At 60.4% G+C, this 57,671-nt stretch carries 35 protein-coding genes and 1 pseudogene (1 of these 36 running past the window's edge); 20 read left to right on the plus strand and 16 right to left on the minus strand.

Annotated features, from left to right (window positions below):
• The first annotated feature begins 561 nt into the window (after window positions 1-561).
• The 5 genes and pseudogenes from M3087_RS10150 to M3087_RS10165 all read left to right on the plus strand — a co-directional run bounded on the left by M3087_RS10150 (window position 562) and on the right by M3087_RS10165 (window position 4,732).
• Window positions 562-837, plus strand: a complete 276-nt coding sequence (locus tag M3087_RS10150) for a DUF4848 domain-containing protein (RefSeq protein ID WP_249095470.1) — start codon at window positions 562-564, stop codon at window positions 835-837.
• Window positions 838-883: 46 nt separating this feature from the next.
• Window positions 884-1,120: pseudogene (locus M3087_RS14425) on the plus strand (DUF4848 domain-containing protein).
• 532 nt (window positions 1,121-1,652) lie between these two features.
• Complete coding sequence (locus M3087_RS10155) at window positions 1,653-2,339, plus strand: porin family protein (RefSeq protein WP_249095473.1); 687 nt, start codon at window positions 1,653-1,655, stop codon at window positions 2,337-2,339.
• 121 nt (window positions 2,340-2,460) lie between these two features.
• The gene (locus M3087_RS10160; RefSeq protein WP_249095474.1) at window positions 2,461-3,771 is read left to right on the plus strand and encodes a hypothetical protein; all 1,311 of its coding nucleotides are present in this window, start codon (window positions 2,461-2,463) and stop codon (window positions 3,769-3,771) included.
• Window positions 3,772-4,093: 322 nt separating this feature from the next.
• Window positions 4,094-4,732, plus strand: coding sequence for a porin family protein (locus tag M3087_RS10165; RefSeq protein WP_249095476.1), 639 nt, complete (start codon window positions 4,094-4,096; stop codon window positions 4,730-4,732).
• A gap of 119 nt (window positions 4,733-4,851) precedes the next feature.
• Here M3087_RS10165 and miaB read toward each other — a convergent pair whose 3' ends face one another.
• The 8 genes from miaB to rpsO all read right to left on the minus strand — a co-directional run bounded on the left by miaB (window position 4,852) and on the right by rpsO (window position 15,737).
• Entirely contained in the window at window positions 4,852-6,216 is a 1,365-nt protein-coding gene (gene miaB, locus M3087_RS10170; RefSeq protein ID WP_249095478.1) for a tRNA (N6-isopentenyl adenosine(37)-C2)-methylthiotransferase MiaB, read from the minus strand.
• Between the two features lie 461 nt (window positions 6,217-6,677).
• The gene (locus tag M3087_RS10175; RefSeq protein ID WP_249095479.1) at window positions 6,678-7,658 is read right to left on the minus strand and encodes a ketopantoate reductase family protein; all 981 of its coding nucleotides are present in this window, start codon (window positions 7,656-7,658) and stop codon (window positions 6,678-6,680) included.
• A 55-nt stretch (window positions 7,659-7,713) separates the two neighbouring features.
• Entirely contained in the window at window positions 7,714-9,789 is a 2,076-nt protein-coding gene (locus M3087_RS10180; RefSeq protein WP_249095482.1) for a DUF3857 domain-containing protein, read from the minus strand.
• A 1-nt stretch (window position 9,790) separates the two neighbouring features.
• Entirely contained in the window at window positions 9,791-11,836 is a 2,046-nt protein-coding gene (locus tag M3087_RS10185; RefSeq protein ID WP_249095484.1) for a DUF3857 domain-containing protein, read from the minus strand.
• A 400-nt stretch (window positions 11,837-12,236) separates the two neighbouring features.
• Window positions 12,237-12,710, minus strand: coding sequence for an HU family DNA-binding protein (locus tag M3087_RS10190; RefSeq protein WP_249095487.1), 474 nt, complete (start codon window positions 12,708-12,710; stop codon window positions 12,237-12,239).
• Window positions 12,711-13,063: 353 nt separating this feature from the next.
• Window positions 13,064-13,879 carry an alpha/beta hydrolase gene (locus tag M3087_RS10195; RefSeq protein ID WP_249095489.1) on the minus strand — a complete coding sequence of 272 codons (816 nt, stop codon included), beginning with the start codon at window positions 13,877-13,879 and terminating at the stop codon, window positions 13,064-13,066.
• Entirely contained in the window at window positions 13,876-15,324 is a 1,449-nt protein-coding gene (locus M3087_RS10200; protein WP_249095491.1) for a potassium/proton antiporter, read from the minus strand. The genes M3087_RS10195 and M3087_RS10200 overlap by 4 nt, the downstream gene beginning before the upstream one ends.
• Before the next feature lie 143 nt (window positions 15,325-15,467).
• Window positions 15,468-15,737, minus strand: a complete 270-nt coding sequence (rpsO, locus tag M3087_RS10205; RefSeq protein ID WP_022385368.1) for a 30S ribosomal protein S15 — start codon at window positions 15,735-15,737, stop codon at window positions 15,468-15,470.
• 115 nt (window positions 15,738-15,852) lie between these two features.
• On the opposite strand from rpsO, the gene typA reads away from it, so the two are divergent.
• Complete coding sequence (gene typA / locus M3087_RS10210) at window positions 15,853-17,655, plus strand: translational GTPase TypA (protein WP_022385369.1); 1,803 nt, start codon at window positions 15,853-15,855, stop codon at window positions 17,653-17,655.
• A 248-nt stretch (window positions 17,656-17,903) separates the two neighbouring features.
• Complete coding sequence (locus M3087_RS10215; protein WP_249095492.1) at window positions 17,904-19,913, plus strand: BCCT family transporter; 2,010 nt, start codon at window positions 17,904-17,906, stop codon at window positions 19,911-19,913.
• 148 nt (window positions 19,914-20,061) lie between these two features.
• On the opposite strand, the gene M3087_RS10220 is transcribed toward M3087_RS10215, so the two are convergent.
• The 4 genes from M3087_RS10220 to M3087_RS10235 all read right to left on the minus strand — a co-directional run bounded on the left by M3087_RS10220 (window position 20,062) and on the right by M3087_RS10235 (window position 25,547).
• Window positions 20,062-21,924, minus strand: a complete 1,863-nt coding sequence (locus M3087_RS10220) for an SLC13 family permease (RefSeq protein WP_249095494.1) — start codon at window positions 21,922-21,924, stop codon at window positions 20,062-20,064.
• 171 nt (window positions 21,925-22,095) lie between these two features.
• A complete protein-coding gene (locus M3087_RS10225; protein WP_106484046.1) occupies window positions 22,096-22,578 on the minus strand; it encodes a ferritin in 483 nt (160 codons plus the stop codon).
• A gap of 89 nt (window positions 22,579-22,667) precedes the next feature.
• Window positions 22,668-24,143: a cysteine--tRNA ligase gene (gene cysS / locus M3087_RS10230; RefSeq protein ID WP_249095496.1), complete on the minus strand. Its 1,476-nt coding sequence runs from the start codon at window positions 24,141-24,143 to the stop codon at window positions 22,668-22,670.
• Window positions 24,144-24,290: 147 nt separating this feature from the next.
• Entirely contained in the window at window positions 24,291-25,547 is a 1,257-nt protein-coding gene (locus tag M3087_RS10235) for a peptidase U32 family protein (protein WP_249095499.1), read from the minus strand.
• Window positions 25,548-26,395: 848 nt separating this feature from the next.
• On the opposite strand from M3087_RS10235, the gene M3087_RS10240 reads away from it, so the two are divergent.
• The 6 genes from M3087_RS10240 (at window position 26,396) to M3087_RS10265 (ending at window position 42,319) form a co-directional block, all read left to right on the plus strand.
• Entirely contained in the window at window positions 26,396-29,641 is a 3,246-nt protein-coding gene (locus M3087_RS10240; RefSeq protein WP_410797023.1) for a SusC/RagA family TonB-linked outer membrane protein, read from the plus strand.
• A gap of 7 nt (window positions 29,642-29,648) precedes the next feature.
• Window positions 29,649-31,364, plus strand: a complete 1,716-nt coding sequence (locus tag M3087_RS10245) for a RagB/SusD family nutrient uptake outer membrane protein (RefSeq protein ID WP_249095501.1) — start codon at window positions 29,649-29,651, stop codon at window positions 31,362-31,364.
• A 159-nt stretch (window positions 31,365-31,523) separates the two neighbouring features.
• A complete protein-coding gene (locus tag M3087_RS10250; protein WP_249095580.1) occupies window positions 31,524-34,361 on the plus strand; it encodes a family 43 glycosylhydrolase in 2,838 nt (945 codons plus the stop codon).
• Between the two features lie 169 nt (window positions 34,362-34,530).
• Window positions 34,531-35,862, plus strand: a complete 1,332-nt coding sequence (locus tag M3087_RS10255) for an MATE family efflux transporter (protein WP_249095504.1) — start codon at window positions 34,531-34,533, stop codon at window positions 35,860-35,862.
• Between the two features lie 778 nt (window positions 35,863-36,640).
• Window positions 36,641-41,008, plus strand: a complete 4,368-nt coding sequence (locus M3087_RS10260) for a two-component regulator propeller domain-containing protein (protein ID WP_249095507.1) — start codon at window positions 36,641-36,643, stop codon at window positions 41,006-41,008.
• 138 nt (window positions 41,009-41,146) lie between these two features.
• A complete protein-coding gene (locus tag M3087_RS10265) occupies window positions 41,147-42,319 on the plus strand; it encodes an iron-containing alcohol dehydrogenase (protein ID WP_022385990.1) in 1,173 nt (390 codons plus the stop codon).
• Between the two features lie 206 nt (window positions 42,320-42,525).
• On the opposite strand, the gene eno is transcribed toward M3087_RS10265, so the two are convergent.
• From eno to M3087_RS10285, 4 genes are all read right to left on the minus strand, one after another.
• A complete protein-coding gene (gene eno / locus M3087_RS10270; protein WP_106484054.1) occupies window positions 42,526-43,806 on the minus strand; it encodes a phosphopyruvate hydratase in 1,281 nt (426 codons plus the stop codon).
• A 151-nt stretch (window positions 43,807-43,957) separates the two neighbouring features.
• A complete protein-coding gene (locus M3087_RS10275) occupies window positions 43,958-44,227 on the minus strand; it encodes a hypothetical protein (protein ID WP_249095509.1) in 270 nt (89 codons plus the stop codon).
• A 95-nt stretch (window positions 44,228-44,322) separates the two neighbouring features.
• Window positions 44,323-45,735: a D-alanyl-D-alanine carboxypeptidase/D-alanyl-D-alanine-endopeptidase gene (gene dacB / locus M3087_RS10280; protein ID WP_249095512.1), complete on the minus strand. Its 1,413-nt coding sequence runs from the start codon at window positions 45,733-45,735 to the stop codon at window positions 44,323-44,325.
• Between the two features lie 18 nt (window positions 45,736-45,753).
• Entirely contained in the window at window positions 45,754-46,113 is a 360-nt protein-coding gene (locus M3087_RS10285; RefSeq protein WP_249095513.1) for a hypothetical protein, read from the minus strand.
• Between the two features lie 268 nt (window positions 46,114-46,381).
• Between M3087_RS10285 and M3087_RS10290 the strand changes: the two genes are divergently transcribed.
• From M3087_RS10290 to M3087_RS10320, 7 genes are all read left to right on the plus strand, one after another.
• Window positions 46,382-46,804: a hypothetical protein gene (locus M3087_RS10290; RefSeq protein ID WP_249095514.1), complete on the plus strand. Its 423-nt coding sequence runs from the start codon at window positions 46,382-46,384 to the stop codon at window positions 46,802-46,804.
• A gap of 283 nt (window positions 46,805-47,087) precedes the next feature.
• Complete coding sequence (locus tag M3087_RS10295) at window positions 47,088-49,322, plus strand: TonB-dependent receptor (protein WP_249095516.1); 2,235 nt, start codon at window positions 47,088-47,090, stop codon at window positions 49,320-49,322.
• Window positions 49,323-49,445: 123 nt separating this feature from the next.
• Window positions 49,446-49,754, plus strand: coding sequence for a heavy-metal-associated domain-containing protein (locus tag M3087_RS10300; protein WP_249095517.1), 309 nt, complete (start codon window positions 49,446-49,448; stop codon window positions 49,752-49,754).
• A 283-nt stretch (window positions 49,755-50,037) separates the two neighbouring features.
• On the plus strand, window positions 50,038-53,295 hold the full coding sequence (locus M3087_RS10305) for a SusC/RagA family TonB-linked outer membrane protein (protein WP_410797026.1): 3,258 nt from the start codon (window positions 50,038-50,040) through the stop codon (window positions 53,293-53,295).
• 19 nt (window positions 53,296-53,314) lie between these two features.
• A complete protein-coding gene (locus M3087_RS10310; protein ID WP_249095519.1) occupies window positions 53,315-55,258 on the plus strand; it encodes a RagB/SusD family nutrient uptake outer membrane protein in 1,944 nt (647 codons plus the stop codon).
• 18 nt (window positions 55,259-55,276) lie between these two features.
• Window positions 55,277-57,127, plus strand: a complete 1,851-nt coding sequence (locus M3087_RS10315; RefSeq protein ID WP_249095522.1) for a DUF5123 domain-containing protein — start codon at window positions 55,277-55,279, stop codon at window positions 57,125-57,127.
• Window positions 57,128-57,159: 32 nt separating this feature from the next.
• On the plus strand, window positions 57,160-57,671 hold the beginning of the coding sequence (locus M3087_RS10320; RefSeq protein ID WP_249095525.1) for a pectinesterase family protein. The gene runs 1,138 nt beyond the window's last position; only the first 512 of its 1,650 coding nucleotides appear in the window; its start codon is at window positions 57,160-57,162; its stop codon lies off the right edge, out of view.

Below are 57,671 nucleotides of genomic sequence, written 5' to 3' on the forward strand. Positions count from 1 at the left end.
GATTGTCGAGAGAGGGTGATTGGCTTTTGCTTTCGCTTTTAAACCGCTTCATGGATTTGGATTAGCGCCACAACGGTTCTTCTAGCCAATCTTGCGGAATGCCGATTGCTTTATAATCGACATTCGGATATTGTTCCAGTAATGCTTGGAAATGCTGCTTCATGTCGTTGTTGGGTGATATGATGTCAATAAACCACTTGATGATGCAGATTTAATCTGTAGTAACCTATATTGCGAATGTATCGGCATACACGTTCCTTGTCATCGAAAATAAGACCTCTTTTTTCACTTATGACATACATACACAACATTCCAAAAGATTATCTTCAATAAATGTATATCTAATAAGAGCTATAGATAGATATACAAACCAAACTTAATAAACTGATATACATATAGATATTAGGTATACATTCTTGGCGATAAGATGTATATCTGAGATTTATGAGACTAAAGATGCTATACCCTACCTTTGCTGCTGTCCTTAATCATTTGAAGTAGCTACCAAAGAATTAAGCACCATTCTAAAATTCAAATCTAACAATTCTAAAAATTAGTATGATGAACAAGTTATTGAAAACAATAGGAGCTTGCCTATTTTTGGCTTCTATAGTGATGGTATCGTCTTGCCAAGATGAAGTCTTGGAAACATCTTCGTCGAATATTGAGAAAAGACAAGTACCCGACATTGAAGTAGTCGATATGGGGATTTATGTTTCTGGAACACGGACAGGAGAATCAATGCCAGTATTAAAATTCAAAAATGAACAAGTCTATGAGCAAACTCTTACTAAAGTTTCAGATATGACGTATGAGCAACGCTTAGTTTTTTTTTAAGTCTTTGAACTTTGAAGGAGCTTTTACCACTCTCTATAAGGCTGACATGAAGCTGGATAAAATATTTGACATTGAAGACGAGAACGAATTTTTGACAGCTTATGCAGATTTTAAGAAAGAATATGATGGTGTGTTCGTCTAGAATTCAGAAAATCAGTATGATCTGTCTCCATATTATAGCTTTGATGATGAAAAAGCTGAATTACTGGGAAATATAAACGGAGCAGTGATCATTGGTAACAATTACGGTATGCAGATAATGTTGCAACAAGAGGCTTTCTAGGCATTGGCAAACCAGCTCGCTACGGTTTTATAGGTTTTAAAGGAGTTGAATTGACAGTTGCACAAGGAAAATATTACAGTATTGTAGAGGTCGGTTACTCAGGACCAACTGGAGAATTAAATTTATTCTTTAGAGCCTTTAAGAAAAAGCGATTGTGGACAAGAAGACATCCTGCAACTTATAATGTTGATATTGAGATGAGGGGTGGAAATACTAAACTTTCAGGTCCTTATGGATGGAACATGGCATCTCGTGGCATTCAATCCGTCAGAGTCCCAATGGGTCGCTATAAGACCGAATTTCCATCAACGTTGAATATCTCACTCACAAACTTTCGAAGTAGCTGTACAGGAGATATAACATCAGCAGCCACATTCACAAATGTGCCTAATCGATAGCAACAAAGCTTGAAATATATGCCTGTTCACTATAAAAACAGTGACACGTACTATCTTAAAATAAAGTAACAATGATTCTTTGTAAGAAATATATTCGTATGTTCTTATAAAGAATCAATAAACCTACCAGACTTATGAAACGAACCAGACTACTCTTCGGGCTGTGTTGCCTGCTGGCAATCTGCTCCCTGCCGCTCAAGGCACAAGACAACAGGAACATGTACCTCCGTTGGGGCATCATGGCCGGACTCAACGGCTACAACGCCCATACGCTGAACCTCTCCGATGACCGCGGACGCTACGGCTTCAACCTCGCCGCACGTGCCGAGCTCTCCTTCACCGACGCACCGAGCCGGATGTACCTCGATGCCGAATTGGGGCTGCTGAAACTCGGTTGGAAGGACGGGCAGGCAGGCTATGCCATCGACGCCTTGCGCTTCCCCGGACACGGCACGATGGCCCCTTCCGCCTATTCCCATCCCTACTGGGATGTCTATTCCCTCCACCTGCCCATCCACATCGGCTACCGTTGGGCAGTCGCCAGGGGACTTGCCATTTATGCCGACGCCGGACCATACGTTTCATTCGGACTCTCCGGCAAGCTGAGATACACGGACCCCGTCACCGGAACGAAGCTGTCTGAGAATGTCTTCCACGTGATGCGCCGCTTCGACTGGGGATTGGGCGTGCGGCTGGGAGCAGAGATTGCCAACCACCTCCGCATCGGTGCCGCCTACGACTTCGGCTTGATGAACAACATGCGAGGGGGCATGGGAAGCGGCAACAACAACTTCACCGTCTCCGTGGGCTACATGTTCTGACCGCGGCGCACCTCCGTCTCCCACACTGCCGGACAATTGTCCGTTGCCCCAAGATTCCCCCTTCCGTTTCTTGCATATCTCCCCTTTTCTGCCTTCCTTTGCCCGAAAGGACGTATATCTTATGAAGTTACGCAGGTGTGTATACACATACGTGGGGAGTGTGCTGCTCCTCGTGGCGGCAGTGTGGGCGGTGTGTGCCCTCGTGCAGCAACGGAACTACGGACGGTTGGCGGAGCTGGAAAGACGGCAGTCCGACCTGACGACAGACTCGTGCCGGTTGCAGCTGCAAGCTTTCGAACGGTCGTTCCTTTCGGGCAAAGGGAAGGCACTGCGCAACAAGATTGCTTCCGGGAACCTCCTCGAACGGGGAGAGAATGACCTCGCCGACTCCCTCTGCCGGCAATCCCTCCGCTACTTTGACTTCTTCACACGCGACTCCGTGCGCATCGCTCATCTCTATCTGCTCAGCGGACGCATCGAGCGTGCCCGCGGCAACTGGCTCGGAGCGGTGGACGCTCTCCTGGATGCCAAGGCATACGGGACATCCATGCCCGACGATGACGAGTTCGCCTACCGGGTACACGAACGCCTCGCATTCCTCTACCGCGAGAACGGACTGCCCGACCGGGAACGGGACTGCCTCCGCGAGGCACTCATCTACGCCCGGCGGTTGGGCAAGGGGGACTATGTTGCCGACGGACTCCGGCGTCTGGCATGTCTCGAAGGCAATGTCCGCACCGTGCAGCCGTCCGTCCGTCAGCTGACGGAAGCGAAAGACTCTGCCTGCGCCAACCGGCAGGAGCAACTGGCAGGACAGCTGCAGCTCCTCTCCGACTACCGACGCTGGCGCAAGGACGCCGACCGTGCCGAGTACAAAGTGGTGTTGCGCGGACGTGCGCTCTACCGCACCCTGGCAGTGATGCTGGCAGTGATGGCGGTACTCCTGACGATTTACTTCTACGACCGCCGTCGCCGTCTGGTGGCAGAAAACCGCCTGCTCGCCGAGCAGACCCGGCGCGAGCAGGAACGGATGGACCGCGAACAGCTCCGGATGGATTACTACCGTCAGCTGAACCAGCTGACGCTGCCCATGGCATACGACAGACTGCGCGAAGGAAAGGTGCGCATGGGGGAGAAGGAGTGGCAGACCATCTATGCGAACACCGACGCCTGCTTCCCGGGCTTCACCGGACAGCTGCGCACGACATTCCCCTTCCTGAAGGAGGACGACATCCGCCTCTGCTGCCTCGTGAAGATGGAGATGCCGCTCGACCTGACGGCTCTCATCTTCGGCATCGGCAAGGGCAGTGTGTCGCAACGCAAGCAGCGTCTGCGTCAGAAGATGGAGCTGGAAGGCTCGCTCGACGAATACCTGGGTGTGGCGTCCGTGGGCAGGTCCGGCATGCGTCCGGCTTCAGCTGACAGGGAATGAATTGGCGAAATACGACATAAAATGGAACAATAATTTGGTGGTTCACCTTTCTTTGCTTATGTTTGCAGCACGAGAACCCCCAAGCCTCTTAACAATGCTCAAATCGGGGGTCGTTTTATTTTTATATCTTTATGTCTATCAATTTCCCTAAACCGTATAACAGCCCGGAAGATTTGGCTGCATTGTTATCCCAAAGAGGTCTCATTTGTTACTTATAATATTAAAGTTTAAATGTTGATAGAAAAATAATTTTTTCCCGCTTTTCCTGCCGTCCGTCCGGAAACAATCCCTACCTTTATCAGCGGTTTAAGTCTTCAAGTCTATGAAACGAACAGTCAGTCTCTTCGGAGTGTGCTGCCTCTTGGCAGCCTGGTCCCTGTCCGCCGTGGCACAGGGCAATCATCGAGCGGCCTTACGCTGGGGCATTACGGCAGGTATCAACGGATTTGATGCCGGCATCCTCGAGCTCTCCCGCGGACGCGGTCTCCACTCTTTCAACTTTGCGGGACGTGTCGAACTCTCCTTTACCGACGCACCAAGCCGGATGTACCTCGATGCCGAGCTGGGACTGTCGGACCTCGCATGGAAGTTCGATGAACCGGGTGGGGAACCCCGCCGCGTCACTTCCCGCAACTATTACCTCCATCTGCCCCTGCACATCGGCTACCATGGGGACATCGAGCGGGTGTGTGCCATCTTCGCCGACTTCGGTCCCTACTTCGCATACGGGCTGTTCGGTGAGAGCGTCTACCGTGCCCCGGCGGAGCATACCCGGATACAATGGAGCTCTTTCGACGAGACGGACCGCTTCGACTGGGGACTGGGTGTGCGCCTGGGGGTCGAGGTGCTCGACCACTTCCGCCTCGGTGCCGCCTATGACTATGGGGTGAGGGTGATTACATGCTACTATAGCGAGATGCATAACGGCAACCTGACGCTCTTCGTGGGCTATACCTTCTGACCGTGCGTCGGCGGGCAACTCCCGTCCGGATATAAAAACAAGTTGCAACGGAATGCCAGTGGGACCAGCCTGTGGCATTGCGTTGCAACCTGGTGATTATCTCAGTGAGAGTCGGGCGGTCATTCCACTGCCTCGCCCTTCAGCGTTGCCGATGTACTCTCGGTGATGCGCACCTGCACGAAGTCGCCGATGCGGTGGTTGCCGCGGTCGAAGACCACGACCTTGTTCTGCTCGGTACGGCCGAAGAGCTGCTCTTTCGAACGCTTCGACACGCCCTCGACCAGCACCTCATAGGTCTGCCCGATGCAGCGTCGGTTGCTCTCGGCGGACAGGCGGGTCTGCAGGGCGATGATTTCGTTGAGGCGGCGTATCTTCACATCCTCGGGCACGTCGTCGGGCAAGTGCTTGGCGGCATAGGTTCCCGGACGCTCGGAATACTTGAACATGAAGGCGGAGTCATAGGCACACTCCTCCATGAGCGAGAGCGATTCGCGGTGGTCCTCCTCGGTCTCCGAGTGGTAGCCGCAGAAGATATCGGTGCTCAGTCCGCAGTCGGGGATGATGCGGCGGATGGCAGCCACGCGGTCGAGGTACCACTCACGGGTATACTTGCGGTTCATCAGCTTCAGGATGCGGTTGCTGCCGCTCTGTACGGGCAGGTGGATGTGCTTGCAGACGTTGGGCACCTCGGCGATGACGTGCAGTGTCTCGTCGCTCATGTCCTTGGGGTGCGACGTGGTGAAGCGGATGCGCACGCCCGGTGCCGACTCTGCCACCCGGCGGAGCAGCATGGGGAAGGTCACCGTCTCCCCTTCGCGCTCGAAGCGGTAGGAGTTGACGTTCTGTCCCAGCAGCGTGATTTCCTTGTAGCCTTTCGCCGTGAGGTCCGCCACCTCGGCGAGGATGCTCTCCACGTCGCGGCTGCGTTCCCGTCCGCGGGTATAGGGCACGATGCAGTAGTGGCAGAAGTTGTTGCAGCCGCGCATGATGCTGACGAAGCCCGAGATGTGCGTGCCGCAGATGCGCGAGGGAATCACCTCGCGGTAGGTCTCCGTGGTCGAGAGCTCCACGTTGATGGCCTTCTCGCCAGCTTCGGCGGACGCCACGAGGTCAGGCAGCGTCAGGTAGGCATCCGGACCTGCCACGAGGTCCACGTGGTGGTTCTCGATGAGGTTGTCCTTCACCCTTTCCGCCATGCAGCCCAGGACGCCGATGATGAGTCCGTGCTTCTTCTTGCTGCGCAGCGCGTGCAGCGCCTCCAGCCGGTTGATGATTTTCTGCTCCGCATTGTCGCGCACGGAGCATGTGTTGAGGAATACGGCGTCGGCATCTTCCAGCCGGTCGCACACCTGGTAGCCTGCCATTTGCATGACGGATGCCACCACTTCGCTGTCTGCCACGTTCATTTGGCAGCCGTAGGTCTCGATGAACAGGTTCTTGTTCGCAGCAGCGGATTTTAAGTCCGCCCCTTGTTCTTGTGTCATAAGATGGTTGGATTAAAATGTTACGGACGGTCCGTCCCGGCTGTTGCGCCGGGCAGCCATTCCGCCGCAAAGATAGTGACTCTGTGCCAATCTGCCTTCCGATGTGCCGGGTTTCCGGTGGAAATATCCTCGTTTGCTTACGGTTCGGCTGCCGGACGGAGGCGGAAAAGAAGGAATTGTCAGCTGCAGAAGCTTCAAAGAAGTTATTTGACACTACTCAATTATTAATTAACATTAAAAAGGAGCGAAATTCGTGTAGAATATTTGATGAATTGATGACTATTTCGCACCTTTGGGGAGTGAAAAAACATTAGATTTTTTCATAGTTAAGGTTTAGGTTAAAGATTAAAGGAGCAGGAAACTGTGAAGTTTCCTGCTCTTTGCTTTTCTGACGGTTACCTCGGTGCATCCGTCGTTTTCCCGACGCCTGCGGGCGTCCTCGTCTCTTAAGAAATATCTTGTCATATCCATTCCAACGAACAAACGATGCTCCTTGCTTCACGTGCTTTCCGGCTGTCTGTCGACAGACGGTTTATCAGCCTATCCGCCACGTGCCGGTAGGTCTTCATGTAGACACCCATCTTCTCGCCGAGGTCGAGCATCTGGAAGAGCAGCCCTTCGATTTCCGACTCATGGCCGCGTGCGAGGTCCTTCTGCATGGATGCCGTGGTGTTCGGGTCGAGCTTGTCGATGATGTGCAGGTTGGCAGCCGGCAGGTTGTCGGGCAGGTCGATGCCCAGGCGGCGTCCCGTCTCGGCACTCTCTCCCGTCAGTTGGGCGAAGACCAGGCGCGGTTCTCCCGGATGCTGTAACGCACCCATGGGTACGCCGAAGCAGGCGCCCGTGCAAGCCATGGCGGAGATGAAGGTCCACTTGATGAACGTGTCGCGGTCGATGTTGTCGGACACGTCGACCTTGATGCCGCAGCTGCGCAGCTCGTCGGCAATGTCGTCCAGCAGGGCGGTGTCGGCCGTCTGTCCCGGACGTACGCCGTAGACGATGCGGAACGTCCTGCCCGTCTGTACCACTACACCCGGACGTTCGACATAGCCCACGATGTAGATGCAGCCGTCGAGCACACAGCTCCCCTTGGGGGCAAGCGAGGCGATGCGTGCGCCTGTCCCGTAGACGTTGAGGATGGGGATGACCACCGTGCGGGGCGTGGCGACGCGCTTCAGCAGGTCTCTGATGGAGTCCATGGAGTAGCCTTTCACGCAGACGAAGACCACGTCGGGCACCTCCCGATACTCGTCGGCGGTGCATGCCTTCACGGGGATGACACGGTCGCCCTTCAGTCCCGAGCGCAGGTGGAGTCCCTCGCGGCGGATGGTTTCCAGGTGTTCGCCCCGGGCGATGCAGGTCACGTCCTTGCCGCCCAAGGCGAGGAATCCGGCGATGCTTCCTCCCACGCCGCCGGTACCGATAATCAGGTATTTTCTCATATGTTTCACAGGTTTCTATGGAGCCTCGTGCTGCCTTTTCCCGATAGGGAAGGAGTCACGGAGCCGGTTGCCGTTCTGCACGGTCCGGCGGGTCCGTCTTCCCGGAATGGGCAGGCTGAGGCCCGGTGGTTGATTGGTTTTCAATAAGGATTGCGATGCGTCCGGCATACGCCTCCTTGATGCGGCGGACGAAGGCCTCCCATGCCGCCCGTTCGGAGGCAGGATAGACCCCCTTGCGCAGCAGCAGGCGTTGGCGGATGCGGAGGCGTCCGTCCGAGAGGCTTACCACTGACGAGAGCGAGCCGAACGCGTGCGACCCGGAGACCTCGGGTGGCAGTGCATCGCAGCGGCTTCCGGCAGGCAGCACCACGTCCAGCGTGTCGCTGTAGGATGCGCTCTCCGTCAGCTCCCAACTCCCGTCGGGCAAGGTCCGTGTCCGGGACAGGCGGTCGGCACGGCGGAAGGGGTTCAGCGTCAGGAAGAGCCGGGGCCGTACCGGGCGTGCATAGCGTGCCGAGAGGCGGTAGCCGATGGTGAGCGAGGGCAACGGCCCGTCGTCTTCCGTCCGGCTGACGCTGTCGATGCGCACCAGCGTGCAGGCGAGTCCCTCCGTCAGGCGGTGTGCCAGCTCGGTGGGCTTCAGGTCCTTCAGCGGAAGGGCCTCCTCGTAGAAGCGCAGGCGGTTGTGCAGGCTGACCCGTCCCGATGCCATCCCGTCGCTGCCGACATGGAGGCGGGCACGGACCGACTGCTCCTGTTGCTCCGCGTCGTAGTCGGGCAGACGCACCATCCGTCCGCCTTCCGGTGTGACCAGCAGGGCGTCGTGCCCTGCGATGAGGCGGTGGCGGTAGCCGAAGGGCAGGCGTGCGGCGGTGCACTCCAGCCACAGGGTGTCGGTGGGGCAGGGCACACCCAGGACCACGTGGTCCATCTGCCCGATGCCGGGATAGTCGTCGATGCGTGCCTTCCGGGTGCTGATGACGGTGTAGACCGACGGGACGCCTGCCTCGGCAAGCAGTGCCTTCAGGTAGTTGGTCAGCGCCTTGCAGTCGCCGAACTTGGTGCGGCAGACCTGCTCTGCGGTCATGGGCTGCCATCCGCCGATGCCGAGCTGGATGCTCACATAGCGGGTGTGCTCCGCCAGGTAGTCATAGAGGGCATGCGCCTTCGCTTCCGGGGTGGAGAGTTCGTCGGTGAGACGGTGCACCGTGGCAGCTTCGTCGGTGGTCAGGCGGTCGCGTCCCTCGGTGAGGCGGTAGAGCCACTGGCCGAAGTGCTCCCAGGTGTCCTGCTGTCCCTCGTAGCCTTCGCAGACGAAGTCGGCGGGTTGCGCCTGCACCGTCGGGAGTTCCCATACGGTGTCTTCCCGGGGGACGGCAGCAGGCAGGTCGTCCGCCTGCCAGCGGTAGGTGCGTGTGCCGGCACCTGCGTCCGCGGTCTCTTCGGGATGGGCGGCAAGGCCCCGGCTGCGGTACAGGAGGCGGACGGAGGCTGGCAGTGTCAGGGTGTATGAGGCGTGCTCCACTGCCTGACGTATGTCGTCCTGCGGACGGAAATCGGGGTAGCGCAGCAGTCCGTTGTCGTAGGTGCACGTCCACTCATAGCGGACGGTGAAGGGGAAGGAGCCGCGCGGACCTTCGTAGTAGTGGAGGCGGTCGTCGGAGGCAAGTCCGTCGTTGAGCGTCGCCTCGCGCAGGTCGGAACGTCGCAGGCGTGCGAGCTGCTTCCCGCCGGCGCCGTGGACGGTGCCCTTGAAGTCCTTCAGGTGGATGAAACGGCTGCTGACGACGGCAAACCGTGCGGCGTCTGCCCCGTAGGGGGAGTGCACGGTGACGCTCCGCACGAAGTGGGCTTCTCCCCGGTGGGCGTCCAGCTGACGGAACTCCACGCGGTAGTCGTGTACGACGGAGGCGGGACTCGGACCATTATATATAGGTGTATCCGTGCGGGGGACCTTCCCGTCCGGGCAGAAGCCGGAGAGTGGTCCGCCGGGGGCGTCGGCTGAGAGCGGAAGGACGCACGGCAGCAGGAGCAGCAGGAGGGCGAGGCGGAGCACCGGGCAGGCAAGGGGACGGGCGGACGGGGCTTGCGGGGTGTGTAGCCGGTGCTTCCGGCAGGAGGGGCGTGCCATGCTAGCTGTCCCCCCTGGCGGCAGTGCCGCTGACGGAAACCGGGGCGCCGTCCTTTCCGCCCGTCCGTTTCAGCGTCAGCAGTGTCTGTGCCGACTCGATGAAAACATCCCACAGCTCGCGCAGCTCTCCGTAGTAGCGGGCGGGGATGATGGATTGGTTCACTTTCAGTTCGAGCATCACCTGCAGTCCGTCGGGGCGGCGGTCGAGGAGACAGCTCACCGACGCCATGCGGTCATGGGTGTGCATCCGCATCGGCTTGGGGAGGCTCTCGGGTTCGTAGCCTTCCGGCAACCGGTAGAAGCCGAAGAAGCGGCGGGTGAACTTCGCGGGGAACTCCACGGGGAAGGTGCGCTTCTCTGCCAGGAAGGGGTTCGCAGGCAGCTGGTCGAGCAGGAAGGGGTACAGGTAGATGATGCTGCCGCCTGCCCGAAGGTCCTTGCTGACGTCCATCTGCTCGCGGTAGGCGTCCGTGACGGACTCCTTGTAGGTGTGGAACGTCAGTCCGTAGCGTTCCGCCTCCTTCTTCACGTGCTCCACGGAGTCCGGCTCGGCGGTGCGGCGGCGCAGGGCGTCGAGCGTCTCCAGTCCGGTGTAGGAGGTCGAGAGCTTGCCCGTCAGCGAACCGTCGTCGGTGATGCTTCCCTCGAACATGAGGGAGGTGGTGTGTGTGCCGATGTTCGCCAGGCTGATGAGCCGCTGACCGTCGAGGGGTGTGTAGCAGATGCCCAGGTTCACCATCAGGTGTCCCGGGAGGAGGTTCAGCATGGGCCACTCCAGGGAGCAGTCGGTGCAGTAAACCGCTCCCTGCTCGTCGAGCAGCCCCACGACGAAGGTCGTCAGCCGGGAGAGGGAAGGTTCGCTTCCGGTGAGGTCGCCCGCACGCTTGTCCCTCACGAGGATGGGGGTGCAGCGGATGCCGGCGTCGCGGAGCATGGCGAGGTAGATGAAGTTGAGGGCGGCGTTGTTGCCCTGCTGCCTGTCGAGGCACTTGCGCGGGCTGTCGTCGGTGGCGATGCTGTAGTGCCCGTCCCAGTGGATGTGCTCATGGAGCAGCCGGTGCAGGCGGAGTGCCTTCTCTGTGGCAGGCATGTCGGCAGGCAGGGCAAGTGCCTCCTGCTCGTCGCGCAGGGGGTTGCGCATGTTCACGTAGTTCCCGAAGCCGGAGAAGTCCTTCAGCTCGGCGCAGACACCCTCCCAGTTGGAACCCTGGAAGGCCGATAGGCCCAGCCGCGGGTCCAGTCCCCGGATTTCGAAGGAGACGGTGCCGCGGTAGTTCTCGGCACACCAGACCAGGGGCTCGTCCTTCAGGGGCGGGACGTCGGTGCTGGTGAACGTGTAGCGGTTGTTCTGCATCTGGCTCAGGTGGCCGTCATACGCCTGCATGATGAATTCGCTGTTGATTCTCTTGTGGTCGCGCTGCATGGGGATGCTGCCCTTGCCGGTGATGTTGAACTGGAAGACCTCGGGGATGTCGACCTGGTAACGTGCGAAGCAGACGGGGATGTCCTCCTGCACCTGCCAGTCTTCCAGGTGGATGGGGTTGTTCGACGTGCGCCGGTACTTGTACTCGATGAGGGTGCCGGGCTTGACGTCCGGGATGGAGAAGCGGTAGCGGCGGTAGTTCCCGGTGACCTGTTCCTCGAAGATGTACTTCCGGTCAAGGGGTGTCTCGACTACCTTCCCGTCGACGAGGTTGTATGCCGACGCGCCGATGGCGGATATCTGTTCCTGGGTGGCGCCCATGCGTTCGCCGCGGTAGTAGAGTATGTCTACGTCGGCATACCTGGTCCCTTCGGGGCGCAGTACCTGAAGGCGGAACTTGAACTCGGACTCCACACGGATTCTCCCGTCGTTTTCCTGACGGTAGTAGGTGTACCCCTCCTTGTTCAGGAACACGGCGTCGGTGGTGCTGTCGGTCGGATGATAGAGGGAGAACTCCTTCTTTCCCACCTTCCCGTACTTCATCTCCTTGTGCTGTGCAAACAGGCTCCCTCCGCAGAGGAAGAGGAGGAGGCTTGCCAGTATGCAGACTCTTGGTGCTTTCATGATTTTCTCTCCGGTTTAGGATTTCGTACTGTTTCGTGCTGACAAAGCTAACGTATTCATTTAAGTTTTCCTAATTCCGGCTGAGAAAAAAGGAGAATCGGGATGCAATTGCTCCCTGTTGTTCCCTGCGCATCGCCTTGCTGACGTCTTGCGCATCTCCCTACCGGCGTCTTGCGCTTCTCGTTCTGCCGGGAAGCTCATCTCACCGGTACCGTCTTGCGCATGACGGAACAGGGAGATGCGCAAGGTGAAAACGGGGCTTGCGCGAAGAGGGACAGCACGTTACGCAAAAGGCAGGCGGGGAGATGCGCAAAAGGGTGGTGCCGTCAAGCGCATGCGCACAAAAAAAAACGCCCGATGCTGTCAGTCAGCATCGGGCGTTTCCCGTCAGGCGGGAGGGTTAAATACCTTCATCCGTATCACCTTCTTTGCCGGACTCTTCCGGCGTCTCTTTCTCTCCCTCCTCGGCAATGTTGTTGCCTTGCAGCACCTTGTCGAGCCAGACGAAATCGGCTTTCTGGAGGGCGATTTTCAGCTCGTTCCCGGGTTGGAACTTGATATTCACGCGCTTGATGTTGCGCGCGGTCAGCTCTTTCTTTTCACCGGAACCGGCGGTCGACAACGTGATGTTGAAGGTGCCCCAATCGCCCAGGCGGACGCTCTTCCCGTCGAGGAGCAGGCGCAGCATTACCTTGCGCAGCTGACGGAGTGCCATGGCGGCTTCCATCGGGTTGAGGGTGACCTCGTCGGCAATCAGCTGTGCCACCTCATCTTCGGTCACCATCTTGGTGGTGGACTGTATGGGATACCACTTCCGTGTTCCCTTGACGTCCTTGGGATTCACTCGTTGAATAGCTCTTACTAGAATACTCATAATGCGTTACGTTTTGATAGTTAGACATGCGTCCGGCTTCCGTTGTGCCCGGCTTGTCGGCGGGCAGGTCCGGGGTCCTGTCTGCGGTGGATGTTGTGACGGGGCGGCGCGTTGCAGGGACCCGGGGTTGCCTGTCGGCTTGCCACCGGTCTGCGGTGACCGGGGCTTGCGGAAGCTCGAACAGGGATTTGTCTCTTCCGTTTCCCGGAAGGGATGCACGAAGATAGGTGTTTTCCGGATTGAAAAATCGGGTGTAAAATGTTTAACTAAAGTTAGAAAATCAGGACCTTGAAAAACAGGCAACTACTTGCGTTCATGTGTGAACGCAAAATGGTGTTTTTGATTCTAGGTTTTCAGCAACAGGGAGATACGTGGTCGTCATGAGGGGCGGGGTGTTCCTCCTGCAGGCTCCGGCAGAACGCGCGGAAGGCTTCCCGGAGTGCTGCGGCATCGGTGGGTGGATAGAGGAAATGGGTGGTCTGGGGGAGGACGAGCGTCCGCAGGAACTCAGGGGCGACACGGCGGCGGAAACAGCGGAGGCTGCGGCGGGCATCGACCAGCTCGTCGCGTGCTCCCTGAACGGCAAGGAGGGGGACACGGACGGAAGGCAGCTCCCGGCGTACGTCTGCCATCAGGGTGAAGAGGTCGCGCAGGCGGGGCAGCCAGCGGACGTAGCCGGGGGTGGGACCCGGGGCGACATTGAGGGCATGAAGGATGGCAAGCCGCTCGTTGCTGGCGTCCGCCCGTCCGTAACGCACACCGAGGAGGTCGCGGACAGCGCGTGGCGACACCCACACGTGGAGCGGACAGCCGACGCAGACAATGCCTGCGATGCCGTCGGGACGGCGCGTCCACGTCCGCAGGGCAAGCAGCCCGCCCATGGAGTGCCCCACGAGGATGAGGCGGGGGTAGCGGAGGCGGTACTCGTCCGTCAGTGAATGGACGAAGGCTTCCCACTCTTCCCGCCTCGAGCGGGCGAACGTCCCGGCACTGCCGCCATGCCCCGGAAGGACGGCTGCCGCGGCATCGAAGCCCAGGTCGTTTGCCCAGGCTGCCGGACGGCGGAACTGGTCGGGACCCTCCGTGATGCCGTGGAGGAAGAGCACGGCGGTGTCACTCCGTCGGTCTGTACACGGAAGGACGAAGGGCGGCTGGGGGATGAACTTCATGGTTTCCTGTTTTCAGAGATGAACAACAGCTTGTCGCCGACGTGCAGCTCCATCTGTCCGTTGGGGATGAGGAACTCGTCGCCGCGCTTGACGAGCATGACGAGGGTACCGCGGGGGATGTTCATGTCCGCCAGGCGGTTTCCCCGGGCGAGCATGTCGGGGGTGAGCGTGAGGTCGCGCAGCTGGGTGTCAATCTCCTCGGGCAGCTCGACGCCGAACTCGTTGCCCTCCTTCTCTTCGGGGAGGTCGAGGTGGAGCAGGCGGGCGGCGCGTGCAATGGTCATGCCCTGCACGACGAGGGAGACGAGGGTGATGAAGAAGACGATGTTGAAGAGCTGTTGCGAGCCTTCGACGCGGGCGATGACGGGGTAGGTGGCGAAGATGATGGGGACGGCCCCGCGCAGCCCTACCCAGGAGACGAACCACTTGGCGCGCGCGGGTAGCCGGCGGAAGGGCAGGAGGCAGAGGAAGACACTGACGGGACGTGCCACGACAATCATGAACACGCCGATGAGCAGTGCCACGGCAGCCACGTCGACCATCTCCAGCGGGTTGACGAGCAGTCCGAGGGCGAGGAACATGATAATCTGGAAGAGCCACGTCAGTCCGTTCATGAAGGTGTTGATTTCCTTACGGTTTGCCAGGCGTGCGTTGCCGACGGTCACGCCGGTGATGTAGACGGCGAGGTAGCCGTTGCCGTGGAGCAGGTCGGTGATGGTGAAGGTGAAGAAGACGAGGCTGAGCAGGAGGATGGGGTAGAGGGACCCGTTGGAGAGGCTGATGCGGTTGATGATCCACACGGCGAAGCGTCCGAGTGCAAAGCCGATGATGGCGCCGAAGAAGAACTGGATGGCAAGGTCCTTGAGGATGACCGCCCAGCTCATGCCGTCGGAGGTGATGACCTGGATGAGGACGATGGTGAGCATGTATGCCATGGGGTCGTTGCTTCCGCTTTCCAGCTCGAGCATGGGGCGCAGGTTGTGCTTGAGGTTCATGCGCTGCGAGCGCAGGAGGTTGAACACCGACGCGGAGTCGGTCGACGACATGGTGGCGGCAAGCAGGAGGGAGGTGGTCAGCGGAAGGGAGATGTTGGTGCTGTCCCACCCGGAGATGTAGCAGATGAAAAGCCCGGTGAGGAGGGTGGTGACGAGCACGCCGACGGTGGAGAGCAGAATGCCCTGGGTGAGCACGGGGCGTATCTCGGTGAACTTGGTATCCATTCCTCCGGTGAAGAGGATGATGCTGAGCGCCATCATGCCGATGAACTGTGCGTCTGTGGCGCTGTGGAACTGGAGCCCGAGCCCGTCGCTCCCGAAGAGCATGCCGACGAGCAGGAAGAGGAGCAGCGTGGGTATGCCGAAGCGATAGCCCGTCTTGCTGATGAGTATGCTGCAGAAGATAAGCACGGAGCCGAGCAGCAGGATGTTTTCTGCGGTGAATATCATAGGCGGGAGTGGTTTGTGGGCGTAAAGATAGGAAAAAACGGGGGAATGTGAGGAAGGGGGGAGTGCCAAAAATCGGCAAGCCCCTGCGTCTCGTGGAGAGAGGCAGGGGCTTGAAGTTCGTTTGCGCCGTAAGCAATGCGGGATTACTTACGCAAGTTCAGAGCTTTCAGGATGGCGCGGTAACGCTCGATGTCGCGATCCTTGAGGTAGTTCAACAATGCGCGGCGTTTGCCGACGAGAGTAGTCAAAGCTCTTTCTGTGCTATGATCTTTACGGTTGCGCTTCATGTGCTCCGTCAAGTGGGAAATACGGTATGAGAACAATGCTATCTGCGCTTCAGGTGAGCCAGTATCAGTGTTAGACTTTCCGTATTGTCCAAAGATCTCTTGTTTCTTTGCAGCGTCTAAGTACATAATGAGTTAGTTTAAAATTGATTTGCGGGCGCAAAGATAGACAATATTCCTCAATGCGCAATGCCTATTCAAAGATTTTCTTGTAACTTTGCGCCCGAAAATTTAAGGTAATAGTATGCAGAATATAAGAAACATCGCAATCATTGCGCACGTCGACCACGGGAAGACGACGCTCGTCGACAAGATGATGTTGGCGGGACACCTCTTCCGCAATGATCAGACAAACGGCGTGCTTGTATTGGATAACAACGACTTGGAACGCGAACGAGGGATAACGATTCTTTCGAAGAATGTATCAATCAACTACAAAGATACCAAAATCAACATCATCGACACTCCGGGACACGCCGACTTCGGCGGAGAGGTGGAGCGTGTGCTCAACATGGCGGACGGCTGCATCCTGCTCGTCGACGCCTTCGAGGGACCCATGCCGCAGACCCGGTTCGTCCTCCAGAAGGCACTGCAAATCGGGCTGAAGCCCATCGTTGTGGTGAACAAGGTCGACAAGCCCAACTGCCGCCCCGAGGAGGTCTACGAGATGGTGTTCGACCTCATGTTCTCACTCAATGCCACCGAGGACCAGCTCGACTTCCCCGTCCTCTACGGTTCGGCAAAGAACAACTGGATGGGCGAGGACTGGCGCAAGCCTACCGACAGCATCACCCCGCTGCTCGACGCCATCATCAAGTACATCCCTGCCCCCAAACAGCTGGAGGGCACTCCCCAGATGCTCATCACTTCACTCGACTTCTCATCCTATACCGGACGTATCGCCGTGGGCCGCGTGCACCGCGGGACGCTCACCGAGGGCATGAACATCACCCTGGCACGCCGTGACGGGACGCTCGTGAAGTCGAAAATCAAGGAACTGCATACCTTCGAGGGACTCGGACGCAAGAAAGTCCAGTCCGTCTCTTCGGGTGACATCTGCGCCGTCGTCGGTCTGGAAGGATTCGAAATCGGCGACACCATCTGCGACTTCGACAACCCGGAACCGCTGCCGCCCATTGCCATCGACGAGCCGACCATGAGCATGCTCTTCACCATCAACGACTCGCCTTTCTTCGGACGGGAAGGGAAGTTCGTCACTTCACGCCACATCCAGGACCGCCTCACCCGCGAGCTCGACAAGAACCTTGCCCTCCGCGTCCGCAAGACCGAGAACGAGGACGGCAAGTGGATTGTCTCCGGCCGAGGCGTGCTGCACCTCTCCGTCCTCATCGAGACCATGCGCCGCGAAGGCTATGAGCTTCAGGTGGGACAGCCGCAGGTCATCTACAAGGAGATTGACGGCAAGAAGTGTGAGCCCATCGAGGAGCTGACCATCAACGTCCCCGAGGAATACTCCAGCAAGATGATTGATATGGTCACCCGACGCAAGGGCGAGCTGACGTCGATGCAGACCATCGGCGACCGGGTCGACATCGAATTCGACATCCCCTCGCGCGGCATCATCGGACTGCGTACGAACGTCCTCACGGCATCTGCCGGCGAAGCCATCATGGCGCACCGCTTCAAGGAGTACCAACCCTACAAGGGCGACATCGAACGCCGCACCAACGGTTCCATGATTGCCATGGAGACGGGTACCGCCTTCGCCTACGCCATCGACAAGCTTCAGGACCGCGGACGCTTCTTCATCTATCCGCAGGAGGAGGTCTATGCCGGACAGGTCGTGGGCGAGCACGTGCATGAGAACGACCTCGTCATCAACGTCACCAAGTCGAAGAAGCTCACCAACATGCGTGCGTCGGGCTCTGACGACAAGGCGCGCATCATCCCGCCCGTCATCTTCTCGCTCGAGGAGGCCCTCGAATACATCAAGGAGGACGAGTACGTGGAGGTGACGCCCAAGAGCATGCGCATGCGCAAGGTCATCCTCGACGAGACCGAGCGCAAGCGTGCCAACAAAGTGTAAGGCTGTACAAGCAAACATTCTTTAATAGTTCTCGGAAGCGCGGACAGCGCCGGGGTGCTCAGGGCATCCGGTGCATCCGCGCTTCTTCTTTTATCCCTGCCACACTGACAGCCCAATTGTTAATAAATGAGTAGCCGTGTCGTCATAACGGCTGATTTTGCTTATATTTGTCAACCGTGCTTCTGCGGAAGCCTTCAAGTCTCCGGCTCATGGGAGCCGAAACCATAAACCTAAACACTCGTACACTTATGAAGTTTTTTCCTAACCTGCAACCAACCTTCACGCGACGTGTCGCCTATCCGGGGCTAGCAGTCCTCGTCGGGCTGTCCGTCATCTGCGCACTGTTCCCCAGGCAGACCAATGCCTGCCTTGCATCCATCCAGACGCTCATCTACGACAAGCTGAGCTGGGCTTACACCCTGATGATATCGTTCTTCTTCATCTTCCTCTGCGTGCTGGCGTTCAGCAAGATCGGCGCCATCCGTCTGGGAGCGGACAGCTCCCGTCCGCAGTACAGCTTCTTCTCGTGGATAGCCATGCTCTTTGCCGCCGGGATGGGTATCGGACTGATGTACTTCGGTGTGGCGGAGCCCATGTCCCACTACGTCAACCCTGCCTTGCCCGACACGCTCAATCCTGCCAAGGAGGCGCAGCTCGCCACGTTCTTCCACTGGGGCATCCATGCCTGGTCCATCTTCGGACTCATGGGGCTGATTCTCGCCTACTTCTCCTTCCGCTACAAACTTCCGCTTGCCATCCGCAGCGGACTCTACCCCCTCCTGCGCAACCGCATCAATGGACGGGTGGGCGATGTGGTCGACATCTTCGCTCTGGTCAGCACCTTCTTCGGCATCGCGACCTCGCTCGGCTTCGGTGTCGTACAGCTCAACGCCGGACTGGTGCACCTGGGCATCCTCCGCGAGTCCAGCTTCCTCTTCCAGGCGCTCATCATCGTGGTGGTCAGCTCCATGGCGATTGCGTCGGCTGTCGCCGGGGTCAACAAGGGCGTCAAGCGGCTGAGCGAAATCAACCTGACGATGGCAATCGTACTGATGCTCTTCGTCCTCCTGCTCGGGCCGACCGCCTTCCTGATGAATGCCTTCAGCGAGGGCATCGGCTACTACATCAACCAGTTCGCCAACCTCACCTTCAAGACCTTCGCCTTCGAGAAGGACGGCGTCGGGTGGTTCACCGGATGGACCGTCATGTACTGGGCGTGGTGGATCAGCTGGGCACCGTTCGTCGGGCTGTTCATTGCCCGCATCTCCAAGGGGCGCACCATCCGCGAGTACATCCTGGCGGTGCTGCTCGTCCCCTCGTTCTTCATCTTCCTGTGGATGACGGTCTTCGGCAACAGTGCCATCTACATTGACCGCAACGTGGTGCACGGCGCCCTCTCGGCGCTCGCCGGCAACCCCGACGTGCTGCTCTTCAAGTTCCTCGAACAGTTCCCCCTCGCCACACCCCTGTGCGTGCTCACGCTGATGATGATTGCCGTCTTCTTCGTCACCTCCGCCGACTCGGGCATCCTGGTGATGAACAGCATCTCGTCGAGCAACCGTCCCAATGCGCCCAAGTGGCAGAACGCCTTCTGGGGCATCCTGCTCGCCACCATCACGATGGCGCTCCTCTATGCCGGCGGCCTGCAGTCGCTCCAGACGATGACGCTCATCTCCGCCCTCCCGTTCGGCGTCATCATGGTGCTCCTCTGCCTGTGCCTGCTGCGTGCCCTGCGCACCGACAGGCTCTACCACAGCTCCAAGCGGCCCTATGGCAGCGCGACCTGGGACGGCAGCCACTGGCACGAAAGGCTCGACCAGATTCTTACCTTCTCGCAGAAGCGGGACATCAAGCGCTTTTTCGCCGAGAAGGTGCAGCCCGCCTTCGAGGAGCTGCGCGACGAGCTGAGCCGCAAGGGCATCGACGCACACATCCTCACGGGGCAGAACGGCAAGCTCTCCATCGAGCTGCAAATCCCCTTCGAGAAGGTGTGGAACTTCCGTTACGGCGTGACCACCGAGGTGCAGAGCATCTCCGACTACATCATCGGCGAGGACAACACCCCCGACGTGGACTCCAACAAGCAGTATCTTCCGGTGACCTACTACACGGACGGCAGGATGGGATACGACATCCAGTATTTGAATAAGGAGGAAATCATCGCCGACGTCCTCCGTGAGTACGAACGCTACATCCGTGTCGTGGCGGACGAACAGAAGGCGATGATGTTTGTCGACAAGAAGCGATACAATGGGTAATTGACAATTGACAATGGATAATTGACAATGACCGTTCGGCGTGCTTGTCTTCCTGCCGGGGGACGACGATGCGCCGGACAGTCTGTCCGGACGGTCTGCTTGGGAAGGAATCACTGCTTGTCAATTGTCAACTGTCAATTGTCAATTGTTAGAACGGGAACAGCAGCGGGAGCACGAATATCATCACGATGCCCATGATGACTTGTAGCGGAAGGCCCACCTTGATGTAGTCCATGAAGGTATACTGTCCGGCAGGCATCACCAACGCGTTGGGCGGCGTGGAGAACGGAGAGGCAAAGCACATGCTGGCGCCCAGGGTCACTGCGAAGAGGTAGGGCACGGGACTCACGCCGAGAGCCTCCGCACTGTGGAGCGCGATGGGTGCCAGCAGGACGGCCGTGGCGGTGTTGCTGATGAACATCGTCATCAGCGAGGTCGTGAAGTAGATGCCCGCCATGAGCGCCATGGGACCGTAGCTGCCCAGTCCGCTCACCAGCGTGCTGGAGATGTAGTCGCTCGCCCCGGTCTTCTCCAGTGCCAGCGACATGGGCAGCATGGCGGCAATGAGCACGATGCTCTCCCAGTTGATGGTCTTGTAGGCAGCCTCCACGTTGCGGAAACACCCCGTGAGCACCATCAGGAGGGCGGCAATCATCACCGCCGTCACCGGCTCCACGGGGATGAAGTCGAACACCATCATGGCGACCATGAGTACCATGATGGCAGCCGCCACGGGCGCCTTGTAGTCGAGCGTCACACGGGCCGCCTCGGCAAGCGGCTGACCCAGCACCACCCAGTCGGCATCCTCGCGTTCCAGGCGGGCGATGTTCTCCCACGTACCCTGCACGAGCAGCACGTCGCCCCCGTGGATGGCCTCGCGTCCCAGGTCGTTGAGCAGGTACTCCTTCTTGCGGCGGATGCCCAGCACGTTCACGTTGAACTTGTCGCGGAAGCCTGCCTCCTTGACCTGACGGTTCACGATGTGCGCCGTCGGCATGACCAGAATCTCGGCGATGCCGATGTCGTAGAAGTCGAGCACGTTCGACGTGCTTGCCGCCTCCTCCGTCGTGTGCCCGTCGATGAGGGCGAGGCGGTAGTCGTCAGCCAGCAGCTTCACCTGGTCGAAGTCCCCCTTCACATAGAGGATGTCGCCTCCCTGCAACGCCGTCTCCGGGTCGGCGAGCTTCTGCGTGATGGTCTTCAGGAAGCGGTGCTGCGAGATGTCGCCGCGCCGCACCTCGAGGATGTCCAGCCCGTAGCGCCGGCGGATGTCCAGGTCGACGATGGTGCGCCCTTCCGCCTCAGAGCCTCCCGGCACCTGCAGACGGAAGAGGTTGCTCGACAGCCCGTATTCGCGCACGAGCTGGGAGAGCGACTTGCCCGAGCGGTGACGGTCGCCGCGCTTCTGTCCGCGCTTGGCGAGCACCCACTTGCTCAGCGGGAGGAGCACCAGCAGACCCACGGCGAGGCAGACCAGGCCGACGGGGAGAAAGGAGAAGAACGACAGCGGCTCATAGCCTGCCGCCGTCAGGGTGTTCTGGATGACGAGGTTGGGCGGCGTACCGATGAGCGTCATCATGCCGCCCATGCTGCTGGCGAAAGCCAGGGGCATCAGCAGACGGCTGGAGTTGACGCCCGCGCCCGCCGCCATGCTCACCACGATGGGCAGCATCAGGGCGACCGTACCCGTGTTGCTGACGAAGGCGCCGATGGCTGCCGTCACGAGCATGATGAGCACGAAGAGGCGCAGCTCGCTCTCGCCGGCAAGCTTCAGGATGCGCGCGCTTATCATCTTCGCCAGTCCGGTCTGGAGGATGGCGCCGCCCACGACGAACAGCCCCACCATCATGATGACCACGTTGTTGGAAAAGCCCGAGAGCGCCTCGTCGGGCGTGAGGATGTGGAACAGCAGCAGTGCCACCAGCGCACAGAGCGCGACGATGTCCGAGCGGACCTTGCCGTTGACGAAGAACACGGCGGAGAGGAGCAGGATGAGGAGTGTTATCAGCATAAGTCAGTCTAGTTTGAAGCGACGGGAGGGAGCGGGGTGCGGGACGTCCGCCGGCGCCTCCCCGTCAGGATGATATAAAAAGAGAAAGGAGCCGGGCAAGATAGTTTGTCCGGCTCCTTTCAGCCTGTTCATGAAATGAGGGTGTGCACGTCTGCGACGGCACGGCGGGGCTTACTGGCGTGCGCCATATTGCCCGTCGAGGTAGCAGAGGGCCGTGTCGCCCATCTTGCGGATACGGTCGACGATGTTCTGCACGGTAGCCTCCTCTTCCACTTGTTCGCGGACGAAGCTCCAGAGGAAGTCCTCCGTCGGTTTGTCATTTTCCGCCTTGGCGATGTCGAGCAGCGAGTTGATTTGCTCCGACACGTGGCACTCATGTTCGTACACATGCTCGAACACTTCCAGCGGGCTTCCCCATCCGGTGGGGACCACGTCGACCTTGTCTACCGTCACCTTGCCACCGCGCTTGATGACATAGTCAGCCATGCTGTAGGCGTGTGCCAATTCCTCATCAGACTGTTTCTTCATCCAGTGTGCAAAGCCGTCGAAGCCCTCCATCTTGAGGTAGAAGGACATTGACATGTAGAGATTGGCAGACCACATCTCTGCCGTTACTTGCTCATTGATGGCTTTTTGCATTTTCTCACTAATCATAGCTGTAATATATTTAGTTGGTGAATAATACGTTTGTACACGTCCGGGGCGGCAAAAAGCGTACCGGACAGGGCCGCGCTGACAAATTGTCACTTCAGCAGGCGCCAGGCGAAGCCGTCCTTCGTGTCCTTCACCTCGAAGCCCAGGGCGGTCAGCTCGTTGCGGATGCGGTCGCTCGTCGCCCAGTCCTTGTTCGCCTTGGCGGTCATGCGCTGCTGGAGCAGCATGTCGACCGCCTTGCCGAAAGCTTCCTCGCGGGCTGCTCCCGTGCCCTGTTCGCGCTTCATGCCGAGGAGGTCGAACAGGAAGAGGTCGAAGACCCCCTTCAGCTCTTCCAGGTCGGTGGCAGAGAGGGTTGCCTTTTTGTCATAAGCGGTATTGATGGCCTTGCAGGCGTCGAAGAGGTGTGCGATAACGATGGGAGAGTTGAAGTCGTCGTTCATGGCGTCGTAGCACTTCTGCCGGAGGCCGGACACGTCCACGCTCGACGTGGCGGACGGCTGGATGTGGCAGAGGTTGTCATACGCCTCCATGAGCCGCTGCATCCCCTTCTCGGCAGCCTGGAGAGCCTCGTTGCTGAAGTCCACCGTGCTGCGGTAGTGTGCCTGGAGGATGAAGAAGCGGATGGTCATCGGGCTGTACGACTGCGAGAGCAGCGGGTGTGTCCCGTTGAAGAACTGGTCGAGGGTGATGAAGTTGCCGAGGCTCTTGCCCATCTTCGTCCCGTTGATGGTAATCATGTTGTTGTGCATCCAGTAGTGCACCATGTCGTCGCCCTGCGATGCCACGCTCTGTGCAATCTCGCACTCATGGTGGGGGAAGACGAGGTCCATGCCGCCGCCGTGGATGTCGAAGTGGGCGCCGAGGTACTTCCGTCCCATGGCGGTGCACTCGCAGTGCCATCCCGGGAAGCCGTCGCTCCAGGGGCTGGGCCAGCGCATGATGTGCTCCGGCTGCGCGCTCTTCCACAGGGCGAAGTCGGCGGGATTGTGCTTCTCCTGCTGGCCGTCCAGCTCGCGGGTGGTGTTGAGCACGTCGTCGAGGTTGCGCCCCGAGAGCTTGCCGTAGTGGTGGTCCTTGTTATACTTTGCCACGTCGAAGTAGACCGAGCCCTGGCTCTCGTAGGCATAGCCGTTGGCAAGGATTTCCTTGACGAGCTGTATCTGCTCGATGATGTGTCCCGACGCGAGGGGTTCGATGCTCGGCGGGAGGACGTTCAGCTCCTCCATGGCCTTGTGGTAGCGGTTGGCATAGAACTGTGCCACTTCCATCGGCTCGAGCTGCTCCAGCCGTGCCTTCTTGGCAATCTTGTCCTCTCCCTCGTCGGCGTCGTGCTCCAGGTGTCCCACGTCGGTGATGTTGCGGACGTAGCGCACCTTGTACCCCAGGTGTTGCAGGTAGCGGAAGACGAGGTCGAACGTGATGGCAGGGCGTGCATGCCCCAGGTGGGCGTCACCGTAGACGGTGGGACCACAGACGTACATGCCCACATGAGGAGCATGCAGGGGAATGAACTCCTCCTTCTTGCGGGACAATGTATTGTAGATGTACAGTTTTTGTTCCATAGATGGTTGTGTTTAGTTGAGTAGCTACAAAGATAGACTTAAATTGACAATTGACAAACTTTCCGGGGCAATTGACAATGGATAATTGACAATTGACAATGTCCCTCCGGTGTGTGCCCCCGTCCCCACATTGTCAATTGTCCATTGTCAATTGTCAATTGTAGAGACTAGCTTGTAGAGCTTGTCGCTGGGGCGTATCTTCTCAGGCACCTTGAAGGAGACGTGTACCCCCTTCTCCACATGGTCCACCGAGCGGAGGTCTACGCGCGGGTCCTCCAGCTTCAGGAAGAGCGCTCCCGTGGTGGGGCCCGTGATGAGCAGGTCGTCCCCGACGTGAAGGTCCGACGCCTCCGTCAGGAACTCCGCCACGCCGAGCTGCGAGAAGTACTTCATGCCACGGCCCACGTAGACCTTCTTCTGCGTTGCCTCCGAACCGTAGCGGCGGCTCCACTCGCCCAGGCGTTGCCCCAGGTAGTAGCCGTCCCAGAAGCCGCGGTTGAAGACCGTCTTGAGGCGTTCCTCCCACGCAGCCACCTTCTCGGGCGTGAACGTCCCGTCGAGGCAGGCGGCGATGGCCTGCTTGTAGCACTCGGCGACGATGCGGACGTATTCGGGGCCGCGTGCCCGTCCCTCGATTTTGAACACACGGACGCCCGCCTCGATCATGCGGTCCATGAAGTGGATGGTCTTCAGGTCCTTGGGCGACATGATGTACTTGTTCTCCACATCCAGCTCGATGTTGCTGTCCCGGTCGCGCACGGTGTAGGCGCGTCGGCATATCTGCGTGCACGCACCGCGGTTCGCGGACGAGTTCAGCTCGTGCAGGCTGAGGTAGCACTTGCCGGAGACTGCCATGCAGAGCGCGCCGTGGCAGAACATCTCGATGCGCACCTGCTGTCCGCCGGGTCCGCAGATGTTCTCCTCGACGATGTGGCGGTGAATCTCCCGCACCTGCTCCAGGTTCAGCTCCCGGGCGAGGACCACGACGTCGGCAAAACGAGCGTAGAAGCGCAGCGCCTCGATGTTGGAGATGTTGAGCTGCGTCGACAGGTGCACCTCCTGACCGATGCGGTTGCAGTAGTCCATCACCGCCACGTCGGCAGCGATGACGGCGGAGATACCTGCCTCGTGAGCCGCGTCGCAGATGCGTCGCATGAGTTCCAGGTCCTCGTCGTAGATGATGGTATTGACGGTAAGGTAGCTCTTCATGCCGTGCGCGTCGCAGGTGGCGGCAATCTCCTTCAGGTCGTCCACGGTGAAGGTGTTGGCGGAGTGTGCCCGCATGTTAAGGTTCTCGATGCCGAAGTAGATGGAATCGGCTTTTGCCTGTATGGCGGCGGCAAGGGACTCGCGCGAGCCCACCGGTGCCATAATCTCGAAGTCGTTTATGGAATAGGTTGTCATGATGTTGGGTCTCAATTTGGTTACCGGGTGCAAAGGTAACGATTTTCGGTTGAACCGTTGTGTTGCGGACGGGAGGTGCGGTTGTGTCGTTTTGTCAAAATGTCAAACGAATCGCCCGAGAAGGGGCTTCGTTGCGCCCAAATACGGATTGGTGACCGGGAAGGCCCTTCTCGCGCGATTCGCGAAATACAGGTTGACAGCTTTTTCGCAGATTCCCTTTCCTCCTGCACGGTTTGTCTCTCCCTTCGTTCCCTTCCGTCGGTCTTTTCACACGGACGGACGCAAAATCACACATCGGGAATCGTGCCCCTTCGGGCTCTGAAAAGTGGAAACAGGTGGTTGTTTTCGTACGGACGAACGACCACGACGGTGCGGACACGTCCGTACGACGGTAGTCGTTCGTCCGTACGAAGCGAGTCACAGGTGCTTTCGATGGTGAAAATGGGTTCGGCGGATGCTTTTTTCGCGTTAGAAAAGGTGTATTTGTGTGAACGGACGTTACTTTCGGCTCATTCCGGCGTCCGTGTCTTAAAATATTTAACGCGTGATTTTCTGGAAGGGAGAAATTTGCGAAAGTACGCGTCAGCTGAAAACGCCGAATCGGGAAAATGTGATGTTAAAACCGGAGGAACGTTGTCATTGTGACAAACGGACTTTGCGGAAAGGGTTCTCACATCGGACGGATGTTGTCACTTGTCAACTATCAATTGTTAACAGAAGGGGAGGAACGAGGCTCCAAAACATGTTTTACAGCAGGGAATACCAGTTTTTCCATCATTTGTGTCAGTTTTTACACCGTCGGAACGGAGGTTCGGGCTTTCTTTGCGAGCAATCTAAACATGAAAAATATGAACTACCGAGGAAACACACACACGAGCGTCTCCCGTCACACGGGTGGATGTCTTTCGAAAAACACACTGTTTGCCTGTAGCCTCTCGTTGGGCATGATGATGGCGCCGCAGCTGCTCCTGGCGGCGGACGTGAATGCCGCAACCGATGTCCAGGCTGCCGTCACTCAACAGAACAGGTCGGTCACCGGACGGGTGGTCGACGAGAAGGGGGAACCGCTCATCGGCGTATCCATCCAGGTGAAGGGTACGAAGCTGGGAACGGTGACCGACTTCGACGGTAATTTCAAACTCAACGCACCTGCGGACGCCACACTTGTCATCTCCTACGTAGGCTTCCGTACGCAGGAAATCGAACTGAAAGGGCGCTCCGACTGCCAGGTCAGCATGGTCCCCGATGACCAGCTGCTCGACGAGGTGGTCGTGGTGGGCTATGGCGTGGTGAAGAAGTCCGACCTGACAGGCTCCGTCGGGAGCGTGAAGTCGGACGTGATTTCGGCACGCGGCTCGACGTCGGTCATGGAGAGTCTCCAGGGACAGGTCGCCGGTGTGAACATCACCCAGTCTTCGAGCCGCGCGGGCGACGGGTTCAGCATCCAGATTCGTGGTAAGAGCTCGCTCAACGAGGCGGAGCCGCTCTACGTCATCGACGGGGTGGTATGCGACAACATGGACTTCCTCAACCCGATGGACATCGAGAAGGTAGACGTCCTCAAGGATGCCTCCTCGACGGCTATCTACGGTTCACGCGCCACGAACGGCGTGCTGATGATTACGACCAAGAAGGGCGCACCCGAGGAGTCTCGCGCGACCGTCAGCTATGACGGATACTACGGCGTGAAGCACACGACGAACATGCCGGACTTCATGGACGGTGACCAGTTCCTCAACTGGCGTTTCTACCGCTACTTCGAGTCGTCGATGGACAGCAGCACGGGTCTGACGACATGGAACATGACGGACGCCAACTACCAGAACTTCTGGGGCGGGGGCAGCGAGGTCGTCAAGGACATGTACCGCAACAAGCGTTACACCGACTGGGTGGACCTGGTGACACGCACCGGCTCGCAACAGAACCACTTCGTCAACATCACCGGCAACGCGCGCGACATCAGCTATCGCGTCGGCCTCGGCTACCAGGACGAGGAGGGCGTGCTCTATGACGGCTACAGCCGCTGGAACCTGAAGGGAGCCGTCGACCATAAAATCTCCGACAAGGTGTCGGCAGGATTCTCCACCAACATGGCAACGTCGCTCAAGGAGAGCGGCAGCAACTACGCCGTCCTCTCGGGCTTCCGCATGACGCCGACGATGCCGGCGTACTACTGGGAGGGGGAGAATGCCGGCGAGCTCATCGTCCAGCCGGGCAAGGATGCCGCCATCTATCCCAACGGCGGCGGACCGACCTCGAACATCAACCCGCTGGTCGACCGCGAGAACTCCAAGGACAACACACGCTCCTATGACATCATGGCGAACCTCTACCTGCAGTACAGCCCCATCAAGGAGGTCATCCTGAAGACGACCTTCTCGCCCATGTACACGAAGAGCGAGCGGGGCACGTTCTACAACGGCAACACGCAGTACCGCTCGGGTAAGACGAACATGGCGGAGAAGTACAACGACCAGGTGTTCTCCTACACATGGGACACGCAGGCGAACTTCATCAAGTCGTTCGGCGACCACAACGTGAACGTGCTGGGCCTGTTCAGTGTCTACGACCAGCGGATGGAAGGCGACTACATGGGCGTGGTCGATATGCCGTTCGACGTCGACTGGCACAACCTCGGCTCGGGAACGGTGCAGAGCCAGTCGAGCTACTATGAGCGCATCACGATGTTGTCTTACGTGGCGCGCGTCAACTACGACTACAAGGGCAAGTACATGGTGACCGTATCCTCGCGCTGGGATGGCAGCTCGAAGTTCAGCGAAGGGAACCGCTGGGGTATGTTCCCCTCGGCAGCCGTCGCCTGGCGTATGTCCGAAGAGAAGTTCATGGAGCCGGTACGCGGCTGGCTGAGCAACCTGAAGCTCCGTGCCAGCTTCGGTGTGACGGGTAACAACGCGGGCGTAGGTCCCTACGACACGCAGGCGCTCGCCAACGTGAAGTACTACTACAACTTCGGCAGCACGGTAGCCAACGGCTTCGGCTACACGATGATCAACCCCGACCTCACGTGGGAACGGACGACGGAGTTCAACGTCGGCGTGGACTTCGGCTTCCTGGACAACCGCATCAACGGTTCGGTGGACCTGTACAACAAGAACTCCAGCGACCTGCTGATGGAGATGCAGACGCCGCTCGAACTGGGCTCCTACTCGGGCGCCGTGGTGAGCAACGTCGGCAAGGTGAACAACAAGGGTATCGAGGTTCAGCTGAACACGAACAACGTCCGCACGAAGGACTGGAACTGGACGACCTCGTTCTCCTTTGCCCGCAACATCAACAGCATCCGGGAGCTGAATGGAGGCAAAGAGGACCTCGTAGGCAACAAGTGGTTCATCGGCAGCCCCATCGACGTGGTCTACGGCTACAAGTACACGGGCGTCTGTACGCGTGAAGAGGCACAGGCCATGGCGCAGGACCCGAACATAAAGACCAAGTTCCATGAGGGCGAGATGAAGATTTACGACAAGACCGGCGACGGCGTCATCGACGCGAACGACAAGATGATTCTCGGCCATTGCGCACCGACGTGGACGGGAAGCTTCGTCTCGAACCTGACCTACAGGAACTGGGACCTCAGCCTGAACATCTACACGAGCCAGGGAGGCACGGTCTACTCTCCGTTCATGGGCGAGTTCACCGACTACTCGCAGCGCGGCATGCAGCGCCTGAACATCGACTACTATATCCCCGAAGGCGTACCGACGCTTGCCGAGGACGGCTCGATATCGACCACGACCTCGACGCACTACGGCAGCTGGCCCTTCCCGACGAACGGCGGCAACGGCAAGGGCGGCGGCTCCTACTGGCTGTCCGGTGCCAATGAAGACCGCTCGCAGTACTTCGTGGACAACTCGTACGTGAAGATAAAGAACATCACCCTGGGCTACACCTTCCCGACGTCGTGGCTCAAGAAGCTGCACATCTCCCACCTGCGTCTGTATGCCAACGTGGTCAATCCCGTAGTGTGGACGGACTACAAGGGCTTCGACCCTGAGTGGGCGGACGCACAGGTCGGCGACGGTACCGGCGGTGTGAGCGCCACGAGCTGGCAGTTTGGTATTAACTTAAAATTCTAATGCAATCATGAAACACCTATACATTTTCGCACTTGCGGCCTCCCTGGCGTTTACCGCCTGCTCGGACTTTCTGGAGCAAGACAACAAATCGAACGTCCCCACCGAGGAGTTCTACAACACGGCGAACGGCTTCGCCAGCCTCACGAACAGCGCCTACTCCTCGCTCCGCACCATCTACAGCGCACAGCCCCAGCTCTTCGTGGCGGGCACGGACCTCTATGCCGACGGCAAGAGCCAGGGCGTGGTCATGGGACAGTATACCTTCACGACCGATGAAGGCATCATCAAGGACTTCTACGACCGTTGCTACAAGGGCATCCAGCTCGCCAACAGCGTCATCGCGTACGGCGAGACGACCGAGGACAACGCCCAGCGCCTGCAATACATCGACGAGGCGCGTTACCTACGGGCATGGTGGTACTTCCAGCTCGTGCAGCAGTTCGGTCCGGTGGCGCTGAACACCGAGATGTTCGAGTCCGCCGTGATGAGCCACGAGCGCACCGACCTCGCCACGGTCTACCAGTTCATCATTGACGAGTTTACCTACCTGGCATCCGCAGACTCGCATCTGCTGGAGCGCGCCTCTTCCGGCGTCGGTCGTGCCAATAAGCGGGCAGCCGCCTTCTATGCCGCCAAGGCATACCTGACACGTGGCTGGCTCGACGGCACCGACTACGAGGCACAGGAGGCATCCATCGCCCAGGCGTCGGACTTCGACAACGCCGTGACCTATGCCCGGCAGGCCATCAACGGGGAGCTTCCCGCGCTCTCCATCGAGGAGGCGTTCGACGTCAATAACGAAGAGAACGACGAACTGTTCTGGAGCGTGCAGTACAGCAGCTCCGCCGTGGAGAACCCCGTTGACGACGGATCCTACCAGCAGTCACAGTTCGGAGCCTACCAGGGTGGCTCCGAGAAGCCACGCAACAAGGCGATTGACGGCAACTTCGCACCTTCCCTCCGTCTCCAGCAGATGTACACGCGCGGAGACGGCCGACTGGAGCAGACCTTCATGCTGGAGTTCCATGAGGCATACTTCGACTGGTACACCAACCCGACGTCGAAGATACTCTACTACTATGCTCCCGCCTGGGCGACCGACGAGGACATCGCCGCCTGGCGTGCCGACGACCCGAACGGCATCAAGACCGAGACCATAGTCAGCAAGACCGTCGCCGAGGGCGGCATCGCACCGTCCAACGGTCAGCCGGCTTCCTACAAGGACCGGCGGACGCAGGACTTCGGCAACGCCGCCATCAAGAAGTTTGACGACTACACCGAGACCTCCATTGCCAACCGGAGCACCACGTGCAGCATGCACGACGTTGTCCTGGCACGCCTGGGCGAAGCGTACCTGATCGCCGCTGAGGCTTATTACAAGAAGGGCGACATGCGGCAGGCTGCGGAGATGATCAACAACCTGCGTCAGCGTCCCGGAACCATCAAGAGCGGCTACGAGACAGCCATGCACGTCGACGCTGCCGACATTACCATCGACTTCATCCTCGACGAGCGCGCCCGCGAGCTGGCAGGCGAGTACGTCCGCTGGACCGACCTGAAGCGCACGCACAAGCTCATCGAGTACGTCACCGAGTACAACGAGGACGGTGTCGAGCTCAGTGCGCTGACGGGACCCGACGGCAAGTACAAGATTCTGCGCCCCATCCCGCAGGCCGCCATCGACCTCAACCAGGCTCACGTGGAGCAGAACCCCGGCTATTAAGCCTCCCGCCTGGCAGACTGAACATGCAGTAGACAAGCTCTCTCCTGCCTCCTCCATTCTCCTCGGGGAGAGTGGGGGAGGCTTCTGCCGTCTCTGCGATCCCATTACTCCTTATTCCCGACTTTTATGCTGAAACAACTCCTCTCTCTCTTTCTGGGCATGACGGCGCTGTCCGTCCCCCTTGCCGCCCAACAGACGTCGCCTGACACTTGGGGCGACCAGGGCAATGGCACATACATCAACCCCATCCTCAACGCCGACTACTCCGACCCCGACGTCATCCGTGTGGGCGAGAAGTACTACATGGTCGCCTCCGACTTCCACTTCCTGGGCATGCAGGTGCTCGTCTCGGACGACATGGTCAACTGGCGCCTCCTCTCCCAGGTCTACAGCCGCTTCGACTTCCCGGGCTGGGACACGAACGAACGCTATGCCGGCGGCTCGTGGGCACCTGCCATCCGCTACCACGACGGGAAGTTCTGGATTTTCTTCTGCACACCCGACGAGGGACTCTTCATGACCAACGCCACCGACCCCGCCGGACCGTGGAGCCCCCTGACGAACGTCTGCCACGTGCCCAAGTGGGAAGACCCGTGCCCCTTCTGGGACGATGACGGACAGGCGTACCTCGGACGCAGCATCCACGGCGCAGGCCCCATCATCATCCACCGCATGAGCCCCGACGGCACCCGCCTGCTCGACGAGGGACGGACCGTCTACCGCGGACCGGTGGCGGAGGGCACGAAGATTCACAAGCGCAACGGGTACTACTACCTCAGCATCCCCGAAGGGGGCGTCTCCAAGGGGTGGCAGACCGTCCTGCGCTCGAAGAGCATCTACGGCCCCTATGAGAAGCGCGTGGTGCTCGAACGCGGCACGACCGACATAAACGGACCGCACCAGGGAGCGATGGTCGACACGCCGGAGGGCGAATGGTACTTCTTCCACTTCCAGCAGTACAACCCGCTGGGACGCGTCGTCCACCTGCAACCCATGCACTGGGAGGATGACTGGCCCGTGGTCGGCGTGGACATCGACCGCAACGGTGTCGGCGAACCGGTCGCATCGTGGACCAAGCCGCGGGGAACCCGTGACGTGCCCGTCGAAGTGCCCCGCACCGATGACGACTTTAGCGGACCGTCGCTCGGATTGCAGTGGCAGTTCAACCACAACCCCGTGGACGATGCCTGGTCGCTGACCGAACGTCCCGGCACGCTCACCCTCCACGCCCTGCAGGCAGACGACTTCCGCCGGGCACGCAATACGCTCACCCAGAAGACCATGGGCTACCGCGGCACGGCGACCGTACGCATGGACTTTGACGACCTGGCGGACGGACAGCGCTGCGGCATCGCCTGCATCGGCAAGGCGAACAGCCTGCTGGGCATCCGCCGCGACGGAGCGGACACCCGCCTCTACCTTGAGCACGGGGGCACGGAGGCTGCCTCCTTCTCCGTCAGCGGGACGACCGTCTACCTCCGTCTGCAGGCGGACGCACGGGCGAACCGCTACACCCTGCTGTACAGTATCGACAACCGCAACTTCACCGCCGCGGGCGACGCCTTCACGATGGAGTTCGGCAACTGGAAAGGGGTGCGCGTGGGGTTGTACTGCTACAACGTGCGGCAGGCAGCGGGCAGTGCCTCCTTTGACGACTTTACCTACCGTCACGACGGACCGGCACGCCGTCAGCCGATGACACCGCAGGAGGCCATCGTCAGCCGCATCGCCACCACCTCCTTCCCCGACCGCACCTTCACCGTCCGCCTGCCTGAAAAGGCTGACGAGAGCCTCCGGGTCATCCAGCAGGCCATTGACTCCTGCTCGTGGCTCGGCGGAGGGACCGTCCGTGTCACAGCCGGACACTACCCTCTCAACGGGCCGCTGCGCCTGAAGAGCGACGTCAACCTCCACCTCGACGAGGGCGCCTACCTGCAGTTCAGCGGACGGGCGGACGACTTCCTCCCCGTGGTGCTGACCCGCTGGGAAGGCACGGAGATGTACGGACACTCCCCCATGATTTATGCCTACCATGCCAACAACATTGCCATCACGGGCAGCGGTACCATCGACGCCCAGGGTGGCAAGGAGTTCGCCGCATGGAGCCGGATTGAGGCACCGGACCGCGACCGCCTGCGGGAGATGGGCGACAAGCTTGTGCCCGTCCAGGAACGCGTCTTCGGCAAGGGCACCGTCCTGCGTCCGTCGTGCATCCAGCCCCTGGGCTGCTCGCGCGTGCTCATCGAGGGCGTGACCATCAAGGACTCCCCCTTCTGGACCATCCACCCGGTGCTCTGTGACAATGTCATCGTCCGCGGGGTGACCATCGACAGCCACTTCCCCAACAACGACGGCTGCGACCCGGAGGGAACGTCGAACGTGCTCATCGAGCGTTGCACCTTCCGCACCGGCGACGACGCCATCGCCATCAAGTCAGGACGCGACACCGACGGCCGCTCCATCGGACGCCCCTCGCGGAACATCGTCATCCGCGACTGCATCTTCCACTCCGAGTGCAACGGGCTGTGCATCGGCAGCGAGATGTCCGGCGGTGCCTCCGATGTCTATATGAGCAACATCGAGATAGGCACGGTCAAGAACGCCCTCTACTTCAAGTCCAACCGCGACCGGGGCGGCTACATCCGCCGCGTCTTCGTCGACAGCATCACGGTGGAGCGCGCCAAGGGCGCCATACTCCGCTTTGAGACCAACTACTTCGGCTTCCGCGGGGGGAACTACCAGGCACTCTATGAGGACTTCCACATCAGCCACGTCCAGGCTGGGAAGGCGGACCACTACGCCGTGTTCATGGACGGCAACGAGGTGTACCCGATACGCAACGTCCGCATCCACGACTTCCACGTCGGCGAGGCACCGCACGCCCACTACCTGAAGAACACTGAGGGCGTCCGCTTCACCTCGTCGTCGGTCAACGGCACCCCGCTGCCCGAACAACCGGAGGAAAGCCCCGAACGGGTCACGCTGGAGGTCTATTGACCACGTCTCAATTGACAATTGACAATGGACAATTGACAATGTCCCTTCGGCGTGGGCATGAATCCGTCTTGTGGACACATCCCCCACACCGAAGGGCAATTGTCCATTGTCCATTGTCCATTGTCCATTGTCAATTATCTTTGCACCGCATTTCCAAGAGATAACACCAATGAAGACAGCTTACACCAACAAAGAGATTCTGAAGATAGCCTATCCCTGCCTGATCAGCCTGGTCATGGAGCAGCTCATCGGAATGACCGACACCGCGTTCCTGGGTCGGGTCGGCGAAGTCGAACTGGGTGCATCGGCGATTGCCAGCGTCTATTACCTCGTCATCTTCATGATGGGCTTCGGCTTCAGTGCGGGCGCACAAATCATCATGGCACGCCGTAACGGCGAACAGAACTACCGGGAGGTCGGTGCCATCTTTTACCACGGACTCTACTTCCTCCTCGCCTTTGCCGTGCTCGCCTTCGGGCTGACCAAGGCGCTTTCGCCCCTGCTGCTGGAGCGCATCATCGACGACCCCGACATCTGTGCGGCAGCCGAGAGCTACATCGACTGGCGTATCTTCGGCTTCTTCTTCTCCTTCGCCGCGGCGATGTTCCGCGCATTCTACATCGGCACCACCCAGACGAAGACCCTGACGCTGAACTCCGTCGTCATGGTCCTGTCGAACGTGGTGTTCAACTACATCCTCGTCTTCGGCAAGCTGGGCTTCCCCGCCCTGGGCATTGCCGGAGCCGCCATCGGCTCGTCGCTCTGCGAGCTGGTGTCGCTGGTCTTCTTCATTGTCTACACCACGCGGCGCATCGACTGTGCCAAGTACGGGCTTGCCCACCGCGTGCGTTTCCGGATGCGTACGCTGCGGAGCATCTTCACCGTCTCGTTCTGGACCATGATACAGAGCTTCCTGACGCTGTCCACGTGGTTCCTCTTCTTCCTCTTCGTCGAGCACCTGGGCAAGGAGCCGCTTGCCGTGTCGAACGTCGTGCGCAGCGTGTCAGGATTCTTCTACATGATTGTCGCCGCCTTCGCCGCCACGTGCGGGTCGCTGGTGAGCAACCTCATCGGTGCCGGCAAGACCGACGCCGTCCTGCCCACCATCCGTCAGCACATCCGCCTGTGCTACCTCTTCGTGCTCGGGCTGGGTGTCCTCGTGGCAGTCTTTCCCACCGCGGTCATCAGCATCTACACCAACATCCCCGAGCTTCAGGCGGCGACTGTCCCCTCGCTGCTCGTCCTGTGCACGGCGTACGTCTTCCACGTCCCCGGCATCATCTATTTCCAGTCCATCTCCGGTACGGGCAACACGCGGATGGCGTTCCTGCTGGAGGTCATCGTCCAGGTGGTCTATGTCGCCTACTGTGTGGTCATCATCAACTGGCTGCGCGCGGACGTCGCCGTCTGCTGGACGACCGAGCACATCTACGGACTGGCACTGCTCGTCTTCTGCTCCATCTACATCCACCGCGGCGGATGGCGGGGCAAGGCGGTCTGACCCCCTCTGTGCCGGGCGGACGGCAGCTTCCTTCCGACGCGATTGTCAATTTGTCAAAATGTCAAACGAATCGCCCGAGAAGGGCTTTCCTTGCACCGAAATACGAGTTGGTGACCGGGAAGGCCCTTCTCGGGCGATTTGCCAAATGCACCCTGATGCCTTTTCCGTCGTTTTCCTGTCCTTCTGCTCGCTGTTCCTTGTTCTGCATTCCCTTCTGTCGGTCTTTTCACACGGACGGACGCAATTTCACACTCACGGAATCGTGCCCCTCTGGTCGCTAAAAAGTGGGGACAGGTGGCTGTTTTCGTACGGACGAACGACCACGACGGTGCGGACACGTCCGTACGACGGTAGTCGTTCGTCCGTACGAAGCCAATCACCGGTGCTTTCGTCGGTGAAAATGGGTGCGAAGGATGCCTTTTTCGCGTTAGAAACGGTGTAATTATGTGAATATAGGTTTATTTATCTGCGTTCTGACGGACGTATCTTAAAATATTTAACGCACGATTTTCTAATTGGGACAAAATTGCGGATTTATGCGTTACCTGAAAACGCCGAATCGGGAAAATGTGATGTTAAAACCGGACTTTCAATTGACAATTGACAATTGATAATTGACAGTGGACAATTATCGCCTTGTAGACACATCCCCCACGCCGCACGGCAATTGTCCATTGTCCATTGTCAATTGTCAATTGAGACGTTGTCCATTGTCCATTGAGACGTTGTCCATTGTCAATTATTTTGTTACCTTTACGAGCTGTTACGATACACGCTTATGAGAATCCGCATATACCTGGGTCTGTACATTCTTTTCACCCTTTTCACCCTGTCCGGGCACAGCCGGGCGGGGGCGTTGCCGCAATACGCCGTCCGAGCCTACGGTCCGAAGGACGGGCTGGGGCACGGCTTCATGCACGACATCCTCCAGGACCGCGAGGGCGTGATGTGGTTTGCCACATGGAACGGGCTGAGCTGCTTCGACGGCTACACCTTCCGCAACTTCAAGGCAGGCGCCGATGGCACACATCCCTTCACCAGCGGACGGGTGCTCTCCATCACCGAGGACTCCGTCGGCTGCCTTTGGCTCGTGTGCTACGACAACTCCGTCTACCGCTTCGACCCGCGCGACGAGCGTGTCCTCCCTGTCCCGTTGACAGGCGGACGCCGCACTGCGCAGACTGCCGTCGTCCGTCCCCTTGTCGGCGGTGTGGTCTGGGTCCTGGGCAACGGCACCGCCGTCCGTGCCTCTTACGATGCCGACAGCCAGCAGCTTGCCCTGCGTCCGCCCGTCAACCTCGCGTCGTGTGGCGAGCTGACGGACGTCCACCGCGACGACCGCGGGCAGGAGTGGATACTCTCCTCCCGGGGACTCTTCCGCTTTGACCCGCTGACGGAGATGCTGCGTCCCGTCCGGTTGCCCGGCGCCCCGGAGACCGCCCTGCGGACGCTGATGGAAGACGGACGCCGCCTGCTCGTTGCCGGCGACAGCGGCCGCGTGGTCGTCTGCGACAAGGCGACCCACCGGCTCACCCTCCACCGCCTGCCCACCCGTGCCGCCGTGACCGACATCGCCCGGTGCGCGGACGGCAGCCTGCTCTTTTCCACCGACGGCGACGGGCTGTTCCTCGCCACCCCTTCCGACACCCTCCACTTCTCGACACGCACCCCCGGCGGACCTGCGGACGACCATATATATAAGGTGTACACCGACCGCCACGGACTCGCCTGGCTGGAGTATGCCTCCCTCGGCATCGGGCTGTTCGACCCATCGCACCGCCGCTTCACCCACTTCCTCATGCGCGACGAGCACGGGCGTCCGCTTGCCACCGAGACGGGCGTACTCCTGACGGAAGACGCCAACGGCATCCTCTGGGTCCACCCCAAGGGCGGCGGGCTGGCATGGTATGACCGTCCGTCGAACACCCTCGTGCCCTTCAACCCCGCCCAGCGGACGCATGAGTGGCGCTCGAACGACCGCTGTTTCTCCATCTGCACCGACCGTCAGGGGAACCTCTGGATGAGTACCCTCCTGGGCGGACTGACGAAGATAACCTTCCAGCACGCCTTCTTCCACCTCCTGCCCCTCGATGCCGACGACCCCGAGTCGCCCGGGAACGAGGTGCGCGCCCTCCTGGTCGACCGTCAGGGACGCACCTGGGCAGGCACGCGCAACAACGAGCTGCTCGTGCTCGACCCCTACAAGCATCTGCTGGGCAGGCTGGACCCGTCCGCCGGACGCATCGTCTCCCGTGAGAGCGCAGCCACGCGCTTTGCCAGGGTTTACGCCGTGATGCAGGACCGCGACGGCGACATCTGGGTGTCGACCAAGGGGCAGGGCATCTACCGCCTCCGTCCGTCGGGCGAAGGACGCTTCCGGACGGAGCACTACACCCACTCGTCGGTCGACCCCTACAGCCTGAGTTGCGACGAGGTCTACCACCTGTTCGAGGACAGCCGCGGGCGCGTCTGGGTGGCTACCTACGGCGGCGGGCTCAATCTCGTACGCTTCCAGGCGGACGGTAGCCTGCGCTTCCTCCATGCCCGCAACGAGCTGAAGAGCTTCCCCCTGCGCCACTACTACAAGCTGCGCCACGTCAGCGAGGACAGCCACGGACGCATCTGGGTGTCGTCCACCGTCGGTGCGCTCGCCTGTGACGGCAGTTTCAGCCGTCCGTCGGACATCCGCTGGACCCGCTGCCTCGACCACTGCGACGTGCACATGGTGGACTGCCTGCCCGGAGGCGGAGTCTTCGCCGCCACCTTCGGACAGGGACTGCAGGAGCTGACCTCCTTCGGCGGGGGCAAGGCGTCGTTCCGTGCCTACACCCACGCCGACGGGCTGATAGCCGACATCATCTACGCCATCCGTCCGGACGACCGGGGCAACCTCTGGCTCGCCACCGAGAAGGGACTCATCAAGTACCGTCCTGCCGACGCGACCTTCGAACACTATGAGAACGATTTCACCGCCTTCAACATCCAGTTCAGCGAGGGCGCGGGCACCTTTGCCGGGACGCAGATACAGCTGGGCACGACGAAGGGCATCTTCTACTTCAACCCCGCGGAAGTGTTCAAGAACACCTTCACCCCCACCATCCGCCTGTCCGCCCTCGTGACGGACCACCGCACCGTCTCCCCCGGCGACAGCACGGGCATCCTGCGGCACACGCTCAACCACACGTCGCTCGTGTGCATCCCCCACGGCATCCACACCGTCGGCATCCGCTACGCCGCCCTTGACATGTCGAACACCGAGGACATCCAGTACGCCTACCGGCTCGACGGCTTCGACCGCGAGTACCGTTACGTCGGGGAGAGCCGCGAGGCGACCTACACCAACCTTCCGCCGGGGCACTACACCTTCCGCGTGAAGTCCACGAACAGCGAGGGCGTGTGGCGCGACAACGAGAAGACGCTGGCGGTCGAGGTGCTGCCTTCCTTCTGGCAGACACCCTGGGCATGGCTGCTCTACACGGCGGGAGTCGTCGGGCTGTTCGTGCTGGTGCTCCGTCTCTACCGCGCTTTCTACCGGCTGAAGGACAAGGCGGAGCGTGAGGAGCTGATGGCACAGTTCAAGCTGAAGTTCTTCACCGACGTGTCCCACGAGCTGCGCACCCCGCTGACGCTCATCTCCGGTCCGCTGGAGTACATGCTCGCCCGTTCGCCCCTGACCGACGACGTACGCGGCCGCCTCCTGACGGTGAAGCACAACAGCGACCGCCTGCTGAGGCTCGTCAACCAGATACTCGACTTCAACAAGCTCCAGGACAACCGCCTGAAGCTCTACGTGCGCCTGCTCGACCTCTCCTCGCTGCTGGAGCGGACGGTCGCCGACTTCCGCCTGCTCGCCGAGAAGCGCGACATCTGCCTGAGCTACGGGCACCCCTCCGGCGACGTGCGGGTGTGGTGCGACGCCGAGAAGATGGAACAGGTCGTGGGCAACCTGCTGTCCAATGCCTTCAAGTACACCCCCGAGCACCGTGCCATCCGCGTGGAGCTGACGACCGACGGAGGCGCCGCCGTCATCCGTGTCACCGACGAGGGGGTGGGCATCAGCCCGCAGAAGCTGCGGACCATCTTCGGACGCTTCGAGACCTCGCCCGGTCCCGACTTCACGGGCATCCCGGGCACCGGCATCGGGCTGGCGCTCACCAAGGAGCTGGTGGAGCTTCACGGCGGCACCATCGGCGTGCGGAGCCGTCCCGGGGAAGGGAGCTGCTTCACCGTGACGCTTCCTCCGGGCAGGGACCACTTCCCGGCGGACACGGAGTTTCTGCTGACGGACGCGGCGGCGCCCTCCGTCCCGACGTCCGTGCCGGCGTGTCCGCAGCCTTCCGCCCCTGAATCCGGCGAGGAGACCGCCTCCAGCAGCATGCTCATCGTGGAGGACAACGACGAGCTGCGCCGCTTCATCGCCGAGGTGTTCAGCCCCGACTTCCGCGTCGTGGAAGCCCGTGACGGCGAAGAAGGCCTGGCGTCGGCACGTACCCTCATGCCCGACATCATCCTGACGGACATCATGATGCCGCGCCGTGACGGCCTGTCGCTCCTGCGCGAGCTGCGCGCCGACATCGGCACAAGCCACATCCCCGTCGTCCTGCTCACCGCAAAGGCAGACTCCGACAACCGCCTCCGGGGGCTGGAGACAGGCGCCGACGCCTACATTGTCAAGCCTTTCGGCATCTCCTACCTGCGTGCCCAGGTGGACAACCTGCTGGAGCGGCGCAAGCGTCTGCAAGCCTACTACGGCAACCCCCACCGCACCCCCGTGCCCGACGAGCCGGAGGCGGACCGTCCGTCGGACACCCTCACCGCGGGCGACCGGGAGTTCCTGGAGAAGCTCGACGCCCTCATCGACCGCGAGCTGGACAATCCCGACCTCTCCGTGGAGCAGCTCGTGGAGCACTTCAGCTTCGGCAGGACCGTCTTCTTCCGCAAGCTCAAGGCACTCACCGGCAAGTCGCCCATCCTCTACATCAAGGAGGCGCGCATGACCCGTGCCGCCCGCCTGCTGAAGGAGCACCGCAACAGCATCGCCGAGATAGCCTACGCCGTCGGGTTCAGCGACCCGCACTACTTCAGCAAGAGCTTCAAGCAGTACTACGGCGTCTCCCCGACCGACTACGCCGGCGACCCGGACTGACCCTCCGCAGAGCCGGGGAGGCGGCATCGTGTCGCCGTGGTAATGAAAATGTAGCCCCAATGAAAAAAAAGCGTGATTTCCTGTACAACTTATGATTTATTTAGTAGCTTTGTGCTATCACTATAATAGGTAACTACCATGACCAGCAATTCAATATTCAGTATGCACATACCGACGAGGATACTCTTCGGCTGTGGCGAGATCAAGAAGTTGGCAACTGAAAAGATGCCGGGTAAGAAAGCACTCATCGTCATCTCCGCGGGTACGTCAATGCGGAAGTATGGCTACCTGGGCAATGTGGAACGCTACCTGAAGGAGAACGGCGTGGAAAGCGTGGTCTTCGACAAGGTACTGCCCAATCCCATCAAACAGCACGTCATGGAAGCAGCCCAGCTTTGCCGCGACGAGAAGTGCGACATGGTGGTCGGCCTCGGAGGCGGAAGCTCCATCGACTCCGCCAAGGCAATCGCCGTGATGGCATGCAACGAAGGCGACTACTGGGACTACATCACCTCGGGCAGCGGTAAAGGCAAGCCCGTGACACGCGCACTCCCCATCATTGCCATTCCCACCACCGCAGGCACAGGCACCGAAGCCGACCCCTGGACAGTGGTGACGAACGAGGAGCTTCAGGAGAAGATAGGCTACGGATGCGACCTTACCTACCCGACGCTCTCAATCATAGACCCCGAACTGATGGTCTCCATTCCGCCCCACCTTACCGCCTACCAGGGCTTCGACGCATTCTTCCATGCCTCCGAAGGCTTCATCGCCAACTGTGCGACACCCATCAGCGACCTCTTCGCCCTTGAAGCCATCCGCCTGCTCTACAAATACCTCCCCGTTGCCGTCAAGGACGGACGTAACCTCAAGGCTCGTGCCAAGGTGGCGTGGGCAAGCACCCTCGCCGGTATGGTCGAATCCACATCAAGCTGTATCTCGGAGCACTCGCTCGAGCACGCCATGAGCGCATACTATCCCCAGCTCCCTCACGGCGCCGGACTCATAGCCTTGAGCGAAGCTTACTTCGAAACCTTCCGCAACGATTGCATGAAGCGCTACATGAAGATGGCCGATGTCATGCTCGGCATCAAGAGCAACCGTCCGAGCGACTTCATCGACGCGCTGGTGCGCATGCAGAAGGAGTGCGGGGTCTACGGCATCAAGCTCAGCGACTGGGGACTCAAGGAGGAGGACCTGCCGAAGATGGTACAGAACGCGCGTCACACCATGGGCGGACTCTTCACCCTCGACCCGCGTCCGCTGACCGACGAAGAAGTACTAGGCATCTATCAGAAGTCCTACAAATAAGACATTGACAATCGGTACGCCGTGCCCCTGTGGTCGTCGGCGGAAGAACCTGCAAGGAGAGCGCACGGGCTGCGCCCCTTTGCAGGTTCTTTTTTTGCCCGTACGCAGCCTGCACCCGTCCCCTGAAAAACAAGGCGGCGTCCCCCGCATCCGGGAGACACCGCCTGCCTAAGAAATGGATAAAGAAAAAAGTCAGTGTTGCACTGTTACTTGATGCGTTTGTAGCCGTAGACCGCCAGGTCGCCCAGTTCCTCCTCGATGCGGAGCAGCTGGTTGTACTTCGCCATGCGGTCGGAGCGACTCAGCGAGCCGGTCTTGATTTGTCCGCTGTTCGTGGCGACGGCAATGTCTGCGATGGTGGCGTCCTCGGTCTCGCCGGAGCGGTGCGAGGTCACCGTGGTGTAGCCGTGGCGATGTGCCATCTCGATGGCGTCGAGCGTCTCGCTCAGCGAGCCGATCTGGTTCACCTTGATGAGGATGGAGTTGCCACAACCCTCGGCGATGCCCTTGGAGAGGAAGTCCACGTTCGTCACGAAGAGGTCGTCGCCCACCAGCTGGCAACGGTCGCCGATGCGTTCCGTCAGCTTCTTCCAGCCAGCCCAGTCGTTCTCGCTCATGCCGTCCTCGATGGAGTCGATGGGATACTTGCTGATGAGCTCCTCCAGGTAGGCAATCTGCTCGTCAGCCGTACGCTTCTTGCCCTTCGCACCCTCGAAGATGGTGTAGTCATACAGCCCGTCCTTGTAGAACTCCGAGGATGCACAGTCCATGCCGATCATCACGTCCTTGCCCGGCTCGTAGCCTGCCGCGCGGATGGCAGCCATGATACTGTCGAGCGCGTCCTCGGTGCCTGCCAGCGAAGGAGCGAAGCCGCCCTCGTCGCCCACAGCCGTGCTCAGGCCGCGGTCATGCAGCACCTTCTTCAGGGCATGGAACACCTCTGCTCCCATGCGGAGACCTTCGCGGAACGAGGGCGCACCCACGGGACGAATCATGAACTCCTGGAAGGCGATGGGCGCATCGCTGTGCGAGCCACCGTTGATGATGTTCATCATGGGGACGGGCATCACGTACGTGTTCACTCCGCCGATGTAGCGGTAGAGCGGGAGGTTCAGGCTGTTGGCAGCCGCCTTTGCCACGGCGAGCGAAACACCCAGGATGGCGTTCGCACCCAGGTTCGACTTCGTCTTCGTGCCGTCGAGGGCGAGCATCTTCCGGTCGATGGCACGCTGCTCATACACACAGCAGCCCACCAGTGCCGGGGCGATGACCTTGTTCACGTTCTCCACTGCCTTGAGCACACCCTTGCCGCCGTAGCGCTTGGGGTCCTTGTCACGCAGTTCCAAAGCCTCGTGTTCGCCCGTCGAAGCGCCGGAGGGCACCGATGCGCGTCCGATGACGCCCGATTCCAACACCACTTCCACCTCGACAGTCGGGTTTCCACGTGAATCGAGGATCTCACGTCCCGTAATCTTAGCAATCTTCATAAGCTTATCGTTTTTAAGTATGTATTGTATGTTGAGAGGGGTCCGGCCGACGGACGTGCCCGTCGGTCTGACGTGCAAAGATGGGGGAAACAAAGGGGATGCACAATACCTAGAAATAGGTATATTCGGCAGGGCGGATACCTACATGTGGTCAGTCGTCCTCGTCGATGATCTCGCCGTCTTCCTCGTCCTCGTTGTCCCGGTGATAGCAGGAGAGGCAGGAGAGCGCACCCACCAGGGGGATGCACACGATGACCACGGTCCAGAGGGCGGCGACACGGCGCGACAGCAGCTCGTCCGTCCATACCCGGACGAGGGCGCGAAGCATCACACCTGCCACGGCAACAGCGAGGATGACACCCACGGTGATGACGCGCGGGTCTCCTAAATCAAGACCTAAACCGGATTCAAGCATAGCCATACGTTTATCAGGCAGGCGACATGTCTGTCTGACCTCAAAGGTACGACCCTTTCACCCGACTGCCAAATTTCTGCGTATGTTAGTTAACATATTTCTTAATCTTTGACGACCAGCTCCCGCGCGACCTTGTCCTGGAAGGCACGTGCACGGGCACCCCGCAGCACGTTCTGGTTGATGATGACGAAGGCAAGCATCCGTCCGTCCTCCGTCCGGGCATAGCCGGCGAGCGAGCTGACACCCGTCAGCGTCCCCGTCTTGGCACGCACGCGGCGGTGTGCAGGCGAAGCCTTCATGCGGTGGGCGAGGGTCCCGTCGACCCCGGCTACGGGCAGGGCGTCCCACAGGGCGGCGAACACCTGCGGGTCCCGGTACGCGCTCCGGAGGAAGGCGAGCAGCAGGTCGGGCGACAGGTAGTTGTAGAGCGACACGCCGCTGCCGTCCGCCACGTTGTAGTCCTCCGGGTTGTGTCCCAGCGCACGGATGGCAGTGCCGATGACCTCCGCGCCGTCCGCTGCCGTCGCAGGACGCTCGGGGTGGAGGCTGTGCGCCAGTCGGTAGAACACGGCTTCGGCAGCCAGGTTGTCGCTCTTCTTCAGGGCGCGGCGCACCAGGTCGGTCAGCGGACGGGCGGTGCCGCCCAGCCTCCGTGCCCCCTCGGGTACCCTGCCCAGGTCCGTCACCCCGGTCTCGATGCCCCGTGCCCGCAGGCGGTCGGCAAGGACCGAGAGGAAATACTGTTCGGGCGCGAAGAGCGGCACCTCGCGTTCCACCCTCCGTGCGGCATTGCCCCGGATGAGCAGGGCGTTGCTCTGGTACATCCAGTCGCGCGTCACGACGAGCCGTCCCGCCCCGGGCACATGGCTCACCGCGCGGTTGTCCACCGTGTAGCAGTCGGACGCCGGCTCGACCGTCACCACGGGTTCCTCGCCCCGTGCCGTCGGGCGGACGGTCACACGGACGCACCCGCGCCGGTAGACGAGCGGTGTCAGGCAGGGCTGGAAGTCAAACCGGGCGTCGTCCCACGACCATCCCTCGCCGTAGTAGAGCGAGTCCTTCATCGACACGTCGCCCACGAGCCGTCCGCCGATGCTGCGGATGCCGGCACGTGCCACGCAGTCCGCCAGGCGTTCCATGTCCGCGTCGCCGAACTCTGAGTCGAAGCCGCCGCGCACGTAGAGGTCGCCCTGCAACGTCCCGTCGGCATCGACCGCGCCGTCGGCGAACACGTCGGTGCGCACCTCGCAGTCCGTCCCCAGCCGGGTGAGTGCCGTGAGGGTCGTCACGAGCTTCTGCACCGACGCCGGGCGGTAGAGCTTCTCCGCCTGGTGGGCGAACACGAGGGTGTCCGCGTCGAGGTCATAGACCGCCATGCCCACTTCCGACTGTCGCAGGACAGGCTCTCCCAGCAGGCGTTGCAGCCGTTGGGCGAGGGGTTGCGCAGGGGCGGAACCCGTCAGGCAGACGAGCAGCAGGAGCAGGGTGAGGCGGAGGGTCAGCAGGTGGTTCATGTCGGTGTTTCGTTGGTTTCAGGAGGGCAAAGGTACGAAAGGAAAACGGTCGGCGGAAGCATCCGGCGCATTTCTGCGGTCCGCCCTGCACGTGCCGCCGGGTTCCCTCCGCCCTTTCCCGGCAGACCGACGGACGGCGCCTGCCGGCATTCCGCCCCCGTTGCTTCCCGCCCGTCTGTCCACTTTTTTCTCACCGACGGACGCACCGCCTTTCCCCCGGTTCCGGACCAGCGGAAGCCACCTGTCCCATCCCCGGTTTTGTGCGGACGCATCCCCCGTTTCGTACCGACGTGTTCCTACGTTCGTACGGACGCGCTCGTACGAGCGTGGCGACGCGTCCGCACGACGGTACGGACACGTCCGTACGAAGCTGCTCATTTGAGCCTTGATAATCAGTGAGATACACGGGCGTCTTTTTATGCTCGTTTAGCCCCCGTCGGGCGTGCCGGAGTTTCCTCTGTCGGGCGTGTGCCGACGGACGGAAGGGCACGGAGGAACGGTGGCTTTTGTCAAGGAAAAGTCATGCGGGGAGTGCGCGGGGAGGAAGTGATGGGAGCGTCCGTCCCTCTTAATTCTTCTGAAAATATATTATTTCGGACCTGTTTGACTTGTTTTGTTATTTGGAATGTTTTTAAATTTGCACCCGATGAAACGCTTGTATCACATAATCGCCCTCGTGCTGTCCCTGACCTTCTTCTGTCTGGGGACCGGGATGACACAGCTCCACATCTGCTCGGACAACTGCCGGATGGAGGAGTCCTGCCCCATGCACGGACACCACGCCGTGAAGCGTCCGACGTGTTGTGCGGAGAGGACCGCCGCGGCATCCCCCGACGGGGTACATGTGAGCGAGGCGTGCACCTGCCTGAGCCTTTCCTATCAGGCGGACTTCTTCATAAACCACATACAGACCCTGCTGCCGATGGTGGCGTGCTGTCAGGTGATGCAACCCGTATGCCTGCTGCCCGAGCGTACGCCCGAGACGGCGACGGAGACCTTCGTCACCACGCATGCGCCCCCACTGACGGGCAGGCATATCCTGACCTTTCATTCCGTACTGATTATTTAGTCAATTGACAGTTGGCAATTGCCCATTGACCATGCGCGTGTCTCCATTGAGCAGGAGGCATGTCAGTCTGTCGTGACTGCTTCCCGTGTCGCAGGAGACCGGTCAATGGGGACGTTGTCAACCGCACCGTCCGTTTTCCACGCCGCAAGGCGATTCCGAATCGAATTATTCATTTCCAGACTGCAAGGCGATTGCTCATTGCCAATTGTCCGTGGGCGGCGTTTTCACGCCGCGAGGCAATTGTCCGCTGTCAATTGTCCCTTGTCAATTGAACCAAGTACGTATGAAACACCTTATACTTCCCCTCTTTGCATTGGCCTGGGCGGTGAGCGTCCGGGCAGGGTCCGACCGCGTGCTCTCCGGGAGCGTGGCGGACGCCAACGGCGAGACCATTCCCGGCGCCAACATCGTGTGGCTCGGCTCGAAGACGGGCACGAGCACCGACCTCCAGGGCGCCTTTTCCCTGAAACGTACGGGCGCGGCCGACCGGCTCGTGGTGAGCTGCATCGGCTTCGCCACCGACACGCTGACCATCGCTCCCGAACAGGAGTACATCGACATCGTCCTGCGCGAAGGCATGGAGCTGGCCGAGGTCAACGTCACTGCCCGCAAGATAACCCTCGGCAAGCTGCGTGGCAGTGTGATGAACACCGACATGGTGTCGCGCGAAGAGCTGTTCCGCGCCGCCTGCTGCAACCTCGGCGAGAGCTTCGTCACCAACCCGTCGGTCGACGTCAACTACTCCGACGCCGCCACGGGAGCCAAGCAAATCCGTCTGCTGGGCCTCTCGGGCACCTACGTCCAGCTGCTCACCGAGAACATCCCCAACTTCCGCGGAGCCTCCGCGCCCTACGCCCTGGGCTACGTCCCCGGACCGTGGATGCAGAGCATCCAGGTGAGCAAGGGCACCTCGTCTGTCAAGAACGGCTACGAGGCGCTGACCGGGCAAATCAACATCGAGTTCAAGAAGCCGCAGGCTGCCGACGCCGACTGGGTGTCCGCCAACCTCTTCGGCAGCACCACCGGACGCTATGAGGCGAACGCCGACGCGTCGGTCAAGCTGACGGACAAGTGGAGCACCATGCTCCTGGCGCACTATGAGAACGAGACGCGCAGCCACGATGCCAACGACGACGGCTTTGCCGACCTCCCCATGGTGGAGCAGTACAACCTCTTCAACCGGTGGGCGTACATGGGCGACCGCTACATCTTCCAGGCAGGCATCAAGGCGTTGCGCGAGGACCGCACCAGCGGACAGGTGTCGCACGGCGGGCACAGCTGGGCGGACCCCTACCGCGTGGGCATCCGCACCGACCGCTACGAGGCGTTCGTCAAGCAGGCGCTCGTCTTCGACAAGGAGCACAACACCAACCTGGCGCTCATCCTCTCGGGCACGCTCCACGACATGGACGCCTCCTACGGACGCAAGCTCTACGACGTCGACCAGCAGAACGCCTATGCCTCGCTCATCTTTGAGACCGACTTCACACCGCAGCACTCCCTCTCCACGGGCGTGAGCTTCAACTACGACCACTACGCGCAGCACTTCCGCCTGACGAACGATGCCGCCCTGGAGCCTTCCCGCCGGCTGGACAAGGAGGCAGTGACGGGGCTCTACGCACAGTACACCTACAAGCCGTCGGACAAGCTGACGCTGATGGCGGGCGTGCGCGGGGACTACAGCAACCTCCATGGCTCGTTCTTCACCCCGCGTGCCAACGTCCGCTATGCGCCCAACGACATCGTGACCTTCCGCGCGTCCGTCGGCAAGGGCTACCGCACGAACCACGTGCTGGCAGAGAACAACTACCTGCTGGCGAGCAGCCGCGCGGTGCGTCTGGCGGACGACCTGAAGCAGGAGGAGGCATGGAACTACGGCGTGAGCGTGGCGACCTCCATCCCCGTGGCGGAGAAGACGCTGACGCTGAATGCCGAGTACTACTACACCGACTTCCTCAACCAGGTGGTGGTGGACATGGAGAGCAACGCGCATGAGGTCGCGTTCACGAACCTCGACGGACGCTCCTACTCCCACGTGTTCCAGGTGGAGGCGAGCTATCCGTTCTTTGCCGGTTTCAACCTGACGGCAGCCTGGCGGTGGACGAACGTGCGGCACGAAATCGGCGGCGTGCTCTACGAGAAGGCGCTCACGGGGCGTTACAAGGGACTGCTGACGGCGTCCTACAAGACTCCGCTGGGCAAGTGGCAGTTCGACGCGACGTGGCAGCAGAACGGTGGCGGACGGATGCCGAAACCGTACACGTTGGCCGACGGCTCGCTGTCGTGGGGCGAGCGTTACGGCTCCTTCGGGCAGCTCAGCATGCAGGTGACGCGCTTCTTCCGCCGTTGGTCCGTGTATGTCGGTGGCGAGAACCTGACGAACTTCAAGCAGCGCAACCCCATCATCGGCGCCGACAACCCGTGGGGCGACACGTTCGATGCCACGATGGTGTGGGGACCGATGCACGGGGCGACCGGCTACGTCGGCGTCCGCTTCAACCTGCCACGGGGCAATTGACAATTGACAATTGATAATTGACAATTGACAATTGGAGACTTCTTTCATGAATCATGGACGATTGACAAGGGATGGTTCCGCGAGTGAACACCTTATTATATACACTTAAAAACTTAAAGACGTATGAAAAAGATTGGATTGCTTTTCCTGTTGGCTGTCGCTCTTGGCAGCCTGAATGTGTCCGCCAAGGACATGCGTAAGGTCATCTTCAAGGTGCAGCAGATGCACTGCGAGATGTGCGAGAAGAAGGTGAAGGACAACATCAGCTTCGAGAAGGGGCTGAAGAAGCTCGACACCGACGTGAAGACACGCACCGTGACCATCGTCTACGATGCTGACAAGACGTCGGTAGACAAGCTGAAGGAGGGCTTCGCCAAGTTCGACTACGAGGCAAAGGTCATCAGCGACTCTCCGTTGAAGAAGAAGAAGTGAGCCTGCGCTCCCCCGGGAGCATACGGAACAACCAGTGACGCACGGGCGTTGCCACCCCACTCCGGGGCGGACGCCCGTGCGTCTTTTTGTCCGGGGTGGACTATCTGCTCGAAAGGGTGGACTATCTGTCACGGGGCGTGGATTTTTGACAAGTTTCCTGTGCGCGTGTACGCTCTATCCCTTATTTTTGTGCCGTTTGCCTGATGAATCGTAATCTATCTAACATAACCTGGAACGGACGGTTGCAAAGAGCCGTTCCCATAACCTAAAACTCTTTATTCTTATGACTGACATGAAGATGATGGTCGGCCGCATGTCGGCTGTCCTGCTGGCTGGAACATGCAGCTTCACCGCCTTTGCTCAGGGACAAAGCCTCTCGGGCACGGTCAAGGACGCTTCGGGCGAACCGCTGATCGGCGTGAGCGTGAAGGTGAAGGACGGCAAGGCAGGCGCTGTGACCGACTTTGACGGCAACTTCAAGCTCACGGGCGTGAAGCCGGGAGCAACCCTTGTCTTTTCCTACATCGGATACCGCACGCGCGAAGTACGTGTGGAGAATGCCAAACAGCCGCTGAGCGTGACGCTGGAGGAAGATACCAAGACGCTCGACGAGGTCGTGGTCATCGGCTACGGCACGGTGCAGAAACGCGACCTCACCGGGTCCGTCTCGTCCGTGAAGGCGGAAGACCTCGCCAACGTCCCGGTGGCGAACGTCACCGAGGCACTGTCCGGCAAGCTCGCTGGCGTGAACATCACCACCACGGAAGGCTCGCCCGACGCCGACGTGAAGATACGCGTACGTGGCGGCGGCTCCCTCTCTCAGGACAACTCCCCCCTCTACATCGTCGACGGCTTCCCGGTGTCGAGCATCAGCGACATCGCTCCCTCGGAGATTGAGAGCATCGACGTGCTCAAGGATGCCTCGTCGACCGCCATCTACGGCGCACGTGGCGCCAACGGTGTCATCATTGTCACCACGAAGAGCGGACGCGAGGGAAAGACCCAGGTGGACTTTGGCGCATCCTACGGCTGGAAGAAGGTGACGAAGATGACCACGGTGCTCAACCCCTATGACTACGCGTACTACCAGTGGGAGCAGGGCAACCAGACGTACGGCAACTTCGAGGACCTCGAAATCTGGCGTTCGGTCCCCGGAACGGACTACCAGGACGAAATCTTCGGACGCACGGGCAACCAGCTCCAGTATAACCTGAACGTCAGCGGCGGCAACAAGGACTTGACCTACAACGTCAGCTACGCGCACAGCGACGAGAACAGCATCATGCTCGCCTCCGGATACCGCAAGGACAACGTCAACGCCAAGCTGAAGTCCGAGCTGAACAAGTGGCTCTCGCTCGACTTCAACGCCCGTCTGAGCTACAGCGTGCTCGACGGACTGAGCGGCGGTGCCGACACCAACGAGAGCAACGCCGCCACCTCCATCGTCTTCAACGCCGCACGCTTCGCTCCCGTCCGGCAGCTCAGCGAGGACACGGACAACACCGAGGATGCCGTCAGCACACGGCGCAGTCCGCTCGAACGTCTCCTGGCAACCTGGAAGAAGCGCCGCCGCCTGCAACAGAACTATAACGTAGGGCTGAACTGGAAGCCGTTCAAGGGCTTCACCTTCCGCTCCGAGTTCGGCTACCGCTGGGACTACGACGACACCGAGCAGGCATGGGGCTCCGACGCCACCGCCAACTCACGCTGGCCCGGCATGGGACAGCCGCAGCACTCCTACAACCACGACACCGGCCGCACCTGGCGCAACGCCAACACCCTGACGTACGACAACAAGAAGCTCTTCGGCGGCAGGGACCGCATCAACGTCCTCCTCGGTCATGAGGTCAACAGCAGCGCGGGCAAGGACAAGGAGATCGTCTCCGTGAACTACCCCGTGTCGATGACCATCGACGAGGTCCTCGCCAACACCGGACTGGGCACGCCCTACCTGAACAACACCACCATCGACGCCGACGACAACCTCCTCTCGTTCTTCGGACGTGTCAACTATACGCTGGCGGACAACTACCTCTTCACCGTGGCAGTGCGTGCCGACGGGTCGAGCAAGTTCGCCGACGGCAACCGCTGGGGCGTCTTCCCCTCTGCCGCCTTTGCCTGGCGACTCTCCGACGAGAAGTTCATGGCAGGCACGAAGGGCTGGCTCTCGAACCTGAAGCTGCGCCTGAGCTACGGAACCGCCGGCAACAACCGCATCAAGTCCGGCCTCATCTACACCACCTATTCGGCAGCCGGCAGCGCGAACAAGTTCCCCTACTTCGGCGAGACGCAGGGCAACATGATCGAGCTCGGGCGGAACCTCTACAATCCCTCCCTGAAGTGGGAGACCACCATCACCCGTAACGTCGGTGTCGACTGGGGCTTCTGGAACAACCGGCTCAGCGGCTCGCTCGACTTCTACTGGAACACCACCCGTGACCTGCTGATGCAGGCGGAGATTCCCTCCAACACCGGCTACAACTACCAGTACCAGAACATGGGCCAGACCTCGAACAAGGGCGTCGAGCTGACGTTGAACGCCGTCATTCTCGACACGAAGCAGGCGACGCTGAACTTCACCGCCAACGTGGCGTACAATCGCAACCGCATCGACAAGCTCGCGTCCGAGAACCCCTGGTCGCAGAACTACTCGTGGTCCGGCTCGAACATCGAGAAGTATGAGAACTTCCCCGTCGAGGAAGGCGGACGCGTGGGCGAGGTCTGGGGCTACCGCACGAACGGCTTCTTCACCGCCTATGACCCCGTGACGAACCCCACCGGCGAGCTCATCATGAACGGCACGGGCTGGGTGCTCAAGGATGGCGTACGGGACAACAGCGCCTCCATCACCGGCGGCGTCCTCTATCCGGGCGGACTCAAGCTCGTGACCGATGCCGACGGCAATCCCGTGAAGCAGCGGCTGGGCAACACCGTCGCACCGTGGACCGGCGGCTTCGGACTGAACGGCACACTGGGCAACTTCGACTTCAACGCCTTCTTCAACTACTCGCTCGGCGGGGACATCATCAACGGCACGAAGCTCATCACCTCCTTCTTCGCAGGCACCTCGCCCAACTACAACCTGAACGACGACTTCGCCCTGGGCAAGCGTTACACCTGGATCGACCCGGCGAACGGCATGAACCTGGCGCGTCCCAACTCGCAGGTGCTGGACACCTACGGCGGCGAGCGCGGCATCATCAACCGCCTCAACGAGCTGAACGCCGGAGCCTCGACGTGGAGCCCCGTCGCCGTGACCCGGATGCAGCTCATCGACTACGCCGTCGAGGATGCCTCCTTCCTGCGCCTGAACAACCTCACCGTGGGATACACCCTGCCCAAGGCATGGGTCAAGAAGGCCTTCCTGCAGAACGTGCGCCTCTACTTCACCGGCTACAACCTCTTCTGCTGGACCGGCTACAGCGGCGCGGACCCCGAGGTGGACACCAGCAGCCGCAAGAACCCGCTGAACCCCGGCATCGACTACGCCGCCTACCCGAAGAGCCGCTCCTACGTGGGAGGCATCAACATCTCATTCTAACCGCAAACGTATACGACTTATGAAACATATCACCAAGATTCTTTGTCTGGCTGCCGGGTTGCTGGGCGCCACGTCGTGCTCCGACTTCCTGGACCAGACTTCGCCGTCGGAGATGACCGGACAGAACGTCTTCGGCTCGGCGTACTACACCGGGCTTGCCATCAACAAGCTCTACGGCGCCATGGCGCAGGATGACACCTACTCGCAGGCAATCCCCATCGTCTGGAGCACCAACACCGACTGCGAGCTCATCGACGGACTGGGCGACAATGCCACGGCAAGCAACGAGCGTGGCGTGATGAACTACAACTCCTTCGCCGGCTGGAACCGCATCGCGCGGCTCTGGGACGCCATGTACGGCATCATCGAGAACGCCAACCTCGCCATCGAGGGCATCGACAAGAGCCCGCTGCTCCATGCCGGGGGCGCCGACGCCACTGCCATGCGCCGTTACAAGGGCGAGGCGCTGACGATACGCGCCATGGTCTACTTCGACCTCGTGCGCTTCTTCGGCGACATCCCCCTCAAGCTCGAATCCTCCAAGCCCGACCTCTCCAACGCCTACCTGGGCAAGACCGACCGCGACGTCATCCTCGACACGCTGATGAACGACCTCGACGAGGCCATCGAGCTGCTGCCCTGGGCAGGCACGAACAGTACCTACACGACCGAGCGCATCACCCGGGGCTATGCCCACGCCCTGCTGGCACAGATTGCCCTGACACGCGCCGGATGGGTCATCCGCGAACAGGCGAAGGAGGGCTATGAGACGGCAGCCTACACCGACCCCGTCTACCCGACGCAACGTCCCGGGGCAGCCGCACGCAAGGCGCTCTACGAACGGGCGTTGACGCATCTCTCCGCGGTCATTCAGGACCCCACGCACAACCTCAACCCCTCCTTCGAGAACGAGTGGTACCTGCTCAACCAGCTGAAGCTCGACGAGACCTGGCGCGAGAACCTCTTCGAGGTGCCCTTCGGCGAGGCTACCGGTGAGCTGGGCTACACCATCGGCGTCCGCACCAACAAGACGACCGACTTCGGCGGCAACTCTTCGGGCAAGCAGAAGATGACCTCCACGCTCTTCTGGTCCTACCAGCCGGGAGACACGCGCCGCGACATCACCTGTTGCCCGTGGGACCTCCGGCAGGAGAGCAACGGCGCAGTGGAGACCATGATGGGCAACAAGCCTTTTGAACTCTACTGCGGCAAGTGGGACGTCCGCAAGATGAACCCCGCCATCACCGACCGTGCCCTCCGTTCGGCAGCCGCCGGCTACTCCAAGTGGATGACCGGCATCAACTGCGTGCGCATGCGCTATCCCCAGGTGCTGCTGATGTACGCCGAGACGCTCAACGAGCTGTCGGGCAGTCCCGTGGGTTCCTATCCCGGGGACGCAGGCATGACAGCCAAGGAGGCGTTGCGCCTGGTGCACCTGCGTGCGTTCACTGACGCCGAGGCAAAGGCGGAGGCGGACCGCTACATCGACCGCGTGTCGGCAGACAAGCAGACGTTCTTCAACGCGATTGTCGACGAGAACGCCTGGGAGCTGGCCGGCGAAGGCTTCCGCAAGTACGACCTCATCCGCTGGAACCTGCTGGCGGAGAAGATACTCCAGTTCAAGCAGGACTACCTGCGCGAGATGAACGACGAGACCGCCGGCTACCCCGCGAAGCTCTACTTCAACTACACTGACGGCACGAAGAAACGCATCGACTTCAGCACCGTCACGTGGCACGGCCTCCCCGAGGGAAAGACCAAGGAGGACTACGACAAGGAGGTGAGCTTCTGGGGCAGCGAGCGTACCGCTTCGAAAAAACAGCAGCTGGAGACCAACCTCCCGTCCATCTCCTCCGGTCTGGTGGGCGACGGCGTCAAGGTGAAGAACCGCTACCTGATGCCCATTGCCTCGACGACCCTCTCCGCATCGGGCGGCAAACTACAGAACTCATACGGTTTCTAACCTATCAAGCAGAACGTCATGAAACAGAAACAACTCATCCACATACTGGGCACAGGGACCTTCGGGTTCCTGCTTGCCGCCGGCATCGCCTCCTGCAGCGATGTCAACGACTGGTCGACAGACCCGTCCTTCGACCGCCTCTTCGGCACACGGCAGGCGTCGCTCTCCGTTGAGCCCGAAGCCCTCTCCGCCACCGTGGAGTGGGAGGCTACGCCGAAGACACAGTCCTACCTCATCGAAGTCAGTACCGACTCGCTCTACGACGACCGCGCCATGGGCGAAGGCGGAAGCCTGCTCTACGGCACCGACGGCTCCATCACCCGTTCGCCCTACGTCCTCACCGGACTGAAGGGCGAGACGACCTACTACCTCCGCATCAAGTCAGTGAGCGAGGGCAAGGAGTCCCGCTGGGTCTACCCGGAGAAGTTCAAGTTCACCACCGATGCCGAACAGATATTCCACAAGGTCGCCGACGACGACGTGACGGACGAGTCCGTCCGCCTCACCTGGGATGCCGCGATGGAAGCGACACGCATCGAGTACGTCCGTGACGAAGAGGAACCCGCCGTCCGCGAGCTGACCGCCGAGGAACGCGCCGCCGGCGAGGTGCTCATCGACGGGCTCGACCCGAAGGTGACCTACACCTTCATGATTTACAACGGCGACACCCGGCGCGGCACCCTTGAGGTGCAGACGAAGGCTGCCGTCATGGCGGACTCGGAGGTGACCGTCGACGCCGCTGCCCGGAGGGTGACCTTCACCTGGGGCGAGAACATCGGCAGGCTGACGGGCTACGTCCTCCTCGAGGGTGACGTCTATCCCGCCGACCAGCCGCAGACCGCCCTGACCGACGCACAGGTACAGGCACGCCAACTGACCCTCACGGGGCTGAAGGGCAGCACCACCTACACCGTGGCGGTGATGCGCGGACGCACCGTCCGTGCCCTCCAGACCTTCAAGACGTGGGCGGACATCCCTGCCGACTACACGAAGGTGAACGTCGGCAACACCGACGAGTGGGACGCTGCCCTGGCTAGCCACAGCGGCAAGGTAGCCGTGGTCCTGACGGGCGATGTCGACCTGACAGCCAGCGGCACGGCGAAGATTCCCGCCTCCATCACCTCCCTGCTCGTGTGGGGCGGCGACGTGGTGACGGCTCAGAAGGCACACACCTTCCGCACCAAGGGGCTGAGCTTCCTGGGCAACATGGACGCGGTGGAATTCTACAACCTCAACCTCTTCGCCAACGGCAGCACGAACAACTACCTCTTTGACTTCAACGGCTCGAAGGCGGACATCAACACCGTCAGCCTGGCATCCTGCGTCCTCGACGAGGCACGCGGCGTGTTCCGCCTGCGCAGCAACAGCACCGGTACCCTCCGCAACATCGTGGCGGAAGACTGTCTCATCCGGAACATCGGCAGCTACGGCTTCGTGTCGCAGGAAGGCTCGGGCCTCACGCTCGGCACGGTGACCCTGAAGAAGTGCACCTACGTGCCCCACAGCTCGGGCAAGTGCCTCCTGCAGAACAAGGGCGGAGGCGTCGTCGGCGTGGTCATCGACCAGTGCACCTTCTACGGCTTCACCTACGCCTTCCTCGACAACAACAAGGCAGGCTTCACGCTCGACATCAGCCGCACGCTCATGGGTGGCTTCACCGGAAGCAAGTTCTTCCAGAACATCGCCACGGCGACGGTGAACTCCTGCAAGGACTTCTACGTGTCGGCCGACAGCCCCTTCGAGACGTCCATCGGCGAGACGAAGCTGGAGCTGAAGGATGCCGACCTCTTTGCCAACCCCGGCGCAGGCGACTTCCGTGTGAAACCGACGGAATATGCCGCCTTCGGCGACCCGCGGTGGGAGAAGTAATGAAACTCATTAACCGAACAATTCATTCATCCATGAACCAAATCATAACCATCGGAAAGAACCTTGCCGTGGTGCTGCTCTGCGTGCTGGCGCTGGCGTGCAAGGACGACAAGGCGGTGGACGGCACGGCACTCACCCTGCTGTCATACACACCGCACGAAGATGACAACATCCCCACGGAGGGCGTCATCGAACTGACCTTCTCGAAGCCCGTCCGTCAGGCTCCGAACACGGACATCACCCTCAACGGCACGCCGGTGCGCGTCATCATCACCGACAACGTGGTGCGCGCACACTACAGCCTGCCGCTGGCTGACCACATCCGCCTGCTCATCCCCGAGGGCGCACTGACCGACATGGACGGAGCGCAGGCATTCAGCGGACTGGACCTGAACCTCCCCGTACGCGTGGAGGCGCACCCCTTTGACGCCATCGTCGACGCCAACGGGCACGGCGACTACACCAGCGTGCAGGCAGCCATCGACCAGGCTCCCGCGAACGCCACGCAGCCCTACCTCATCTTCGTGGCGGACGGGACGTACAA

The sequence above is a fragment of the Mediterranea sp. ET5 genome, assembly GCF_023337025.1.
In the GTDB taxonomy this organism is placed as follows: Bacteria; Bacteroidota; Bacteroidia; order Bacteroidales; family Bacteroidaceae; genus Phocaeicola_A.

Coding starts and splice junctions, on each gene's coding strand:
- M3087_RS10150 (WP_249095470.1), top strand. CDS start 562: ATGAACAAGTTATTGAAAACAATAGGAGCTTGCCTATTTTTGGCTTCT.
- M3087_RS10155 (WP_249095473.1), top strand. CDS start 1,653: ATGAAACGAACCAGACTACTCTTCGGGCTGTGTTGCCTGCTGGCAATC.
- M3087_RS10160 (WP_249095474.1), top strand. CDS start 2,461: ATGAAGTTACGCAGGTGTGTATACACATACGTGGGGAGTGTGCTGCTC.
- M3087_RS10165 (WP_249095476.1), top strand. CDS start 4,094: ATGAAACGAACAGTCAGTCTCTTCGGAGTGTGCTGCCTCTTGGCAGCC.
- miaB (WP_249095478.1), bottom strand. CDS start 6,216: ATGACACAAGAACAAGGGGCGGACTTAAAATCCGCTGCTGCGAACAAG.
- M3087_RS10175 (WP_249095479.1), bottom strand. CDS start 7,658: ATGAGAAAATACCTGATTATCGGTACCGGCGGCGTGGGAGGAAGCATC.
- M3087_RS10180 (WP_249095482.1), bottom strand. CDS start 9,789: ATGGCACGCCCCTCCTGCCGGAAGCACCGGCTACACACCCCGCAAGCC.
- M3087_RS10185 (WP_249095484.1), bottom strand. CDS start 11,836: ATGAAAGCACCAAGAGTCTGCATACTGGCAAGCCTCCTCCTCTTCCTC.
- M3087_RS10190 (WP_249095487.1), bottom strand. CDS start 12,710: ATGAGTATTCTAGTAAGAGCTATTCAACGAGTGAATCCCAAGGACGTC.
- M3087_RS10195 (WP_249095489.1), bottom strand. CDS start 13,879: ATGAAGTTCATCCCCCAGCCGCCCTTCGTCCTTCCGTGTACAGACCGA.
- M3087_RS10200 (WP_249095491.1), bottom strand. CDS start 15,324: ATGATATTCACCGCAGAAAACATCCTGCTGCTCGGCTCCGTGCTTATC.
- rpsO (WP_022385368.1), bottom strand. CDS start 15,737: ATGTACTTAGACGCTGCAAAGAAACAAGAGATCTTTGGACAATACGGA.
- typA (WP_022385369.1), top strand. CDS start 15,853: ATGCAGAATATAAGAAACATCGCAATCATTGCGCACGTCGACCACGGG.
- M3087_RS10215 (WP_249095492.1), top strand. CDS start 17,904: ATGAAGTTTTTTCCTAACCTGCAACCAACCTTCACGCGACGTGTCGCC.
- M3087_RS10220 (WP_249095494.1), bottom strand. CDS start 21,924: ATGCTGATAACACTCCTCATCCTGCTCCTCTCCGCCGTGTTCTTCGTC.
- M3087_RS10225 (WP_106484046.1), bottom strand. CDS start 22,578: ATGATTAGTGAGAAAATGCAAAAAGCCATCAATGAGCAAGTAACGGCA.
- cysS (WP_249095496.1), bottom strand. CDS start 24,143: ATGGAACAAAAACTGTACATCTACAATACATTGTCCCGCAAGAAGGAG.
- M3087_RS10235 (WP_249095499.1), bottom strand. CDS start 25,547: ATGACAACCTATTCCATAAACGACTTCGAGATTATGGCACCGGTGGGC.
- M3087_RS10240 (WP_410797023.1), top strand. CDS start 26,396: ATGAACTACCGAGGAAACACACACACGAGCGTCTCCCGTCACACGGGT.
- M3087_RS10245 (WP_249095501.1), top strand. CDS start 29,649: ATGAAACACCTATACATTTTCGCACTTGCGGCCTCCCTGGCGTTTACC.
- M3087_RS10250 (WP_249095580.1), top strand. CDS start 31,524: ATGACGGCGCTGTCCGTCCCCCTTGCCGCCCAACAGACGTCGCCTGAC.
- M3087_RS10255 (WP_249095504.1), top strand. CDS start 34,531: ATGAAGACAGCTTACACCAACAAAGAGATTCTGAAGATAGCCTATCCC.
- M3087_RS10260 (WP_249095507.1), top strand. CDS start 36,641: ATGAGAATCCGCATATACCTGGGTCTGTACATTCTTTTCACCCTTTTC.
- M3087_RS10265 (WP_022385990.1), top strand. CDS start 41,147: ATGACCAGCAATTCAATATTCAGTATGCACATACCGACGAGGATACTC.
- eno (WP_106484054.1), bottom strand. CDS start 43,806: ATGAAGATTGCTAAGATTACGGGACGTGAGATCCTCGATTCACGTGGA.
- M3087_RS10275 (WP_249095509.1), bottom strand. CDS start 44,227: ATGGCTATGCTTGAATCCGGTTTAGGTCTTGATTTAGGAGACCCGCGC.
- dacB (WP_249095512.1), bottom strand. CDS start 45,735: ATGAACCACCTGCTGACCCTCCGCCTCACCCTGCTCCTGCTGCTCGTC.
- M3087_RS10285 (WP_249095513.1), bottom strand. CDS start 46,113: ATGAGCAGCTTCGTACGGACGTGTCCGTACCGTCGTGCGGACGCGTCG.
- M3087_RS10290 (WP_249095514.1), top strand. CDS start 46,382: ATGAAACGCTTGTATCACATAATCGCCCTCGTGCTGTCCCTGACCTTC.
- M3087_RS10295 (WP_249095516.1), top strand. CDS start 47,088: ATGAAACACCTTATACTTCCCCTCTTTGCATTGGCCTGGGCGGTGAGC.
- M3087_RS10300 (WP_249095517.1), top strand. CDS start 49,446: ATGAAAAAGATTGGATTGCTTTTCCTGTTGGCTGTCGCTCTTGGCAGC.
- M3087_RS10305 (WP_410797026.1), top strand. CDS start 50,038: ATGACTGACATGAAGATGATGGTCGGCCGCATGTCGGCTGTCCTGCTG.
- M3087_RS10310 (WP_249095519.1), top strand. CDS start 53,315: ATGAAACATATCACCAAGATTCTTTGTCTGGCTGCCGGGTTGCTGGGC.
- M3087_RS10315 (WP_249095522.1), top strand. CDS start 55,277: ATGAAACAGAAACAACTCATCCACATACTGGGCACAGGGACCTTCGGG.